General features: G+C 57.5%; 53 protein-coding genes and 1 pseudogene (1 of these 54 running past the window's edge). 20 read left to right on the forward strand and 34 right to left on the reverse strand.

The features are described from left to right. Positions 1 to 258: 258 nt before the first annotated feature. Positions 259 to 2,676 (reverse strand): glucose/quinate/shikimate family membrane-bound PQQ-dependent dehydrogenase, encoded by a 2,418-nt coding sequence (locus tag QRN38_RS10365; RefSeq protein WP_057418186.1) that lies wholly within the window; start codon positions 2,674 to 2,676, stop codon positions 259 to 261. Positions 2,677 to 3,119: 443 nt separating this feature from the next. Here QRN38_RS10365 and QRN38_RS10370 point away from each other — a divergent pair, with 443 nt between their 5' ends. Together QRN38_RS10370 and QRN38_RS10375 are read left to right on the forward strand one after the other, a co-directional pair. Continuing rightward, positions 3,120 to 3,347, forward strand: a complete 228-nt coding sequence (locus QRN38_RS10370) for a VF530 family protein (protein ID WP_005764789.1) — start codon at positions 3,120 to 3,122, stop codon at positions 3,345 to 3,347. A gap of 70 nt (positions 3,348 to 3,417) precedes the next feature. After that, complete coding sequence (locus QRN38_RS10375) at positions 3,418 to 4,077, forward strand: Pr6Pr family membrane protein (RefSeq protein ID WP_005764790.1); 660 nt, start codon at positions 3,418 to 3,420, stop codon at positions 4,075 to 4,077. A 21-nt stretch (positions 4,078 to 4,098) separates the two neighbouring features. Here the strand turns inward: QRN38_RS10375 and QRN38_RS10380 are convergent, their stop codons facing one another. From QRN38_RS10380 to QRN38_RS10390, 3 genes are all read right to left on the reverse strand, one after another. Further along, entirely contained in the window at positions 4,099 to 4,866 is a 768-nt protein-coding gene (locus QRN38_RS10380) for a siderophore-interacting protein (protein ID WP_057415766.1), read from the reverse strand. Continuing rightward, positions 4,863 to 5,462: a PadR family transcriptional regulator gene (locus QRN38_RS10385; RefSeq protein WP_005764792.1), complete on the reverse strand. Its 600-nt coding sequence runs from the start codon at positions 5,460 to 5,462 to the stop codon at positions 4,863 to 4,865. The genes QRN38_RS10380 and QRN38_RS10385 overlap by 4 nt, the downstream gene beginning before the upstream one ends. Before the next feature lie 79 nt (positions 5,463 to 5,541). Further along, on the reverse strand, positions 5,542 to 8,661 hold the full coding sequence (locus QRN38_RS10390) for a transglycosylase domain-containing protein (RefSeq protein ID WP_054090407.1): 3,120 nt from the start codon (positions 8,659 to 8,661) through the stop codon (positions 5,542 to 5,544). Positions 8,662 to 9,021: 360 nt separating this feature from the next. Between QRN38_RS10390 and QRN38_RS10395 the strand changes: the two genes are divergently transcribed. Then, complete coding sequence (locus tag QRN38_RS10395; RefSeq protein WP_057418185.1) at positions 9,022 to 9,927, forward strand: hypothetical protein; 906 nt, start codon at positions 9,022 to 9,024, stop codon at positions 9,925 to 9,927. A 51-nt stretch (positions 9,928 to 9,978) separates the two neighbouring features. On the opposite strand, the gene QRN38_RS10400 is transcribed toward QRN38_RS10395, so the two are convergent. Both QRN38_RS10400 and QRN38_RS10405 read right to left on the reverse strand, forming a co-directional pair. Next, on the reverse strand, positions 9,979 to 10,668 hold the full coding sequence (locus QRN38_RS10400; RefSeq protein WP_057418184.1) for a hypothetical protein: 690 nt from the start codon (positions 10,666 to 10,668) through the stop codon (positions 9,979 to 9,981). A gap of 178 nt (positions 10,669 to 10,846) precedes the next feature. Then, positions 10,847 to 11,458, reverse strand: a complete 612-nt coding sequence (locus tag QRN38_RS10405; RefSeq protein ID WP_235814656.1) for a hypothetical protein — start codon at positions 11,456 to 11,458, stop codon at positions 10,847 to 10,849. A gap of 506 nt (positions 11,459 to 11,964) precedes the next feature. Between QRN38_RS10405 and QRN38_RS10410 the strand changes: the two are divergent. Beyond that, positions 11,965 to 12,713: pseudogene (locus QRN38_RS10410) on the forward strand (hypothetical protein). 65 nt (positions 12,714 to 12,778) lie between these two features. Here QRN38_RS10410 and QRN38_RS10415 read toward each other — a convergent pair. Beyond that, complete coding sequence (locus QRN38_RS10415; protein WP_057418183.1) at positions 12,779 to 13,459, reverse strand: hypothetical protein; 681 nt, start codon at positions 13,457 to 13,459, stop codon at positions 12,779 to 12,781. A 95-nt stretch (positions 13,460 to 13,554) separates the two neighbouring features. After that, positions 13,555 to 14,685, reverse strand: coding sequence for an OpgC domain-containing protein (locus QRN38_RS10420; RefSeq protein ID WP_011104899.1), 1,131 nt, complete (start codon positions 14,683 to 14,685; stop codon positions 13,555 to 13,557). Between the two features lie 294 nt (positions 14,686 to 14,979). Between QRN38_RS10420 and QRN38_RS10425 the strand changes: the two genes are divergently transcribed. The 3 genes from QRN38_RS10425 (at position 14,980) to QRN38_RS10435 (ending at position 16,911) form a co-directional block, all read left to right on the forward strand. Then, positions 14,980 to 15,261: a type B 50S ribosomal protein L31 gene (locus tag QRN38_RS10425; RefSeq protein ID WP_005764807.1), complete on the forward strand. Its 282-nt coding sequence runs from the start codon at positions 14,980 to 14,982 to the stop codon at positions 15,259 to 15,261. A 151-nt stretch (positions 15,262 to 15,412) separates the two neighbouring features. Further along, positions 15,413 to 16,504 (forward strand): D-alanine--D-alanine ligase, encoded by a 1,092-nt coding sequence (gene ddlA, locus QRN38_RS10430; RefSeq protein WP_044390630.1) that lies wholly within the window; start codon positions 15,413 to 15,415, stop codon positions 16,502 to 16,504. Continuing rightward, positions 16,501 to 16,911 (forward strand): NUDIX hydrolase, encoded by a 411-nt coding sequence (locus QRN38_RS10435; RefSeq protein WP_057418182.1) that lies wholly within the window; start codon positions 16,501 to 16,503, stop codon positions 16,909 to 16,911. The genes ddlA and QRN38_RS10435 overlap by 4 nt, the downstream gene beginning before the upstream one ends. A 53-nt stretch (positions 16,912 to 16,964) precedes the next feature. On the opposite strand, the gene metR is transcribed toward QRN38_RS10435, so the two are convergent. Then, positions 16,965 to 17,882 (reverse strand): transcriptional regulator MetR, encoded by a 918-nt coding sequence (gene metR / locus QRN38_RS10440; RefSeq protein WP_005764812.1) that lies wholly within the window; start codon positions 17,880 to 17,882, stop codon positions 16,965 to 16,967. 106 nt (positions 17,883 to 17,988) lie between these two features. Here metR and metE point away from each other — a divergent pair, with 106 nt between their 5' ends. From metE to QRN38_RS10455, 3 genes are all read left to right on the forward strand, one after another. Further along, the gene (metE, locus tag QRN38_RS10445; RefSeq protein WP_044390632.1) at positions 17,989 to 20,289 is read left to right on the forward strand and encodes a 5-methyltetrahydropteroyltriglutamate--homocysteine S-methyltransferase; all 2,301 of its coding nucleotides are present in this window, start codon (positions 17,989 to 17,991) and stop codon (positions 20,287 to 20,289) included. Positions 20,290 to 20,474: 185 nt separating this feature from the next. Next, the gene (locus tag QRN38_RS10450) at positions 20,475 to 21,467 is read left to right on the forward strand and encodes an alpha/beta fold hydrolase (RefSeq protein ID WP_057418187.1); all 993 of its coding nucleotides are present in this window, start codon (positions 20,475 to 20,477) and stop codon (positions 21,465 to 21,467) included. Between the two features lie 53 nt (positions 21,468 to 21,520). Further along, complete coding sequence (locus QRN38_RS10455) at positions 21,521 to 22,168, forward strand: DsbA family oxidoreductase (protein ID WP_011104896.1); 648 nt, start codon at positions 21,521 to 21,523, stop codon at positions 22,166 to 22,168. 235 nt (positions 22,169 to 22,403) lie between these two features. On the opposite strand, the gene aauR is transcribed toward QRN38_RS10455, so the two are convergent. From aauR to QRN38_RS10505, 10 genes are all read right to left on the reverse strand, one after another. Then, a complete protein-coding gene (gene aauR, locus QRN38_RS10460; RefSeq protein ID WP_007246617.1) occupies positions 22,404 to 23,732 on the reverse strand; it encodes a two-component response regulator AauR in 1,329 nt (442 codons plus the stop codon). 10 nt (positions 23,733 to 23,742) lie between these two features. Then, entirely contained in the window at positions 23,743 to 25,674 is a 1,932-nt protein-coding gene (gene aauS, locus QRN38_RS10465) for a two-component sensor histidine kinase AauS (RefSeq protein ID WP_057418181.1), read from the reverse strand. A gap of 58 nt (positions 25,675 to 25,732) precedes the next feature. Beyond that, positions 25,733 to 26,467 (reverse strand): amino acid ABC transporter ATP-binding protein, encoded by a 735-nt coding sequence (locus tag QRN38_RS10470; RefSeq protein ID WP_005620053.1) that lies wholly within the window; start codon positions 26,465 to 26,467, stop codon positions 25,733 to 25,735. Then, positions 26,464 to 27,132 (reverse strand): amino acid ABC transporter permease, encoded by a 669-nt coding sequence (locus tag QRN38_RS10475; protein ID WP_174171202.1) that lies wholly within the window; start codon positions 27,130 to 27,132, stop codon positions 26,464 to 26,466. The genes QRN38_RS10470 and QRN38_RS10475 overlap by 4 nt, the downstream gene beginning before the upstream one ends. Next, positions 27,129 to 27,875 carry an amino acid ABC transporter permease gene (locus QRN38_RS10480; protein ID WP_004396522.1) on the reverse strand — a complete coding sequence of 249 codons (747 nt, stop codon included), beginning with the start codon at positions 27,873 to 27,875 and terminating at the stop codon, positions 27,129 to 27,131. Before QRN38_RS10480 ends, QRN38_RS10475 begins: the two co-directional genes overlap by 4 nt. Before the next feature lie 130 nt (positions 27,876 to 28,005). Continuing rightward, a complete protein-coding gene (locus QRN38_RS10485; protein ID WP_057418180.1) occupies positions 28,006 to 28,932 on the reverse strand; it encodes a glutamate/aspartate ABC transporter substrate-binding protein in 927 nt (308 codons plus the stop codon). Positions 28,933 to 29,286: 354 nt separating this feature from the next. Beyond that, entirely contained in the window at positions 29,287 to 30,825 is a 1,539-nt protein-coding gene (gene glpD, locus QRN38_RS10490) for a glycerol-3-phosphate dehydrogenase (protein ID WP_057418179.1), read from the reverse strand. 587 nt (positions 30,826 to 31,412) lie between these two features. Next, a complete protein-coding gene (locus tag QRN38_RS10495) occupies positions 31,413 to 32,168 on the reverse strand; it encodes a DeoR/GlpR family transcriptional regulator (RefSeq protein WP_004396514.1) in 756 nt (251 codons plus the stop codon). 110 nt (positions 32,169 to 32,278) lie between these two features. Continuing rightward, positions 32,279 to 33,784: a glycerol kinase GlpK gene (gene glpK / locus QRN38_RS10500; protein ID WP_005764834.1), complete on the reverse strand. Its 1,506-nt coding sequence runs from the start codon at positions 33,782 to 33,784 to the stop codon at positions 32,279 to 32,281. A 29-nt stretch (positions 33,785 to 33,813) separates the two neighbouring features. Beyond that, positions 33,814 to 34,671, reverse strand: a complete 858-nt coding sequence (locus tag QRN38_RS10505) for an MIP/aquaporin family protein (protein ID WP_004396504.1) — start codon at positions 34,669 to 34,671, stop codon at positions 33,814 to 33,816. A 351-nt stretch (positions 34,672 to 35,022) separates the two neighbouring features. Here QRN38_RS10505 and ybaK point away from each other — a divergent pair, with 351 nt between their 5' ends. Continuing rightward, positions 35,023 to 35,493 (forward strand): Cys-tRNA(Pro) deacylase, encoded by a 471-nt coding sequence (gene ybaK / locus QRN38_RS10510; protein ID WP_005764836.1) that lies wholly within the window; start codon positions 35,023 to 35,025, stop codon positions 35,491 to 35,493. 8 nt (positions 35,494 to 35,501) lie between these two features. Here the strand turns inward: ybaK and QRN38_RS10515 are convergent, their stop codons facing one another. Further along, the gene (locus QRN38_RS10515; protein WP_044390643.1) at positions 35,502 to 36,572 is read right to left on the reverse strand and encodes an ABC transporter ATP-binding protein; all 1,071 of its coding nucleotides are present in this window, start codon (positions 36,570 to 36,572) and stop codon (positions 35,502 to 35,504) included. Next, positions 36,569 to 37,489, reverse strand: a complete 921-nt coding sequence (argF, locus tag QRN38_RS10520) for an ornithine carbamoyltransferase (RefSeq protein ID WP_011104892.1) — start codon at positions 37,487 to 37,489, stop codon at positions 36,569 to 36,571. The genes QRN38_RS10515 and argF overlap by 4 nt, the downstream gene beginning before the upstream one ends. A 449-nt stretch (positions 37,490 to 37,938) precedes the next feature. On the opposite strand from argF, the gene plzR reads away from it, so the two are divergent. The 3 genes from plzR (at position 37,939) to grxD (ending at position 40,900) form a co-directional block, all read left to right on the forward strand. Next, the gene (gene plzR / locus QRN38_RS10525; RefSeq protein ID WP_007246626.1) at positions 37,939 to 38,232 is read left to right on the forward strand and encodes a PlzR type 4 pili assembly inhibitor; all 294 of its coding nucleotides are present in this window, start codon (positions 37,939 to 37,941) and stop codon (positions 38,230 to 38,232) included. Between the two features lie 132 nt (positions 38,233 to 38,364). Next, entirely contained in the window at positions 38,365 to 40,485 is a 2,121-nt protein-coding gene (locus QRN38_RS10530; RefSeq protein ID WP_057418177.1) for a molybdopterin oxidoreductase family protein, read from the forward strand. A gap of 88 nt (positions 40,486 to 40,573) precedes the next feature. Then, the gene (gene grxD / locus QRN38_RS10535; protein ID WP_004396490.1) at positions 40,574 to 40,900 is read left to right on the forward strand and encodes a Grx4 family monothiol glutaredoxin; all 327 of its coding nucleotides are present in this window, start codon (positions 40,574 to 40,576) and stop codon (positions 40,898 to 40,900) included. A gap of 87 nt (positions 40,901 to 40,987) precedes the next feature. On the opposite strand, the gene bfr is transcribed toward grxD, so the two are convergent. The 4 genes from bfr to pyrC all read right to left on the reverse strand — a co-directional run bounded on the left by bfr (position 40,988) and on the right by pyrC (position 43,778). After that, positions 40,988 to 41,458 (reverse strand): bacterioferritin, encoded by a 471-nt coding sequence (bfr, locus tag QRN38_RS10540; RefSeq protein ID WP_002554851.1) that lies wholly within the window; start codon positions 41,456 to 41,458, stop codon positions 40,988 to 40,990. 200 nt (positions 41,459 to 41,658) lie between these two features. Continuing rightward, entirely contained in the window at positions 41,659 to 41,877 is a 219-nt protein-coding gene (locus QRN38_RS10545) for a bacterioferritin-associated ferredoxin (protein WP_004396478.1), read from the reverse strand. Positions 41,878 to 42,060: 183 nt separating this feature from the next. Then, entirely contained in the window at positions 42,061 to 42,738 is a 678-nt protein-coding gene (gene rnt / locus QRN38_RS10550) for a ribonuclease T (RefSeq protein WP_005764850.1), read from the reverse strand. Further along, positions 42,735 to 43,778 carry a dihydroorotase gene (gene pyrC / locus QRN38_RS10555; RefSeq protein ID WP_057418176.1) on the reverse strand — a complete coding sequence of 348 codons (1,044 nt, stop codon included), beginning with the start codon at positions 43,776 to 43,778 and terminating at the stop codon, positions 42,735 to 42,737. Before pyrC ends, rnt begins: the two co-directional genes overlap by 4 nt. A 148-nt stretch (positions 43,779 to 43,926) precedes the next feature. Between pyrC and QRN38_RS10560 the strand changes: the two genes are divergently transcribed. Then, the gene (locus QRN38_RS10560; RefSeq protein ID WP_005764856.1) at positions 43,927 to 44,832 is read left to right on the forward strand and encodes a flagellar protein MotY; all 906 of its coding nucleotides are present in this window, start codon (positions 43,927 to 43,929) and stop codon (positions 44,830 to 44,832) included. Between the two features lie 120 nt (positions 44,833 to 44,952). Beyond that, positions 44,953 to 46,170: an argininosuccinate synthase gene (locus QRN38_RS10565; protein ID WP_057418175.1), complete on the forward strand. Its 1,218-nt coding sequence runs from the start codon at positions 44,953 to 44,955 to the stop codon at positions 46,168 to 46,170. Positions 46,171 to 46,251: 81 nt separating this feature from the next. On the opposite strand, the gene QRN38_RS10570 is transcribed toward QRN38_RS10565, so the two are convergent. Continuing rightward, entirely contained in the window at positions 46,252 to 46,527 is a 276-nt protein-coding gene (locus QRN38_RS10570) for a hypothetical protein (RefSeq protein WP_011104890.1), read from the reverse strand. Positions 46,528 to 46,868: 341 nt separating this feature from the next. Beyond that, positions 46,869 to 47,396 carry a hypothetical protein gene (locus tag QRN38_RS10575; RefSeq protein WP_162839059.1) on the reverse strand — a complete coding sequence of 176 codons (528 nt, stop codon included), beginning with the start codon at positions 47,394 to 47,396 and terminating at the stop codon, positions 46,869 to 46,871. 1,291 nt (positions 47,397 to 48,687) lie between these two features. Here QRN38_RS10575 and QRN38_RS10580 point away from each other — a divergent pair. Then, entirely contained in the window at positions 48,688 to 49,314 is a 627-nt protein-coding gene (locus QRN38_RS10580) for a response regulator transcription factor (protein ID WP_002554843.1), read from the forward strand. Between the two features lie 109 nt (positions 49,315 to 49,423). On the opposite strand, the gene QRN38_RS10585 is transcribed toward QRN38_RS10580, so the two are convergent. The 4 genes from QRN38_RS10585 to metG all read right to left on the reverse strand — a co-directional run bounded on the left by QRN38_RS10585 (position 49,424) and on the right by metG (position 53,402). Next, positions 49,424 to 49,606, reverse strand: coding sequence for a PA3496 family putative envelope integrity protein (locus QRN38_RS10585; RefSeq protein ID WP_005764859.1), 183 nt, complete (start codon positions 49,604 to 49,606; stop codon positions 49,424 to 49,426). Between the two features lie 106 nt (positions 49,607 to 49,712). Then, on the reverse strand, positions 49,713 to 50,351 hold the full coding sequence (nth, locus tag QRN38_RS10590; protein WP_057418174.1) for an endonuclease III: 639 nt from the start codon (positions 50,349 to 50,351) through the stop codon (positions 49,713 to 49,715). Continuing rightward, positions 50,348 to 51,223, reverse strand: a complete 876-nt coding sequence (rsxB, locus tag QRN38_RS10595; protein ID WP_007246633.1) for an electron transport complex subunit RsxB — start codon at positions 51,221 to 51,223, stop codon at positions 50,348 to 50,350. Before rsxB ends, nth begins: the two co-directional genes overlap by 4 nt. Positions 51,224 to 51,353: 130 nt before the next feature. Continuing rightward, a complete protein-coding gene (gene metG, locus QRN38_RS10600; protein ID WP_005764864.1) occupies positions 51,354 to 53,402 on the reverse strand; it encodes a methionine--tRNA ligase in 2,049 nt (682 codons plus the stop codon). 186 nt (positions 53,403 to 53,588) lie between these two features. Here metG and apbC point away from each other — a divergent pair, with 186 nt between their 5' ends. Continuing rightward, the gene (apbC, locus tag QRN38_RS10605; protein ID WP_005764868.1) at positions 53,589 to 54,683 is read left to right on the forward strand and encodes an iron-sulfur cluster carrier protein ApbC; all 1,095 of its coding nucleotides are present in this window, start codon (positions 53,589 to 53,591) and stop codon (positions 54,681 to 54,683) included. Between the two features lie 140 nt (positions 54,684 to 54,823). On the opposite strand, the gene QRN38_RS10610 is transcribed toward apbC, so the two are convergent. Next, a complete protein-coding gene (locus QRN38_RS10610) occupies positions 54,824 to 55,033 on the reverse strand; it encodes a cold-shock protein (protein ID WP_002554837.1) in 210 nt (69 codons plus the stop codon). A 319-nt stretch (positions 55,034 to 55,352) separates the two neighbouring features. Between QRN38_RS10610 and dcd the strand changes: the two genes are divergently transcribed. After that, entirely contained in the window at positions 55,353 to 55,919 is a 567-nt protein-coding gene (gene dcd / locus QRN38_RS10615; RefSeq protein WP_003381535.1) for a dCTP deaminase, read from the forward strand. Positions 55,920 to 56,031: 112 nt separating this feature from the next. Beyond that, entirely contained in the window at positions 56,032 to 56,250 is a 219-nt protein-coding gene (locus QRN38_RS10620) for a hypothetical protein (protein WP_003381534.1), read from the forward strand. Between the two features lie 81 nt (positions 56,251 to 56,331). Here the strand turns inward: QRN38_RS10620 and pdeM are convergent, their stop codons facing one another. Together pdeM and QRN38_RS10630 are read right to left on the reverse strand one after the other, a co-directional pair. Next, on the reverse strand, positions 56,332 to 56,988 hold the full coding sequence (gene pdeM, locus QRN38_RS10625; RefSeq protein WP_057418173.1) for a ligase-associated DNA damage response endonuclease PdeM: 657 nt from the start codon (positions 56,986 to 56,988) through the stop codon (positions 56,332 to 56,334). Further along, positions 56,985 to 57,041 carry the 3' end of a ligase-associated DNA damage response DEXH box helicase gene (locus QRN38_RS10630; RefSeq protein WP_057418172.1) on the reverse strand. 2,436 nt of this gene lie beyond the right edge of the window, so only the last 57 of its 2,493 coding nucleotides appear in the window; its start codon lies beyond the right edge, outside the window — the gene reads right to left on this strand; it ends in the stop codon at positions 56,985 to 56,987. The genes pdeM and QRN38_RS10630 overlap by 4 nt, the downstream gene beginning before the upstream one ends.

The following is a 57,041-nucleotide window of genomic DNA, read 5'->3' on the forward strand; positions in this document are numbered from 1 at the left end:
TCAGGGCGAAGGAACCCGACGAAGTCGGGCCGGAAACGGAGCCGGGATTTTGCTTACTTTGATCCTTCAAAGTCAGTCGCCGAGGGGCGAAAAGGTGCCTTGAGTCGAACGCATATCTAACTGATCTCGCAAATCGCCGTATGACGCGGAGCGTCACAAAGAGGACGCAGAGCAGTCTAGAACTGCATGCCGAGCGTCTGGCCATAAAAAAAGCGGCTACCTCTCGATAGCCGCTTTTTCAGTGACCTCCAAACCACCTTACTTGGGCAGTTTGAACGCCATCACGTAGTCACCCTGTTTGGTGCCCAGTGAGCCGTGACCGCCGGCCACGACCAGCACGTATTGCTGACCGTCCTTGCCCGTGTAGGTCATCGGTGTGGTTTGCGCGCCTGCTGGCAGGCGGGCTTCCCACAGTTGCTTGCCGTTACGCACGTCATAAGCACGCAGGTACTGGTCAAGCGTGGCGCTCATGAACGCCAGGCCGCTGGCGGTGGTGAATGTACCCCCCAGGCTTGGAACACCCATGGTCAGCGGAATGGGGATCGGCGAGCTGTCACGCACGGTGCCGTTTTTGTGCATCCAGATGGTTTTCTGGTTGGTCAGATCGACCGCCGCCACATAACCCCATGCCGGTGCCTGACACGGCAGGCCCATCGGCGACAGCAGTGGTTCCAGAATCACGCCATACGGTGCGCCCTTGTTCGGCTGTACGCCTTCGGTTTCGCTCTTGCGGCCCGGGCCGCCTTCAACTTCGGCAGAAGGCACCAGCTTGGAGCGGAACGCCATGTAGTTCGGATTGACGAAGGCGATCTGGCGAACCGGATCGACAGAGATGCCGCCCCAGTCGAACACACCGAAGTTACCCGGATACACAATCGAACCCTGCAACGATGGCGGCGTAAACGGGCCGTCGTAACGCAGCGACTTGAAGTCGATCCGGCACATCATCTGGTCAAACGGTGTCACGCCCCACATGTCGCGCTCTTTAAGCGGCGGCGGCATGAAGTTCAGGTCGGACTTGGGCTGAGTCGGCGAAGTCCAGTCACCTGCGACAGCGCCCTGCGGAACCGGCACTTCGTTGACCGGCACGATAGGCTTGCCGGTGCTGCGATCCAGCACGTAGATGCTGCCCTGCTTGGTCGAGGCCAATACCGCAGGCTTCACGCCATCAGCGGTTTTCATGTCCAGCAGCGTCGGTTGACCGCCCACGTCCATGTCCCACAGGTCATGGTGAGTGAACTGGAAGTCCCAGCGTACACGGCCGGTCGCGATGTCCAGTGCAACCAGACCCGCGCTGTACTTCTCGGACTCCTTGGTACGGTTGCCGCCCCATTGGTCCGGCGTCTGATTGCCCATCGGCAGGTAGATCATGCCCAGCTTTTCATCGACGCTGAACATGGACCACATGTTCGGCGAATTGCGCGTGTAGATCTTGCCGTCGGCTATCGGAGCCGTTTCTTCCGGGTTGCCGCTGTCCCAGTTCCAGACCAGACGACCGGTGTGCACGTCGTACGCACGGATCACGCCGGACGGTTCGTCCATCGAAACGTTATCGGTCACGTGGCCGCCGATGATCACCAGGTCCTTGGTCACTGCGGGTGGCGAAGTGGAGTAGTAGCCGCCCGGTGCGAACGTGCCCATGTTGGCCGTCAGGTCAACCGAGCCCTTGTTGCCAAAGTCTTCGCACATCTTGCCGGTGTCGGCGTTCAGGGCGATCAGACGGGTATCGGCAGTCGGCAGAAAGATTCTGCGTGGGCAGACACTTGACGTGGCGCTGACTGCGGCCGGTGCTGCCGGGCTTTGCGCCGGAGCGCTGGCGGCATAGGCGGCGTCGTCGTGGTAAGTCACGCCACGGCAGGTCATATGCGCCCAACCCTTGAAGTTGGCCGCATTCTGAGTGCTGAGCTTAGGGTCAAAGCGCCAGATTTCCTTGCCTGAATCCGGATCAAGCGCGATCACCTGGCTGTGCGGTGTGCACACGTAAAGCATGCCGTTGACCTTGAGCGGGGTGTTCTCGGCAGTGGTTTCGCCCGGATCGTTCGGCCCTGGAATATCGCCCGTGCGATAGGTCCAGGCCGGTTGCAGCGTGTTGACGTTTTGCGGCGTGATTTGCGCCAGTGGCGAATAGCGATCGCCGAAAGCGGTACGCCCATAGGACTGCCAGTCGCCGTCAGGCATAGCCGGCGCGGTGTTGGTGGTGCCAGCAGTTTCGCGGTCCAGTTGACCTTCGATACGGCCAGGGTTGGTGAACTGGCTGGCCAGCGCGGCCAGACCGGCCAGCACCACAGCGATGCTCAGTGCGCCAGTGCCCATGCGCGCCGGGCCGTTGAGCAGCAGCGGCCGACGGAACCACGGCAGCAGCAATACGATGCCCAGTGCAAACCATAGCGCCAGACGCGGCACCAGTTGCCACCAGTCCAGGCCGACTTCCCACAACGACCATACCGTGCTTGCGAACAGCAGCAGCGCGTACAGACCCAGGGCAGCCGCACGCCCGGTCATCAGCAACACGCCTGTTACAGCGAAGCCGATACCGGCCAGCAGGTAATACAGCGAGCCGTCCAGTTGCAGCAGCCGGACGCCGCCGACCAGCAACGCCAGCCCCATCAGCAGGATCACCAGCCCGAGCAGGGTTGGCAACAGGCGATTTCTCTTTGAAGCACCGTCAGTGCTCATAATGCGAATCTCCGCAAGAAGTAAGTAGTTGATATCTTGTTTTCGTGTGCATCGCCGACCCTGGCAGCATTCCCTGAAGCTGTTTATTGAAACGAATCACCGACAGTCGAATTCAACGTCAAGCAGAACACGGTGCCCATTCAGCCCGGCCCGGTCATCAAGTCGTAGACCATTGCCGCCCGAATTCGTGCATAGGTGTCTGTTCAGCGGAGCGCCTTCGCAAGGGGGACCTGCAATCCTTTAAACGGGTAATGGTAGGGCGCTAACGATTTTTCTAAAAGCAATAAACATGACATGGATCATTGCCGGTTTCGCAACAGTGCATTAAGGCTTGTGGGTTTATGCACCCGCGACGCTTACAATGGCCGACGTTTTCGACTAGCCCGGCGCATCCCGTGCGCCTGTTTCTGGCTCATCTCTACTCATTTGCTTCAAGGTTCGTCATGACAACACCCAATCCCGACCCGCTGCACGGCGTCACCCTCGAGCAGATTCTCAGGGCTTTGATCGAGCACTACGAATGGTCCGGTCTGGCCGAGCGCATCGACATTCGCTGCTTCAAGAGCGACCCGAGCATCAAGTCCAGCCTGACCTTTCTGCGCAAGACGCCCTGGGCGCGCGAAAAAGTCGAAGCCCTCTACGTAAAGCTGCATCGCGGCAAGGGCTGGTAGTCCTTCTTCAATATTTTCAGCCCCGCCAGAAAAGCCCTGCATGGACGCCGGACCTCAAGGATACAGATCGATGCACAGCCAACAGCCGCAACATGCGCAGGGACAGCGCCTTTACGCCCTGATCGCCGCTTGCCTGGGCTGGTCGGGTCTGGTGATCCAGCTTTATCTGATTTTCATTGGCCGTTATGCCGACCACGCCAGCCTGCTCGGTGGGCTGGTGCGTTTTTTAAGCTTCTTTACCGTACTCACCAATACGCTAGTGGCGGTCGCGCTGAGCTGTGCCCTGACTGCGCGTCAGTCGGCAGGGCATCGGTTTTTTCGACAGCCCGCCGTGTGCGGCGGCATCGTGGTGAGCATCGCGCTGGTCGGCATCGCTTATAACGTGCTGCTGCGCCACCTGTGGCATCCGCAGGGCTGGCAATGGATTGCCGATGAGTTGCTGCACGATGTGATGCCTTTGGCGTTCATGCTGTACTGGTGGCTTTACGTGCCCAAAGGCAGGTTGCGCCTTGGCCATGTGCCGCTCTGGGCGATGTACCCGGTGGTCTATTTCGCCTACGTTCTGCTGCGCGGCAACATGCTCGGCGATTACATGTACCCTTTTATTGACGTCGGCACGATCGGTTTTGGCAGCGCACTTATCAATGCCTTGGGCGTGTTGCTGGGGTTTGTCCTGATTGCGCTGTTGCTGGTAGGGATTGATAAATGGGCGTCTCGTCGTAAGGTGTGAGCCGCCCGGTCATACCCATGCTTACTCTTCGGTGTCACCCAGCTTCCAGTAACCGGCAGTCTTGACGAAATCGTCTTCCAGGCCGAACTCATCAAGCAGCACACGGCGCACCTTGCGTGACAGCCCCGACTCGGTCGCGACCCACGCATACAGCTTGCCCTCGGGCATCTCCAGGCGACGAACGACGTCCACCAGGTTCTGCTCGCTGCGCACGATCCAGATTACATCGACCTGCGCTGCGCTCTCGAAGGTTTGCTGTTCCTGCTGATTGGCCACTTCGACCACCACCAGTGCAGCACGGTTGGCGGGCAGTGATTCCAGACGCCGAGCGATGGACGGGATGGCCGTTTCATCGCCGATCAGCAAATAGCTGTCGAACATGTCCGGCACCACCATTGAACCGCGCGGGCCGGCGATATGCAGAAACTGCCCCGGCTCTGCCTGAGCGGCCCAGGTGGCAGCCGGACCTTCGCCATGCAGGACAAAATCGATGTCCAGTTCGCCGCTGTTTTCGTCATAGCGGCGCGGGGTGTAATCGCGCATCGGCGGACGCGGCGCGTCTTTGTCGCTGGTGGCCGTCAACTCTTCCAGCGCAGCATGCTCTTGCGGCGTTTGCGGGAAGAACAGTTTGACGTGGTCGTCTGTCCCCAGACTGATAAAACCCGCCAGTTCCGGGCCTTGTAGCGTGATGCGGCGCATCAGTGGCGTTAGATCCGTGACCCGCACAACCTTCAATTTGCGGCGTTTGATTTCATGCATCACACGATGGATCGATTGTGGCGAATTCATACTGAAGCCTCCGATGCAGGTTGAGGCCCATCGACGACGGCCTTGGCAGTGGTGTTGAGCAACTCGCTGACCCGCAGGATTTCTTCCGGAGTCCAGCGGCCGTGATGCATCTGTAACGCGTGGCGAAGGTTATGCACGGCTTCATGAATTTCTGCCGGGCGATCATGGCCGCGCAGCGAGCGCTTGCTGACATCGATGCGCATCCGTACACCTTCCAGCGCAACTGCCTGATCCTGCAATGAGCTGCGACCTGCATCGGTCACGGTGTAGAGCTTTTTGCCTGCCTGGGCATCGCCGAGCACCATCTCGCTTTCTTCAAGAAAGGTCAGGGTCGGGTAGATAACACCTGGGCTTGGGCAATACGCGCCGTCGAACAGGCCTTCGATCTTGCGGATCAGGTCGTAGCCGTGGGACGGCTGTTCGGCGATCAGCGCCAACAGCAGCAATTTCAGATCGCCCGGAGCAAAGACCCGCGGGCCGCGTCCACCGCGCTCACGGCCCGGGCGTTTTTCAAAACCGTCGCGGTCTTCGCCTGCTTCGCGCAGGTGCGGCGGACGGTGATGGGGAGGATGTTTATCTTCACGCATGTTTTTCATCTCTGGTTACACGTTAGATATACCTTAAGATATATCCTAATCGTATTCACAGATCCGGCAGACGGGCGGTCATTACCGATCAGGCACCCGTGGGCGGATCGGCGAGCGGGGCATTGCACATCGCTTGCCCGTGGTTTTCCAGATACGGCGTGAGGATCGGTGCCATGCCTTTGAGCACCTGCACCGGCAACGCCGAGGTGAAGCGAAAGCCTTCGGCCGCGCGTCCCGGTACAAACGCAGTCAACGCGCCAAAGTGGTTGTCGCCGATATAAAACACAAAGGTCGCAGTGCGGTTGATCGCCCTGGAACTGAGAATACGGCCGCCCGCGCCGATGCTCTCGATGCGGTTATCGCCCGTGCCGGTCTTGCCGCCCATTGCCAGCACGCTGCCGTCCTGCATTTTGAAGGTGCCTTGCACACGCTTGGCGGTCCCGCCGTCCACCACTTGCGACAGCGCCTCACGCATCGCCGTGGCCACTTCGGACGGCAACACGCGCTGGCCCAGTTCAGGGTTGATGATCAGCTCAGTGTCATAGGGCGTATCAGCGGCAAAATGCAGGCTGTCGATGCGCACGGGCGGCAAGCGGATGCCGTCGTTCTGGATAATGCCGATCAGTTCGGCCAGCGCCGCCGGGCGATCACCCGAGCTGCCGATCGCGGTTGCCAGCGACGGCACCAGATGGTCGAACGGATAGCCCACGCGCTGCCAGCGCTGCTCGATATCCAGAAACGCCTCGACCTCCATCATGGTCCGCACGCGACTGTCGCGCGCGCCCTTGTGGCGACTCTTGAACAGCCAGCCATAGACTTCCTGACGCTCGAAACGGCTGGCTGCAGCAGCGTCTTTGAATTGCGCGTCCGGGTGCTTGAGCAGGTAGCCCACCAGCCACAGATCCAGCGGATGAACGCGCGCGATGTAGCCTTGGTCGGGCAGGTTGTAAGCCCCCGGTCCGTAGCTCTGGTACAGATCGGTCAGACGTTTGTCGGTCAGTGTCGAGGTTGCCTTGGGCTCTTCAAGATGAGCGCGAACAAACGTATTGAACGTCGCCTGGTCGGCCCCCGGCAGCAGGTAGCGATGCACGGCCGCCAGGCGAATCGCGGTCGGATGGATGCCGTCGAGAAAGGTATCGAGCCGTTCCTGCGTAGTCTTGTCCTTGTAACGTTTCCAGAAACGCAGCAAAAATACCGTGCCTTCACGGTCGGCAAACTGGCTCAGGTATTCCTGACGGCGTGGGTCGTCATCATCCTTGAGCAGCGCCGCACTATTGTTGGGGGCCTGATAGGTGCTGTAGCGCACCACGTCACGCATCAGACGAATAAACGGCAGGTTGATCGACTCACGCAGCGACTCGCGCAGGGTCGGAATACGCTCGTTATCCTCGCGCCGAAAATTATTGAAACGGTGCAGGCCGCCACCGGTGAAAAACGCTTCTGCGGGGCTTGCCGAATAGGTCCGGTCCAGTGCCGCCGAAAGCATTTTTGCCAAGTCGCGATCCTTGTTCAGCAGCAGATAATCCACCGCCCAACGGGTCAGCCGGTCGGGTTCCTCGACCGTGACTTTCCTCAACTCTGCCGTGCTCATGCCTGCGTAACGTCCATGCAGCTCGGCAATGATTTCCAGGTACGTGGTCAGCACACGCATCTTGGCCGTCGAGCCCAGCTCCAGCTTGCTGCCTTCATTGATGTCGAACGGCTGATCGGTACTGTCGGTCTGTACCCGGACGCGCGAGCCATCGACGCCGCGCTCGAACAGCGTGAAGCTGTAGCGCACCTGAGTGGTGCTGGCAGGCGTCAGCAAACGCTCGCCCAGCAAGCCGACTTTGGCGGCGAATTCAGGGTCAGCCAGATCGCGCAGGTACTGGCTGACACTGCGCTGCAAATCGCCGTGCAAGGTGCTGGTGGCCGAAAGGTCAAGACGGTCCAGGTCGTACAGCGGGCGATTGAGCAGGTTCGACAGCCGGGTGCGCGCCACGCTGATGCCCTTGTTGGTTTCGATCGGCTGAAGGGTCGGCTGCTGCGCCCAGTCGCGATAAGTCACTTTTGCGGCCAGCGCCGCCTCGGCTAACGGTGGGTCGATGATATTGGCCTGAGCCAGCAGGCGGATGTGGCTGTCGGTCAGCTCGGCGAGTTCAGTGCGGCCCTTGGCCAGATAATGCGACGGACGACGCTGGGCAATCACCAGCGACAACACTTCTCGCAGCGCCAGCGCCTTGTCGGCCAGCCCCTGTTGATCCGTGGGGCCGGACGCCAGCAACTGATTGGTCCTGGCGAAATCCACGCCAAACCAGACCCGCAACCCCTCAGCCAGACCATGCACCTCACCGTGGCCCGGCACCGCAGACAACGGCACGCTGTTCAGGTAATCACGCACCACCCGCTGGCGCACCGCAAGGGTCTCGGCCCCCGGTTGATAAGCGCGCACACTGGCGGAAATCATCTGCCGCAACTTCTCGGAACCAGACTGCGTCAGCCCGTCCGGTGAATGGCGGTATTTTTCCAGTTGCGTCGCCAACGTACTGCCGCCAGCCGACTGGCCGGGGAGGGCGAACATCTTCGCCACTTGCGACCACGCAGCTTTCACAAAACGGGGCCAGTCCACCGCCGGGTTGGCCAAGGGTTGCTGCGGATCGAGCAGGTCACGGTTCTCGATGAACAGCAGGCTGTGCACCAGCAGCGGCGGTACGCTGGCGAAGGTCGCATAAAACTGTTGCGGGTAGCGAAACTCATACAGCGGCGCGCCCCGGCAGTCGGTGATCGACAGGCCTGCCTGGGTTTTTTCCTCGTAAGGCACAAAAAAACCGTGCTGCACGTAGCGCATAAGATCCGGGGAAAATCGCGTCTGACGGGTGATCACGTAATCGCGTTTAAGCAGGCGCGGCAGAAACTCATCAAGCGATGAATAACCCAGGCGCTTGTCGAACGGCCCGTCACCGGGATACACCACCTCACTGCTCGGCCCCGGCTGCATCGAATAGCTCAGGCTCGCCGCAAACCGGCTGAATTCCCGCGCCTGCAGCCTTGAACTGCGGCTCTCCACCGTTATTGCAACACCCAGCGCAATGCAGGCCAGCACCACAATCACCCAGAACACCCGCCACCCGTATCGCTTGCGACGCGGACGCTTTGGCGTGCGTGGGTCATCCTGGCGGTCAGCTGACAGCGCTTCTTGCTTGCTATCGGAATGCCGAAATACGCCCATAGTTGATAGTCCGGTCATCCTGGCAACGCACCTGAACCAAGCTTAGACGCTGGGTGGGGATGTGGGGGATTTGTCTGGTGGTTTTCAGGATTGGCTGGGGCGGTGCCTGGACTGGCATGGCTAGTGTGCTTTTTTCGTCTAAGTTTTGCTGTTGACTGAAAAAGTCAGTCATAGATAAGCGTCTCAGATGCAGTTTCTAAAAAGCAGTTATTGAAATTATAAAATATTATTAGTTTTTTGTAGGACGTTTCCGATAATTGTTTCAGCCGCTTGATCTTGAATTCAACAGGTGATTACGTCCGATTTTGTCAGTGGCAATGATGCCCTGCGTAATTAATAACTACTATCGAGATCAACAAGATGAAAAACAAGAAAAGCAAGGCAGGTCGTGCGTTTGTGTCTGGACTGCTATTGGCGATGTCTTATCACGCCATGGCACAAGTAGAAGTAGCCCCTGTTGCCGGTCATCAACCAACGCCGCTGGAACAGGCTGTACAGAACCAAAGTCGCTCGACTCCTGTCGTGTTGTCGGACAAGATTCATCAGATCGACAATACTCTGGAGAATACCTCGGCAGTTCATCAGTACAATTTCACCGCTGTGCGCGGCCAGAATGTGCTGATTACAACGCCGGATTCAGATTACGACCAGAAATGGAGGTTGGAGTATCAGGTGGATGGCGGGGAGTGGCAGCCCAAGCGTCACTCATTCGCGGAGAGAATCGAAGGGCTCAATCCTGGTTCACAAGTCAATATACGTATTATTGCGACTGACGGTGCCAGGTTTGAGACTGCTGATTACAGCGTGGTGTTTGGCTCGTTTCCTCATATGCGCTATGAATTGAATCACGAGGAAGGCTTCAGGTTGATTCCATACGGTTTCACCAACCCCGCTTTTCTGGCGACTCAAGCCCTCACAGAGGCGATGCTGGAGGTTACGTTTACAGACAGCAAGGCTTTTCCGCTGGAGGGTGGTGTGTTTGATTTCGAACTCAATATCAAACATCACCAGGCTAACGGAAAATACACCTCGGACAGTTCGGGGAAAATCATGCATCGGGTAACCTTTAAACGCTGCGAGGGTGGATCGCTCGCTGATAATTTCACTCACCTGAGTGAAAATGGGCGAGAAACCTGGAGTACTCGCTACGAGCCAAAACAGTATTGGGCTAGAAATGTTCTCCCTGAACAGCTAGCTGATAAACCTCATGTTTACAATTTAGGACTAATCTGCAATCGCTGGTTAATCAACTGGTCAAGGAGCTGATTAAAAAAAACGCTCTGTCTGCTGTAAGTAATACAGAGCGTTTCCTGACTGTCAGGCCCTTGTATCGATCAAGTGTGTCGAATTTTTTTCTGCTTTTTCTTTGATCTGATTTATCCAGATTTCACTAGGGTCGTCTTTTTTGCTAAGTGCTATTTTTCCAAGATCGATAATATTTTTAAAGTTTAGTAGGTCAAGTTTGTAGGTTCCTTTGAACGTGTCTGTGTCATGATCAGCCAGCGTCATGAGGATTTTGGCATGCGTGAGCGCAGCATCCTTGAGTTGGGTTTTTTGGTTGATGGCATCTGATAAGTACTTGATTTCATTCGTGCCTAATTTATCGTCCAGGTCAATTATTTTAAGCTCGGCATCATCCCCTACTGTATAGCTAAAGTTTTTTCCCGCCAGATCGGGCCGCAAGTCAACAAGCTCTGCTCTCAGCTTTTGATAACAGCTTGACTGTATTCTTGACATGAGTATTGCATCCGCATTCAGGTTTTCTAGATAACGCTCCTTTGTCATCGGGCGAATGACTTTCTTGGTCGGATCTTTATCGTCCGTATGGTTGGAGGTAAATTGCAGCCATGGCTCTTCCACGCGCGTGTAGAAAGCATTTGCAAACTCTTCTTTTTCACTCAGTTTCGGTTTGGCCTCAGGCGATAGTGTTAGTGGTTCCCTGTGGAGGGGTTTCGAGGGGCGCGACGGAGAAAGTATAAAGTCAGAAGTAATAGTGCTAATGTGCATTTTCTGCTCCTTGCTGAATGAATGTGTCTTTCTTGTTATCGGTGAATGGGCTGGATACTTGGGCTGATAAAGCTGTGGGAAAATTCCTGGTCACAGGCTTTGTGTGATCTGCGTCACAAACCAATGGCATGCCACTGGTTATTCCGAGCGAAATATCAATGACCTGTATTTGCATTCATCAAGCGTGCACATCAACCAGAGATTTTGGTTCTTCCTCACGCTTCGGCGCATTGCGCTCGATCTGGTAGATAATCGTGTCCATGAAATTGCCAATATGATTGCGGCTGAAGATCTGTCCGTAGTCGATGACCTTGCTGTAACTCTCCAGATTGAGGGTGTGCCGGTTATCGAATTTTTCGGTGTAATGGTCGAGCAGCGTCATCACAATTTTTGCGTGCGCACGCAGATCCTCTTTCAGTTGTTGGCGTTCGTTCAGCTTCTCGGTCAGGTACGTGAACTCTGCCGGGGTGAGCACCTCGTCCGGGTCGGTCACCTGAATGTCCTGATTAAAGCCCAGCGTGAAGCCGAAATGCTTTTTTGACAGATCCGTATTAAGGTAAAAAAGCTGCTGCTTGAAATCGTGGAAATTGTCGTACATACGACATATGGTTTCGTCAAAGGCTTTAATGTAGTTTCCCAGATACTCGCCTCGGATATCTTTTGCTTCCTTCTCAGACATTTTCTCTAAAATAGCGCGTCCTGCCTCCGACTTTTTGTAGCCGGCAAACCAGGGCGTTTCCTTGGTGGTATAGAATTCAGCGTTAGGGTCACGCGCTTTATCATGTGCCACAGGGATCTTGATCGGCAGAGCAGCAGATGAATTGAGGGGGGGCGGGCACTAAGAGAGTGCGCTGTTGATTCTGTAATGAACAAGCCAAGGGGTTGATATTCATGCTAGGCGCTCTTTGGTGTTAGTGATAGCTATCTAACGGCAGGCCTTTGCAAAACTTTGCCTGATAAGCGTGTAGGATTTTTCCTAGACTGTAGGTGGTGGTTATTTTTGTAGGAGATTTCCTTAATTTCAATATGATGGTTGACTCAGTGTCCAACGCTCTATTACGTCGATTTTGTCAGTGGCAACCTGCCTCTGCATAATCTGCGAGAATATCTATGAATATTTATGGGAAAAAATGTGTTGGTTTTTGCTTGTTGTCTATCTTCGTGATGATGGCATCGACTTCCGGCGCTCACGCCAGTACAGGTACTGAGGGCCAGGTCGGTGCACCCAGTAATGAAACCAACGAAGCCGTTGCGGCTGAAGCTGTTCAAGAGGTTTCCGAACCAAGATTCACCGTCATGCTGGATAAGCTGCACTCGGTAGCAGATACATTGACAGTTAAACATCCTGTTCACTACTACGGTTTTGTGTCGCATCGTGGTCAAGATGTACTTCTCTATGCGCCTGTTGGTGACCCGGTCACTAACGAGTGGAAGACCGAGTATTACGAAAATGGTGAATGGGTTGCTCAAACACTCAACACCAAGATTTTTAAAGATCTGGCTCCCGAGGCGGAGGTGATTGTCAGAATCACGCCAAGAAACCCGTTATTAGGGAGTACTCTCCCATACACCGTTAGATTTGGTTCTTACCCTGTTCTAAAAAGCTACGAGCTGCTTGACGAGCCGGGTGTGATAAGGATTCCAAGTGGGTATACCAATCCTGACTGGTTGGCCACCCAGATTTATAAAGAGGCTGTTTTGAGGCGAGATTTACCGACACTAAAGGCTCACCCTTGGAAGGCGGTATGGCGATTCTTGATCTGAGCTTTGGTCAACAAGAACCTTCAATTGAGCACATTGCAATCAGCGACTCTAACGGTTATGCCTCTCAGCGTATCGAGTTCGGACGCTGCTACGGAGGCGTGGAGGCCCAAGACTTTGTGCACAAACAAAGAGGTTTCAATACATGGAGGAGTCACTATAAAGTTGCTGGCTATACCGTGCATAATTTTTCGTTGGGGCCAATGACAGAGACCCCTCGTATCTTCTTCATGGGGCATATTTGCACACAGACCGTTGTGCGAACTGTTGCTCCTCGCGGTTAATAGTTGCTCCTCGCGGTTAATATTTAGCTCAGTCTGGCGAGTCGATTGTCTCGCCAGACTGATTCTCATACCGCCACAGAAATATACGAAAAATCTCGTTTCTCAGCATTACTCTGGACTTGCTGTATCCATTCGTCCTGCATTTTTTGCACGCTGGTGCTCATGATCTTGCCATAGTCGATCACGTCCTGAAAATTACTGATATCCAGTTTGTATCGACCACCAAATGTTTCATGATCGTGGTCTACCAAGGTCATGACCGTCTTCGCGTGCTGCTGTATTTGCTCTTTGAACTCTCTGAACCCGTTGATGGCATGGGTAAGCACTGATTTATCGTTTTCGGTCAGGCTGTTATCGTAGTCAATTATCTTGATGGATGCGCTTTCGTTCAGCGTAAAACCAAATTTCTTACCTGCGATTTCAGGGTGGGTTTCTTGCAGGTCTTTACGAAAGCTGTCGTAGGTGACATTGATCAAAGCAAGTTCCAGTACGTCAACTATTTTTTTATGAGCCACGTAGTCAATCCGATTTGTAATGTGCTCGTTGATAGACTCCAGCAACCACGGTTCTTTCTGATATTCATAAAATACAGGTTCATCCGTATTTTTTGCTTCGGATGTAATGGCCTTTTCCAGACCCGCATCTTCTGTCGGATCGCCATTCTTTGTGCCAGGTATCAGCGCTGTCTGTTGCAAGGAGTTTGCCTGGTTCGGAATTCCAATAATGTTCAAAATACTGCCCTCCATTAGGTCTCATAACGGATAGCGGCCAGGCGCTGAAAAACTTGGCCTGATAAACCAGTAGGAAATTTCCGAGAGGGCGTGCAAATGTGACGCTGTTCTCAAGTAATCAACAGGCGGGGCGACTTACCCAAGCGTTTATTCAACTCCAGCCCATTGGCCATCAGCATCATCAAACCCAGCCCGACAATCGCGGTAGCGACCTGCATTGGCCGGGTATCGCCGGCCAGCGCATTTGCCATGTCTGCCAGTGGCGCAAGCAGTACGCCCAGGCAGAAGACTTCCAGCGAATAACGGCCCATGCGACAGGTCTGGCGGGCGGGCCAGTTATCGAGCCAGGTGCTTGAGGTTGGCAACAACCGGGCAACCACGTAGACCAGAGCGAGGAAGTGCAGCAGGCGCGCGGGTGCCAGGTCGGTTTTGCTGATGGGGTACAGGGCGTCGAGGTACAGGGTCGAGACCAGCGCGGTGTGCAGGTCGGACCATTTTTCGCTGAAGGTCAGCATGCCTGCGATCAGCACGTAGACGGCTGCCATCAGGAACAACGGTTGTTGGCGAAACGGAGGGGTTTGGGCTGGTGTGGCGGTTTCGCTGCGCAATGCGCAGGCACCGCCGAGGATGAACAGCAACTGCCAGGCCACCGGGTTGAAGTACCACACGCCACCGCCTTCGTAGGCGCGCAGGTTCCAGCCGAACAAAGGCACCATCAGGTACAGGGCTATCGACAGGCCGACCGCCACTTCCAGCTTGCGCAGCATCAACGGCAAGGTGAGGGGCAAGGTCAGCAGCAGGACGATGTACAGCGGCAACGGATCGGTCAGGTTGGGCTTGAAACGCAGCAGCAGTTCATCGGCCAATGCCTGTTGCGGGTTGCCGACGAAGTATTCAAGGCCCATCTGCTGGACCATGTCGCGGGTTTCGACATGGTTGTTGGCGACGAAGACGATGCCCATCAGCAAGGTCAGCAGAAAGATATGCACCACATACAGTACCCAGGTGCGGCGCAGGATCCGCACGCCGGCCACCAGCATGCCGTCGCGACGCGCAATGCGCCCGTAGGCCAGGATCGATGCGTAGCCGGCGAGAAAAACAAAGATTTCTGCTGCGTCGCTGAAACCGAAGTTACGCACGGTCAGTTGCGCCAGAGGATTGTCCGGCACGTGATCCCAGAATATGAAGATCAGCGCCAGGCCGCGAAAGAAGTCGATTCGATGATCGCGTCCGTTATTCATAACGGTGGACTCTTGAAAGTGCTAATGAGTAAAGATCGGCCACAGGTGCTTAGGTTCCAGGCCAGCGACCAGTGACGCTCGGCGGCGCGGCAGGGTGGCGTTTTCGGGCGGCAATTGCAAAGGCGCGGTATTACCGGATGTCTCTGATGCGCTGATCCAAGGGGTTCGCAGGCCGACAGCAGCCCCATCCGGATGTGCGATCAAGCTCGGCAATGTCAGCAATCAACAGCAATCATTCTCATCTTCTATTGTGTTACTGTATAACGATTGAGGCTCACTAACGGAGAGATGACCATGAAACCCGATATCCATCCCGCTTACCGCACCGTACTGTTCCACGACACCGCTGCCGATGCCTATTTTCTGATCGGCTCCACCGTGGACACCGACCGCACGCAGCAACACACCGACGGCACGACCTACCCTTATGTCGCGCTCGACGTGTCCAGCGCCTCGCACCCGATGTACACCGGGCAGCAGCGCAAGACCACCACCGAAGGCCGGATCGCCGGTTTCAACAAGCGTTTCGCCAGCTTCGGCTCTGGCAGCAATAAAGAAACCGCTGCAACGCAATGAGCTGTCTGACTTCCCGGTGGTGGGCGTTTCAGGTGAATCGCCCACCACCGGGATTTTTTTGCCTGCAATTGGGCGGTGCGGCCAATCATCTACTGGACTAACGGCCGGAATTGCTTTTATCTTCGCGGCCTGAAAAACAGGAGTAGCCGCTTTGAAAAAGTCAGTCGCCATCGTTTTCGGTGGGCAATCCAGCGAGCATGAGGTTTCGTTGCAGTCTGCGCGCAACGTGATCAATGCGATTGATCGTGAAAGCTATGCATTGACGCTGATCGGCGTCGACAAGCTGGGCCGTTGGCTGCGCTTCGACGAGGCCGATTACCTGCTCAATGCCAATGACCCTGCGCGGATCAAGCTGAGCGGTTCAGGCAAGCAGTTGTCGTTGCTGCCCGGCAGTGTGGGCGGGCAGTTTGTCGAGGTCGAGTCGGGCAAGCCGCTGGCGGCCATCGATGTGGTCTTTCCGCTGATCCACGGCGCGTTCGGCGAAGACGGCGCGTTGCAAGGCCTGTTGCGTATGCTGGCTGTTCCTTTCGTGGGCGCCGACGTGCTCGCTTCTGCGGCGTGCATGGACAAGGACGTGACCAAGCGCCTGTTGCGTGATGCCGGCATTGCCGTTGCGCCGTTTATGGTGCTGAACCGTGGCGAAAGCCTTTCGTTCGCGCAGGCGGCTGCGCAGTTGAGCCTGCCGATGTTCGTCAAACCTGCCAATCAGGGGTCATCGGTGGGTGTCAGCAAAGTATCTGACGAGGCGGGTTTCGCTGCGGCACTGGCGTTGGGTTTCGAGTTCGATCACAAGCTGCTGATCGAGCAGGGCATCGTCGGCAGGGAAGTGGAATGCGCCGTGCTGGGCAATGATGAGGCGCAAGTCAGTGTTTGCGGTGAAGTCGTCGCCAACGACGAATTCTATGCCTACGACACCAAGTACCTGAACGGTGATCAGGCGCGCATCGCCATACCCGCCGAGCTGCCTGCCGACCTGAGCGATCAGGTGCGTGACGTTGCGCTACAGGCTTACAAAGTGCTGGGTTGCGCGGGGCTGTCACGGGTCGACTTTTTCGTCACCGAGGCGCGTGAAATCATCATCAACGAGGTCAACACGCTTCCCGGCTTCACCTCGATCAGCATGTACCCCAAGCTCTGGCAGGCCAGCGGTCTGAGCTATGCCGAACTGATCCATCGCCTGATCGTTCTGGCTCTGGAGCGTGCAGACGAAGCGCGCCTGCTGAAAAGGGACATTTTTGCATGAAGGTCATCAGCATTGCGGCAGCGTTGCTGATCGGCGCAGATGGCCGAACGTTACTGGTGCGCAAGCGCGGCACTCAGGCATTCATGCAGCCGGGCGGCAAGATCGAGCCTGGCGAGCCCGCACCGCTGGCGCTTGCCAGAGAGCTTGAAGAAGAGCTCGGGCTGGTCATTGACCCGCAACAGGCAACGTTTCTGGGCGAGTTCGCAGCACCGGCGGCCAACGAGCCGGGGTTTGAGGTACGCTGCCAATTATATGAAGTCAGGACCGACGCCGACGTGTTGCCCGCCGCCGAGATCGAAGAAGTGATCTGGGTGAGCGCAGACGGCCATGCCGATCTGCATCTGGCGCCTTTGACCCGTGATCTGATCCTGCCTCTGTACCGCCAGCGGCAGGCCTCAGCGAACTGAAACAGGCGTCGTCCCGCACATGGTGCGGGACGACGCTTTCTGCGAGCGACTTCTTAGCGGACCACGCTCACACCGTCCAGCGTCGAGAACGACGTGTCCTTGGCGGTCAACAGAAAGTCGCGCATGTACGGTGCGTCGAGCATGTCGGCGCGAATGCCGGCATACAGGGTCGCAAAAAGTCCTTTCTCGCCCAGCCGTTTGGCCTTCACATAGCCGCGTGAGCTGTATTCATGCAGCGCCCAATGCGGCATGCCGCACACGCCACGGCCGCTGGCGACCAGTTGCATCATCATCACTGTCAGCTCCGAGGTCCTCACCTGTGCGGGCTCGATGTCGGCGGGCTCCAGAAAACGGGTGAAAATGTCCAGCCGGTCGCGCTCCACCGGGTAGGTGATCAGCGTTTCAGGGAGCAAGTCCTCTGGAACGATGTACGGCTTGCTCGCCAATGCATGCTGATTGGCCACCGCCAGCATCGCTTCATACGTGAACAGCGGCACATAAGTGATACCGGGCAATTCCAGCGGATCGGACGTCACCACCAGGTCCAGATCGCCACGCGCCAGCGCAGGCAGCGGCGCAAACGAGAAGCCGGAAGACAGGTCCAGTTCGACCTCGGGCCAGGCGTCACGGAACTGGTCGATGGTTGGCATCAGCCACTGAAAGCAGCTGTGGCACTCGATCGCCATGTGCAGCCGTCCCGCCGTGCCGCCCGCCAGACGGGCGATGTCGCGCTCGGCACTGCGCAGTTGCGGCAGCATCGAGTCCGCCAGTTGCAGCAGGCGCAAACCGGCGCTGGTGAAGCGCACCGGCTTGGTCTTGCGCACAAACAGTGGCATGCCCATGCGCTCTTCCAGCTCTTTGAACTGATGGGACAGCGCCGACTGCGTCAGGTGCAGGCGTTCAGCGGCATCCACAAGGCTGTCGGCCTCGCGCAGGGCGTGCAAGGTTTTGAGGTGGCGTATTTCAAGCACCGTCAGCGCTCCATGAATAAAATTTGTGACCATCACGAAAACAATGAGTTTGTCTCATGTTGGGTTGGCTGTCGACAATAGCGTCATCTTTTATGGAGGACGCACTATGGCCCTGGCCCACAACCTTGGATTTCCGCGCATCGGCGCAGACCGTGAATTGAAGAAAGCCCTGGAAGCATACTGGAAGGGGGACCTTGATCAGACGGGCTTGCGTGCTGTCGGCCAGCAGCTACGCGCAGCGCATTGGCAGGTTCAAAAAGAGGCCGGTATCGAGTTACTGCCGGTCGGTGATTTCGCCTGGTACGATCAGGTACTGACGCACTCTCTGACACTGGGTGTCATCCCCGAGCGCTTTAGCCCTGCACAGGACGCCGCTGGCCTGCCAACGCTGGACACCCTGTTCGCGATGGCGCGCGGTGCAAGCAATTGCTGCGGCGCGTCTCATGGCAAGACGCAACATGCCCAGGAACTGACCAAATGGTTCGACACAAACTATCACTATCTGGTCCCGGAGTTCACTCAGGACCAGCGTTTCCAACTGAGCTGGGAGCAACTGTTCGAGGAAGTCGATGAAGCCCACGCGCTGGGCCACAAGGTCAAACCGGTACTCATCGGGCCGTTGACTTACCTGTGGCTGGGCAAGGCCAAAGGCGACAGTTTCGACAGGCTTGAGCTGCTGGACCGGCTGTTGCCGGTGTACGGCGAGATCCTCGGGCGTCTGGCGGCGCAGGGCGTGGAATGGGTGCAGTTCGATGAACCTGTTTTGACCCTGGACCTGCCGCAGGACTGGAAGACCGCCTTCGAGCGCGCCTATCACAGCCTGCAGTATTCCCCGCTTAAAAAGCTGGTTGCCACCTACTTCGGCGGCCTTGAAGACAACCTCGGCCTGGCGGCCACGCTGCCGGTAGATGGCTTGCACATCGATCTGGTTCGTGCACCGGAGCAGTTGCCTGCGGTGCTCGATCGTTTACCTTCCTACAAGGTTTTGTCGCTGGGGGTCGTCAACGGGCGCAACGTCTGGCGCTGTGATCTTGATAACGCGCTGGCAGCCTTGCAGCAGGCTCACGCACGTTTTGGCGATAACCTTTGGGTTGCGGGATCTTGCTCGTTGTTACACAGCCCCGTCGACCTGAACCGTGAAGACCGGCTCGACCCTGAGTTGAAAGGCTGGCTGGCATTTGCGGTGCAGAAGAGCCGAGAGATCGCGATTCTCAGCCATGCACTGAACGACCCAGAGGCTACCGAGGTCGTCGAGGCGCTGGCACAGAGCCGCGAGATACAGGCAAGTCGCGCGCAGTCATCGCGTGTCCACAACCCTCAGGTGCAGACGCGTCTGGCATCGGTGACAGCGGCCGATCATCAGCGCCGGTCGGCATTTGCCGAGCGCATCACGGCGCAGCGTGAGCGCCTGAAACTGCCGGCGTTTCCGACCACCACCATTGGCTCGTTCCCACAGACCTCGGCGATTCGTCTGGCGCGTCAGGCTCACAAACAGGGCAAATTGTCGCTAAATGACTACACCGATGCGATGCGCCACGAGATCCGTCATGCGGTGCAGGTTCAGGAAAACCTCGGCCTGGATGTGCTGGTGCACGGTGAGGCCGAGCGTAATGACATGGTCGAATACTTTGCCGAGCAACTGGACGGCTATCTGTTTACCCGCTTTGGCTGGGTGCAGAGTTACGGCTCGCGTTGTGTGAAACCTGCGATCATTTTTGGCGACCTCAGCCGTCCGCAGCCCATGACTGTCGACTGGATCCGTTACGCACAGAGCCTCACCGACAAGACCATGAAAGGCATGCTGACGGGGCCGGTGACGATGTTGATGTGGTCTTTCTCCCGTGAAGATGTTTCTCGCCAGGTTCAGGCGCAACAACTGGCGCTGGCGATTCGTGATGAAGTGCTGGACCTGGAGCGAGCCGGTATCAAGATCGTGCAGATCGATGAAGCAGCCTTTCGCGAAGGCTTGCCGTTACGCAAGGCGCAGTGGCAGCAGTATCTGGATTGGGCAGTCGCTGCGTTTCGCCTTTGTGCCTCTGGCGTTCGGGACGAAACCCAGATTCACACGCACATGTGCTACAGCGAGTTCAACGACGTGATCAAATCCATTGCCGCTATGGATGCCGATGTCATCACCATTGAAACCTCGCGCTCGGATATGGAGTTGCTGGACGCCTTTGAAGCGTTCGATTACCCGAATGACATCGGTCCGGGTGTCTATGACATCCATTCGCCGCGTGTTCCCGAAACGGCCGAAATGGTCAGCCTGATCGCCAAGGCAGCACGACGCATCCCCGCTGAGCGGCTGTGGGTCAACCCGGACTGCGGCCTCAAGACCCGCGGCTGGCCAGAGACCGAAGCCGCACTGATCAACATGGTCGCGGCCGCCAGACAACTGAGGCTTTAGGGGCTGATACCGATCTTGGGCTGTAAGTGGATTCGCCCTCTCTTGCAGCTTGAGGTTTACCGTTTGCGGCGGCGGCACCTACCACTCAGCGCCATTCATCAAATTGTCACGCAACTGTGGCAGCGCGCTTGGCAAAACATCATCAGACTCGCGGCTTACTGGGGTTCTGTTTTTTGGTGTTTTTCATGCGGGTTTTAATTTTTCTGGCCGCGCTGTTGTGCGGCTTGCCGTCTTTTGCGGCCTATCGTTGTGATGTCGATGTTCCTGTACAGCTCGCTGACCTCAAGGAAGTACGCATTGCCTACCAGAGTATCGGCAGTGAGTCCGACCCTGCCTTGCTGTTGGTGATGGGCCTGGGCGGCCAGTTGATTCATTGGCCGGACGAGGTCGTAGTCGCGCTGTGTGAGCAGGGTTATCGGGTGATTCGCTATGACAATCGCGATGTCGGCCTGTCGACCTGGGTGCAGCAGCCAGCCGATGCCAATCTGACTGTTGAAGTGCTGCGTTACAAGCTTGGCCTGCCAGTCTCGTCACCCTATTCACTGACCGACATGGCCGATGATGCGTTGGGGCTGATGGATGCCTTGCAGATACGCCAGTTTCACGTTTTGGGCGCGAGCATGGGCGGCATGATTGCCCAGCACCTGGCCGACCTTGCGCCCTCACGGGTCGAGAGCCTGACGCTGATCATGACCAGTTCCGGCGCTCAGGGGTTGCCGATGCCCAATGCGGCGCTGCTGCAACTGTTGGCGCGTCGTGGCGCGCCTGACCGGGAAGTGGCTTTGGAGCAGCAGGCTGATCTGCTGGCAGCGTTGGGCAGCCCGCAGGTCAAGGATGATCGCGAGCAGTTGCTCCATCAGGCGGCAGTTTCCTACGACCGGGCGTTCAATCCCGAAGGCGTCAAACGCCAGATCATGGCGATCCTGGCCGAGCCCAGCCGTGTCGAGTTGCTCAATCGCTTGCGCCTGCCGGTGCTGGTGGTGCATGGCACGGCCGACCCGTTGTTGCCGGTCATGCATGGCGTGCATGTCGCCGCGCACATTCAGGGCAGTCAACTGCGCCTGATCCCAGGGTTGGCGCATCGTTTTCAGGAAGCCTTCAAGGCGCCCCTTCTGGGCGCGGTGTTGCCGTATCTGAAAGCCCGGCACGAAGACGGCCGCAACCTGGCGCAGTTGTAAGGCACCGGCAGAGGTGTATCGTATGGCCTTTGCTTATTTCAACGAGGGCCATCATGACCACTGCACTGAAGATCGATTTCATTTCCGATGTTTCCTGCCCCTGGTGCGTCATCGGCCTGCGCGCGCTGGATCAGGCGCTTGAAGCGCTGGGTGATGAAGTGCAGGCGCAGATTCATTTTCAGCCCTTCGAACTGAACCCGAACATGCCGGCCGAAGGCCAGGACATCAAAGAGCACATTGCCGAGAAATACGGCTCCACGCCTGAACAGATCGAAGCCATTCACGAAACCATCCGTGAGCGCGGTGCCGAGCTGGGTTTCACGTTTGGCAAGGGCGAGCGACGCATCTACAACACCTTCGATGCGCACCGTCTGCTGCATTGGGCCGAGCAGGAAGGCAAGCAACCGGCATTGAAGCAGGCGCTGTTTGTCGCCTATTTCAGTGAACTGAAAGACCCTTCCAGTCACCAGACCCTGGCAGACGTGGCGCAGAAAGTCGGCCTTGACCGCCTGCGCGCCCAGGCCATTCTGGACAGCGACGAGTTTGCCAGCGAAGTCCGCGAAGCCGAACAGCTCTGGACGTCACGTGGCATCACTTCGGTGCCGACCATGGTCTTCAACGACCAGTACGCCGTATCAGGCGGGCAGCCGGTTGAAGTATTCGTCAGCGCGATCCGCCAGATGCTCAGCGAGTCGAAGTAACTCGCTGCCTGCCCGCGGGACCCTGTAGGACCGGACGACGCTTCACTTGTCCGCGAACTGCCGGGAACCGGCAGCAAAACCGGTGCATACGGTGTGAGGAACGATAATCTCAACTATCGTGCGATGCTCTGCGTCGCATGCAGTTCTGGACGCTCTGCGTCCGATCTTGAGCCAGCAGCTCACTGGTGCGTGGCAACGATAGGGCTCACTCGTATTCAGGGGCGTGCACGGAGCTTCAAAGCCCATATTTCTTGACCTTGTCAAACAGTGTGGTCTTGGCCATGCCCAGTTCCTGACTGGCCTGGCTGAGGTTGCCGCCGCTGCGTTGCAGGGCTTCGCTGAGCAGTGATCGTTCAAAGGCTTCAACCGCCTCGGCAAACCCCAGGCTCTGGTTTTCACTGACCGTGCCTGCCTGCTTGAACGCCGGCAGACCCAGCGCAAAGCGCTCTGCAACGTTGCGCAGTTCGCGCACGTTACCCGGCCAGTCGTGGCTTAACAGGCTTGAGCTGGTCTGCCGATCCAGCGCCGGCGGCTCGCGGTCGAAGCGCAATGATGACAACTGCAGAAAATGTTCGAACAATTGCAGAATGTCCTCGCGACGCTCGCGCAGCGGCGGCAATTCCAGAGTGACCACGTTGAGGCGGTAATACAGGTCGCTACGGAACTGATTGGTCTTGCCCAGTGCATTGAGATCAGACTTGGTCGCTGCAATTACCCGGCAATCTACCGCAACGCTCTGGTTCGAGCCCAGCCGCTCAAGGGTTCGCTCCTGCAGCACGCGCAACAACTTGATCTGCAGATTGATCGGCATGCTTTCCACTTCGTCGAGAAACAGCGTGCCCTCGTGGGCGTGCTCGATCTTGCCGATGCGCCGCTTGCCTGCGCCGGTGAACGCGTTGGCTTCGTGACCGAAGATTTCCGATTCGAACAGGCTTTCCGCCAGACCGCCACAGTTGAGGGCCACGAACTGGCTGTCCTTGCGCCGACTGAAATCATGCAGGCAGCGCGCGACCAGTTCCTTGCCGGTGCCGGTTTCGCCTTCAATCAGCACGTTGGCTGAAGTGTCGGCGACGTTGGCAATCAATGCGCGCAGGTTTTGCATGACTGGCGAGCGACCGATGATCCGGCCTTCCAGCGAGTCACGCTCAGCCAGTTGCTTGCGCAGCGACCAGACCTCCCGCGCCAGCCCGCGTTGCTCCAGAGCGCGCCGCGTGACCTCGACCAGTCGCTCGGGAGAGAAGGGTTTTTCCATGAAATCGTAGGCGCCGTCGCGCATCGCGTTGACGGCCATGGTGATGTCGCCGTGCCCGGTAATCAGCACCACCGGCAGGCTGCTGTCGCGTGCCTTGAGACGGCTCAGCAGCTCCAGCCCGTCGATGCCCGGCAAGCGGATGTCGCTGATGACAATGCCGGCGAAATTGTCGCCGATGCGCTTGAGGGCATCCTCGGCGCTTGATACGCCTTCGCTGGCAATGTCTTCCAGCGCCAGCGCCTGCTGGCAGCCCAGCAATACGTGCGGGTCGTCTTCGACGATCAGGACAGTGAGTTCACTGTTGATGCTCATGGCTTTCTTCTCATGTCGGCCCGCCCGGGCGAGGGGGGCCCGAGCGAGGATCGGTCGGGGCATGCGCAATAAACGGCAGGCTCAGGACAAAGGTAGTGCCGCCGTCGCCCGGATGCTCCGCGCTCAGGTTGCCCCCGGCTGCGGCGGCAAGGCTCGCTGACAGGGTCAGGCCCAGTCCCAGGCCTTGCTCGCCCGGTTTGGTCGTGAAGAACGGCTCGAACAGGTGCTTGCGTGCTTGGGCATCGACGCCGTGACCGTTGTCGCGTACCTGCAAGCGGTAGCGACCGTCGACAACTGACCCTTCAAGCCACAGCTCCGGCTGCGGTTGGGTGAACATGGCGTCCAGTGCATTGCCGATCAGGTTGACCAGAATCTGCTCAAGGCGGGTCTGATCAATGGTCAGGGTGGCCTCGACAAAATCGCGGTGCAGCGTCAGGCCGGACTGCTCGAGGCGCACACCGAGCAATTGCAACGCGGCGTCCACTGCCTTGCTCAATTGCGCCTGGCCCTGATCATCGCCGCGCCGGGCAAACGCGCGCAGGCTGGCGGTGATGCGGCCCATGCGGTCAACCAGATCATTGATGGTGCGCAGGTTGGCACTAGCGGTGTCCAGCGCGCCACGCTCCAGAAACCTTACGGTGTTGCCGGACAGGGTGCGCAGTGCCGCCAGTGGCTGATTCAGTTCATGAGCAATGCTGGTCGACATCTGCCCGATGGCGGCCAGTTTACCGGCCTGTACCAGCTCGTCCTGAGCGGTGCGCAGGGTTTCTTCCGCCAGCCTTCGCTCGCGAATCTGCGCCTTGAGGCGTTCGTTGCTGGCGCGCAGGTGTTCGGTGCGCTCGGTAATCTTGCGTTCCAGCTCATCATTGGCAGCCTGCAGCGCTTCTCTGGCGGCCAGCCGGGTCGAGATGACTTTGCGCCGTTCATTCCAGGCGATCAGCAGAAAGGTCACCAGTGCGCAGGCCACCGCCACCAGCATGCCCTGGTTTGCAGCCTCGCGGCGCAGGTCCTCAAGCGGGGTCAGCAGTGTCAGGTGCCAGGAGGTGTCGCTCAACGCGCGGGTCTGGGCCAGATAACTGACCTGCTTGTGCTCCCGATCGACACTGACATTGGCCGGGAAAACAAGTTTCTCGACACCTTCTGACAGGACTTCCCGTTCAAGCGGCACCAGCTCATTGAGTGGCCACCAGTAGTATTGCAGGCTGCGCGCCAGTCGCTCCTTGACGTCCGGCGTGAGCGGGCGCACCGACTTCAGGCGTCGTGCCGGGTCACTGGAGAGAATGATGATACCGTTCTCGTCGCTGACAAAGGCTTCCAGGCGCGCCCGCTGCCAGCGCTCTTCCAGTGCTTCAAGGCGTACCTTGATGACCGCAACACCAATGATTCGGCCTTTTTCCTCCAGCCCGTGAGCCAAGTAGTAGCCCGACTCGCCGGTGGTGGTGCCGATCCCGTAAAAGCGCCCCGGCAGACCGCGCACCGCATCCTTGAAATAGGCGCGGAACGACAGGTCTTCACCCTGATAACTGTCGGCGTCGCGCCAGTTGCTGGTCGCCAGCACGCGACCGGTAGTGTCCAGCACGTAGATGGCACGGCTGCGGCTGCGCCGGTTCATCCCTTCGAGGTAAAGGTTGACTTGCTGCTGAGCCTCCGGGCTTGGGGCATTCAGCAATTGCGACACGCTGGATTCAAGCTCCAGCACGCTAGGCAGGTAAGTGTACTTGCTGATTTCGCTCTCGACCGTTCGGGCGTGCAGCTCAAGCTGGCGTTCGCCGCTTTCGCGCAGTGTCTTGATGCCATTGTGCTCGCTGACCAGATAGGCGACATAGCCCAGCCCGATCATCAGCATGAGGATCAACGGTGGCAGAAACAGCTGGCGAATCAGACGGGGTTTCACGGCGAGTGATGGCGGCGCGGCGCGATAAAGAGTGGGGTCGCATTTCATCACAGTCGTCCTGGACCGAACAGCTGCCTGAGAGGGGCAGGCAGCTGTGAGGGCTTGCTTAGTGCTGGAGAATCTTGGCGAGGAACTGCTGAGCGCGTTCGGAGCGTGCACTGACGTCACCGAAAAACTCTTCTTTCGCGCAATCTTCGACGATCTGCCCCTTGTCCATGAAGATTACCCGGTTGGCGACCTTGCGAGCGAAACCCATCTCGTGGGTCACGCACATCATGGTCATGCCTTCGTGAGCCAGTTGCACCATCACGTCGAGCACTTCATTGACCATTTCCGGGTCCAGCGCGGAGGTCGGTTCGTCGAACAGCATGACCACCGGGTCCATTGCCAGCGCGCGGGCAATGGCAACGCGCTGTTGCTGACCACCGGAAAGCTGACCCGGATGCTTGTGAGCATGCTCGGACAGACCGACGCGGTCGAGCAGCTTGAGGCCTTTTTCGGTGGCTTCGGCCTTGCTGCGGCCCAGGACCTTGATCTGCGCGATGGTCAGGTTTTCGACGATGCTCAAGTGCGGAAACAGTTCGAAATGCTGAAACACCATGCCGACCCGCGAGCGCAGTTTCGGCAGATTGGTTTTTGGCTCGGAGATCGATGTGCCATCGACGACGATGTCGCCTTTCTGGAACGGTTCCAGCGCATTGACGCATTTGATCAGGGTCGATTTGCCGGAGCCGGACGGCCCGCATACAACCACCACTTCACCCTTGCTGACCTCGGTGCTGCAATCGGTCAGTACCTGGAAGTCCCCGTACCACTTGTTGACGTTCTTGATGGAAATCATACGGCAAACCTTTTTTGCAGACGCTTCACCAGCAGCGAGGCGGCAAAGCTGATCGTGAAATACACCAGACCGGCAATGATCAGGAACTCGTTGGCGCGACCGATGATGTCGCCGCTCGAACGCGATGCGTTGAGGAAGTCCACAAGGCCCACGGTGTACACCAGAGAGGTGTCCTGAAACAGAATGATGCTTTGTTGCAGCAACAGCGGCGTCATCTTGCGAAACGCCTGGGGCAGGATGATCAGGCGCATCATCTGCGAGTAATTCATGCCCAGTGCCTGCGCCGCGCCCATTTGACCCTTGGATATCGATTGCACGCCGGCACGGACGATTTCGCAGAAGTACGCCGCCTCGAACATCATGAACGCCACGACGCAGGACGCGAACGCACCGATGGGCGTGTCTTCACCGGTAATCCAGCGCAGCACGAACGGCACTGCCAGATAGAACCAGGTGATCACCAGCAGCAGCGGGATCGAGCGAAAGTAGTTCACGTACGCGCCAGCCACATTGGCCAACAGCTTGTTCGATGACAGGCGCATCAGCGCCAGCACGGTGCCGAGCACCAGGCCGCCGACTATGCCCAGGCTCATCAGCTTGAGGGTCATGACCATGCCGTTCCACAGGCCGGGAATGGCTGGCACGATTCCAGTAAAGTCCATTATTTGCCTCCCAGAGAGATCAGGCCGGGCACGGCAACTTTCTTCTCGATCATGCGCATCAGCAGCATCAGGCTCATGTTCAGCGTGAAGTAGATGAGGGTCGCCAGGGTGAAAGCTTCAAACAGGTTGGCGGAAAACTCGGCGGTCTGTTTGGTCTGTGCGAGCAGCTCCATCAGGCCGATCAGCGACGCTACCGAGGAGTTCTTGAACACGTTCAGGAATTCGGAGGTGAGCGGCGGAATGATGATCCGGTAGGCTTGCGGCAACAGCACGTTCCAGTAGATCTGTGGCAGCTTGAAGCCCATGGCGCGTGCGGCTGATTCCTGGCCCTTGGGCAACGCCTCGATGCCGGTGCGGACTTGTTCGCAGACCCGTGCAGCAGTGAACAGACCCAGACACACGACAACGCTCAGAAACGCCGAGGTGGTCGGGTTGAGGTCCTGCTTGTACCACTCCTGTAGGTCTGCAGGCAGCAGATCAGGCACCAGAAAGTACCAGATGAACAGCTGCACCAGCAGTGGCACGTTACGGAAGATTTCTACGTAGGCCGTGGCAATACCTGATACCAGACGGCTTGGCACGGTGCGCATGACGCCCAGTACCGAGCCCAGTATCAGCGCTATGATCCAGGCAACGACAGCAATGGCAATGGTCCAGCCCAGACCGGATATGAACCAGTCCAGATAGGTCTCGCTGCCGACGCCGGTGGACTTGAAGAACACGCCCCAGTCCCAGTTGTAATTCATCAGGGTCTCCCCCTATTGTTCTATTTCTATCGAAATGCACGCACTGTCGAAAATCGAAAGCGATGGGCCGATCCCGAACGAGGCGGGCTCGTTCGGGATGCAATCAGTTCAGGGTGGTTGAACCGCTTACTCAGGCTTTCTTGTCTTCAGCTTTGTCGTCAGCAGCTTTGTCGGAGGGGTTAGCGATCAGCTTCTTGAGTTCGGCGCTCATCGGGAAATTCAGATTCAGCCCTTTAGGCGGGACTGGCGACATGAACCACTTGCTGTAGATGGCATTGATGTCGCCGGACTTGTAGGTGGCGACAATGGCGTCATCCACGGCCTTCTTGAACGGGGCGTCGCCCTTGCGAACCATGCAGCCATAGATTTCGTAGGATTGCGCAGTGCCGGTCACAGCCCAGTCATCCGGCTTCTTGGCTTTGGCCATTTCGCCTGCCAGGAGTGCGTCGTCCATCATGAACGCGACTGCACGGCCGGATTCAAGCATCTGGAACGACTCACCGTGGTCCTTGGCGGAGATCACGTTCATGCCCATCTGCTTGTCGGCGTTCATCGTCTTGAGGATGCGCTCGGACGTGGTGCCGGCCGTGGTCACGACGTTCTTGCCTTTCAGGTCATCGAAGTCCTTGTAGCTGGAGTCTTTCTTGGACAGCAGGCGTGTGCCGACTTCGAAGATGCCGATGGAGAAATCGACCTGCTGCTGACGCTCGACGTTGTTGGTGGTCGAACCACATTCCACGTCAACAGTGCCGTTCTGCACCAGCGGGATTCGGGTCTGGGACGTCACCAGGTTGTACTTGACCTTGAGGTCAGGCATGTCGAGTTCTTTCTTGATGGCTTCGACGATTTTCAGCTGGATGTCATGGGAGTAGCCCATCGGTATGCCAGAGGCATCCGCGATGTAGGAAAACGGGATGGAGGCGTCACGGTGGCCGAGGGTGATAGTGCCGGATTCTTTGATCTTCTTCAGGGTGCCGGTGAGTTCGGCGGCGAAAACCGGAGTGCTGATCAGAGCGGCAGCAATGGCTGCGCCAAGCAGATGGGGAACGATACGCATCGATGAGTCCTCGATTTCATTTTTATTGATAGAGCCGCAATGAGAGGCGGCCGCTTTCTTACGAATGCTTCAACGGCGTCCTGATAGACACACGCCTTTGCCGAAGCGGTCGGTTCCTGAATGTAGAGCATGAGTCGTGCCAAACGTTATTTAGGCTTTAACGTGTTGAATTTTATGGTTTTTATCGGGATTAAATGTGTGTGTGGTGTGCGGGTGCGTCCGGGAAACCGAATCGCGCAGGGAGACGCGTTCGGAAAGCCGAATGCAGTCGAATATTCAGGAGAGGGAAGTGCGGGGGATTGAAGCGCAGACCTGTTCACCCGGTGAGGGGCGAACAGGTGAATAGCGTGAGCATCAGGCCGCTTCGATAGTGGCCTTGTTGCGTGCGACGATGTCCATATAGCTGCTGACCGCAGCCTGTTCTTCAGGCGTGGTAAACAGGCCAAGCTTGGTGCGGCGCCAGAGGATGTCTTTGATGTCCGTGGCCCATTCCTGATCGCACAGGTAATCAACCTCGCGGGTGTACAGCCCGGCACCCAAATGCTGACCGAGGTCTTCCAGGCCGTGCGCGCCTTCCAGCAAGCGCCAGCTACGGCTGCCATAGGTGATCGACCAGCGTTTGGCGATAGGTGCAGGCAGCCAGCTGTAGCGACGGGTCATTTCTGCTGCCAGGGCTTGCGGCGAGGTCATGTCTTCGCCGCCAGGCAAGGCAGCCTTGGCCGTCCAGCTCGGTTTCATCTGCTTGAAGAACGGCGCGAGTTGCGCCATCGCCGACTCGGCCAGCTTACGGTAAGTGGTGAGCTTGCCACCGAAAACCGACAGGATCGGCGCCTCATCGCCACTGCCCGACAACGACAGCGTGTAGTCGCGAGTGATGGCCGATGGATTATCAGACTCGTCGTTACACAGCGGACGTACGCCGGAGAAGGTATGGAGCACGTCTGTACGGTTCAGCTGCTTCTTGAAGTGGTCGTTGGCCACCTTCAGCACGTAATCCATTTCGCCTTCGGTGATGTCGACCTTGTTCGGGTCGCCCTGATATTCGCGGTCGGTGGTGCCGACGATCGTGAAGTGCTCCAGGTACGGGATGGTGAACACGATACGCTTGTCCTCATTCTGCAGAATGAACGCGTGTTCACCTTCGTACAGCTTCGGCACGATCAGGTGGCTGCCCTGGATCAAGCGAATGCCGTAAGCCGAATCGAGCTTGAGGTCTTCACGAATGAACTTGGCCACCCACGGTCCTGCCGCATTGACCAGTGCCTTGGCATGGATCGAAAACAGGCTGCCGTCGCTGCGTTCCAGGTGCAGGTGCCACATGCCTTTGATACGGCGGGCGCTGACACAGCGGGTTTGCGTATGGATGTGCGCACCGTTTTCACGGGCGGCCATCGCGTTGAGTACCACCAGACGGGCATCGTCAACCCAGCAATCGGAGTATTCGAAGCCGCGGGTGATGCTCGAATTGAGCGGGCTGTCGTCACCAAAACGAATGGTTCGCGAGGCGGGCAGCTTTTCGCGCTTGCCGAGGTTGTCGTACAAAAACATCCCGGCACGAATCATCCAGGCTGGACGCAGGTGCGGACGGTGCGGCAGGACAAAGCGCATCGGCTTGACAATATGCGGAGCCTTGGCAAGCAGCACTTCACGCTCTGCAAGTGCTTCACGCACCAGGCGGAATTCGTAATGCTCCAGATAGCGCAGGCCACCGTGGATCAGCTTGCTGCTGGCTGAGGACGTGTGGCTGGCCAGGTCGTCTTTTTCGCACAGGAAAACCGAAAGGCCGCGACCGGAGGCGTCTGCCGCAATGCCGACACCATTGATGCCACCGCCAATAACGGCAATGTCGTAAACCTCGGAGAGGGGCGGGGTTGGCACAGTAGTGTGGGGCATTGGTGGCCTCCTGGACAATTCTTGAGCTTAGCTCGAAAGGCGAATCTGAACATTAATGTTCATTTCCGAAAATCATAGCTCAATAAAATGACCCTTGCCAGCGCGTATCGATTGAAAATACTGATGACTGTGTGATTAAAACAACAAAAATGAACATTGTAGGGCGGGAAGTAGCGCGGGGATGATCTTGCTGTCTGACGCTTCTCGTTCTGTAAGCGCCAGTCCAGACACCTCTCGTTCCTCACGTTTGCGTAGGAATGCAGTTCGCGACGCTCTGCGTCGCAAAGAGGACGCAGAGCGTCCGGAACGGCATTCGACGCGGAGCGTCGCACGATAGGGGTCGTAGCTGATCGTTCCCTGCGCTCCAGGTTGGGAATGCAGTTCGTGACGCTCCGCGTTGCAAAAGACGACGCGGAGCGTCTGGAACGGCATTCGACTCGGAGCGTCGCACGATAGGGGTCGTAGCTGAGATGATCGTTCCCTACGCTCCAGCATGGGAATGCAGTTCGCGACGCTCTGCGTCGAACGATCGTCGTGGTGTTCTTCCAGACGCCTCTTGTGAGCCCATCGCAATCCGATGTCTACGATCAGACCACTTCCAGACGAATCTTGTGCTGAATCAACAATTGCTGCAGTGCCGGCACCGGCGGCTGGTCGGTGACAAGGCAATCGATCAGGGTGATCGGCCCCAGACGTACCATCGCGTTGCGCCCGAACTTGCTGGAGTCAGCCGCCAGTAGCACCTTGCGTGCATTGGCAATGATCGACTGGGAAACCCGCACTTCCTGGTAATCAAAATCCAGCAGGCTACCGTCCTCATCGATGCCGCTGATGCCGACCAGCGCGAAGTCCACCTTGAACTGGCTGATGAAGTCGATACTGCCCTGACCCACGACACCGCCATCACGGCGCACATTGCCGCCTGCGATCAGGACCTCGAAATCATCCTTGGCACTGAGGATCGCCGCCACATGCAGGTTGTTGGTGATGACTTTCAGATTGTTGTGGTTGAGCAAGGCACGCGCGATGGATTCGGTGGTGGTACCGATATTGATGAACAGCGAGGCGTTGTCGGGGATCTGCGCGGCGATGGCCTCGGCGATCCGTTGTTTTTCGTCACGCATCTGATCCGCACGCATTGCGTAGGCGGTGTTTTCGATGCTGGAGTCATAGGCCGCGCCACCGTGGTAGCGACGCAGCAGGTTCATTTCCGCCAGCTGATTGATATCGCGGCGGATGGTCTGTGGGGTCACGACGAACAGGGTCGCCATTTCCTCGATACTGACGTAGCCACGGTCACGGACCAGTTCGAGGATCTGTTGTTGGCGGGGAGGCAGGTTCATTGTTTTTCCTTGAGCGCCCTCTGCAAATGGCGCCCATCATGCCGCAGGAAAGTGTGACCTGTCAGCCGGAATCCTGCTCCCCCTTACACAACAGCACACAACAGCGTTTATCACTCTTCGTTTTCGTGCGGTTCCCAGTCACGGGTGCGCGCGACGGCTTTTTGCCAGCCTGCGTACAGCTTCTCGCGATGCGCCTCTTCGCAAGCAGGCTCGAACACGCGCTCGATCACAGCCTTGTTGCGCAACTCGTCCAGGCTGCTCCAGAAACCAATCGCCAGACCTGCCAGGAACGCTGCGCCCAGTGCCGTTGTTTCACGCATTTGCGGGCGCTCGACATGAGTGCCGAGAATGTCTGCCTGGAACTGCATCAGGAAGTTGTTGGCGACCGCGCCGCCATCCACGCGCAGCGACTTGAGGCGCTCGCCCGAGTCCTGCTGCATCGCGTCGAGCACGTCACGGGTCTGATAGGCGATGGATTCCAGCGCCGCGCGGATGATGTGATCAACCTTCACGCCACGGGTCAGGCCGAACAGTGCGCCGCGGGCATACGGGTCCCAGTAGGGCGCGCCGAGACCGGTGAAGGCAGGCACCAGGTACACGCCGTTGCTGTCCTTGACCTTGCCGGCGAAGTACTCGGTGTCCAGCGCGTCGTTGATCAGCTTCAGTTCGTCACGCAGCCACTGCACGGTCGAGCCGCCGTTGAACACGGCGCCTTCGAGTGCGTAAGCCACTTCGCCGCGTGGGCCGCAGCCAATCGTGGTCAGCATGCCATGCGCAGACTTCACGGCTTTTTTGCCGGTGTTCATCAGCAGGAAGCAGCCGGTGCCGTAGGTGTTTTTGGCCTGGCCGGGTTCGACGCACATCTGGCCGAACAGCGCTGCCTGCTGGTCGCCTGCAATACCGGCAATCGGGATGCCGCTCTTGCTGTGACCGTAGACCTCGGAAGAGCTTTTGACCTCAGGCAGGATCTCGCGCGGGATGTCCAGCACATCAAGCATGCGCTGATCCCATTCCAGCGTGTGGATGTTGAACAGCATGGTCCGCGAGGCGTTGGTGTAGTCGGTGACGTGAACCTTGCCGCCAGTGAATTTCCAGATCAGCCAGGTATCGATGGTGCCGAACATCAGCTCGCCTTTACGCGCGCGCTCGCGGCTGCCTTCGACGTGGTCCAGAATCCACTTGACCTTGGAGCCGGAGAAGTACGGATCAAGCACCAGGCCTGTGGTGTCCTTGATGTACTCCTCAAGGCCGTCACGCTTGAGCTGCTGACAGATTTCGGTGCTGCGGCGGCACTGCCAGACGATCGCATTGTAGATAGGGCGGCCGGTGTCGCGTTCCCAGATGACGGTGGTTTCACGCTGGTTGGTGATACCGATGGCGGCGATCTGATCGTGGTGCAGATCAGCCTGCGCCAGCGCTTTGGTCATGCACGCTGTCTGCGTGGCGAAGATTTCCATCGGGTCATGCTCGACCCAGCCTGCCTGCGGATAATGCTGCACGAATTCGCTTTGGGCCGTGCTCACCACATTGGCGTCGCGGTCGAAGATGATGGCGCGCGAGCTGGTGGTGCCCTGGTCAAGAGCAATGATGTAGTTCTTGTTCTGTGTGTCAGTCATGTCGATTGCCTTGCGTTGTTAAGTGGGATTCAAGATGAAGCCTGAACTTTGCCGCGAACCACTGGAGCTTCTTTTTCGTTTTCAACAGTAACGGTGCTCGGCAGATGACGCGCAATCAGCGCGCGATAGCCGGCAGCACCCAGGCAGGCACCCAGAATGGGCGCAAAAATCGGAACCAGAAAATAAGGAATGTCGCGACCACCGGTGAAGGCTATTTCACCCCAGCCAGCGAAGAACGTCATCAGCTTTGGACCAAAGTCACGTGCCGGGTTCATGGCAAAACCGGTCAGCGGGCCCATTGCGCTGCCGATAACGGCAACCAGCAGGCCGATCAGCAAAGGTGCCAATGCACCGCGCGGCAAGCCATTGTTGTCATCGCCCAAGGCCATGATCACGCCCATCAGAATGGTGGTGATGACCACTTCGACCAGAAACGCCTGACCCACAGAAATGGCCGGGTTAGGGTAAGTCGAGAACACCGAGGCGAGTTCAAGGCTCTGCTCGCTGCCGCGGATGATGTGATGCGCATGTTCGAAGTCGAAAAAGAGGCTGATGTACAACAGGTACACAAGGCCCGCTCCGCAGAACGCGCCGGCGATCTGTGCAGAGATGTAAAACGGCAGTTTACGTTTTTCGAAACCGGCAAACAGGCTCAGCGCAATGCTGACGGCCGGGTTGAGGTGGGCGCCGGAAATGCCCGCGCTGAGGTAGATCCCCATGCTGACGGCCATGCCCCAGATGATGCAGATTTCCCACAAGCCGAAAGTGGCCCCCGCGACCTTGAGCGCTGCAACGCACCCTGTGCCAAAAAAAATCATCAGGGCGGTGCCAAGAAACTCGGCCACACATTGCCCGGTGAGTGTCGGTTGTTTTAGTGCGATAGTCATTGGTACCTCATTTTTTGTTTTTGTCTCGGCACCCTGAGACAGGCATGGGTGCTCGTTATTCATGCGTATCAGAAAAACCCCATTTCTGATCGCTGGTGCGAGTTATACCGAAAAAGCGCTTTCGATAATATTCGTAAACGAAAAAATATAGACAAGAAACCCCTCTGTCAAAGGTCGGAACCGAACGGTCAGGAAATCCGCGCGAGCCTGCATAGGCGTTTACGCAGGGTTCAGGACGGGACATTCGGGCTGTTTTAAAAAGGCCATCTGCGTTGCAGGTCGCGTGAATCAAGGCATGTTCACTTTACTTCGCTTAAAGTGATGGTCGTCCCGAACCCCTTGGAGCGCTGCATGACACCCGCACTGGATTTGCTGAAGAAAAATCGCGCCGAACACCGCATTCATAGCTACGAACATGATCCGAAAGCGGCGTCATACGGGTTGGAGGCTGCGGAAAAGCTGGGGCTGGACGCCGCGCGGGTTTTCAAGACACTGCTGGCCAGCACCGAAAAGGGCGAGCTGCTGGTTGCGGTAGTGCCGGTCGTCGGAACGCTTGATCTAAAGGCCTTGGCGAACGCTGCCGGGGCGAAAAAAACCGAAATGGCGGACCCTGCGGCAGCTCAGCGCTCTACCGGATACCTGTTGGGGGGCATCAGCCCACTGGGTCAGAAGAAGCGTCTGCGCACCTTCATCGACGAGACGGCGCAGCTTTTTGAAAGCATTTATGTCAGTGCCGGGAGGAGGGGGCTTGAGGTTGAGCTGACGGCAGCGGTGCTGGCCGAGCATACGCAGGCCAGGTTTGCTCCTATTGGTCGCGAATAAACCTGGCGTCAGCCGGCCGCGTACGCAGCAACACTGCCCTGGGCGGCGAACAGCACCAGATGATCAGCCGCTACCCGAATCCCGACTTCCTCGCCCTGGCGGTGGTCGGCATGGCTGGGGAAAATGGCTTCAAGCTGGCTGCCCGTGGGCAGTTGCAAGCGATACAGGGTCGATGCACCCTTGAACGTGCGGCCGATGACCCGCGCTTTAAGATCGCTGTCCGGTGCGTAGACAATGTCGTCCGGTCGCAGCAACACATCCACGGCGCTGCCACGCACACCCGGATAAGCGCGATTGCCGCGCAACACGCCAAGTTCGGTGTGCACCGATTCCGGCTCGATCATCTGCCCGCGTATGAAATAACCCTGGCCGATGAAGCTGGCAACGAACGGCGTCTGCGGTTCGTGATACAGGTTGTAAGGCGTGTCCCATTGCTCCAGACGGCCTTCCTTGAATACCCCGACATGATCGCTGACAGCGAAGGCTTCTTCCTGATCGTGAGTCACCAGAATGGCGCTGGTGCCACGCGCTTTGAGAATGTCGCGCACTTCATGGCTCAAGCGCCGACGCAGCTCGCCGTCCAGATTGGAGAACGGCTCGTCGAGCAACAGCAACTGTGGCTCGGGTGCCAGCGCTCTGGCCAACGCCACACGCTGTTGCTGCCCGCCGGACAGCTCGTGAGGGTAGCGTTTACCCAGTGCACCCAGGTTGACCAGCTCAAGCAATTCACCGATCACCTGATCCAGGCGCGGGTGCTGGCGAATACCGAATGCAATGTTGTCGGCAACGCTCAGGTGCGGGAACAGTGCGTAGTCCTGAAACACCATGCCGATGCGGCGTTTTTCCGGTGCCAGGGTCCAGCCGGGACGGGAAATGACGTCGCCCGCCAGGGTGATCTCGCCCGCATGTATCGGCTCGAAACCGGCTATCGCACGCAATGTGGTGGTCTTGCCGCAGCCCGACGAACCCAGCAGGCAACCGATATCACCCGCGTTGAGGTGCAGGTTCAGATCCTGCACCACACGTTGGTTCTGGTAGCCGCAGGCCAGGTTACGCAGGTTCAGCAGCAATTGACTCATGCGGGCTGAAAGCACGGAGCGACGAGAAATTCCAGCAGCGCTTTCTGTGCGTGCAGGCGATTTTCGGCCTGATCCCAGGCGACCGACCGCGCGTCGTCCAGCAGGTCGACGCTGATCTCTTCGCCTCGGTGAGCCGGCAGGCAGTGCATGAACAACACGTCCTTGTCGGCCAGATCGAGCAGTGCGCGCGTTACCTGAAACGGTGCGAACAGCGCCTTGCGCCGAGCGGTTTCCTCTTCCTGGCCCATGGAGGTCCAGACGTCGGTGCTCACCAGGTGGGCGCCAGCGACTGCTGCTTTCGGGTCGCGAACCACTGTCACCCGCTCGCCAGCCAGCGCGAGGAATTCAGGGTTGGGCTCGTAGCCGGCAGGGCAGGCGACACGCAACTGGAAGTCGAACTGAATCGCCGCTTCTATATAGCTGTTGCACATGTTGTTGCCATCGCCAATCCACGCCACGGTTTTGCCTTTGATCGAACCGCGATGCTCCAGAAACGTCTGCATGTCGGCCAGCAACTGGCACGGGTGCAGGTCATCCGACAGACCGTTGATGACCGGCACGCGGGAGTTGGCGGCAAATTCGGTCAGATTGTCGTGCGCATAGGTGCGGATCATCACCGCATCGAGCATGCGCGAAATGACCTTTGCGCTGTCGGCAATGGGCTCGCCACGACCCAATTGGGTGTCACGGTGGGACAGAAAAATGGCTTGCCCACCCAGTTGAATCATCCCTGCTTCAAAAGAAAGACGGGTACGTGTCGAGGATTTCTCAAAAATCATCCCCAGCACCCGATTCTTCAGCGGTTCAAAAAGCACGCCGCGATTTCGCAGGTCTTTAAGCTCTACGCCACGACGGATCAAGCCCAGGAGTTCATCTGGGGTGTAATCCATCATCGAGAGAAAGTGCCTGGCGTTCATGATTAACTACCTTTTTTGCAACAGACCGCAGGTTATCAAAGCCGGTTTTTATCGGGAAAACGGGCAAGACCTGCGGCGGAAGCCGCACGAGGCGACGAATAAGAAAGGCGCGATAGTATAAAAAAATGTCGCGTCTTACCAATAGCATGCGTGTTTCGGAAAGGCCGGCTTCACGCGCGCTCCCTTTGCAGAGGGCGATGTGATTCTTTATTGACGGGCGAAAAGTTGACTACGCTAAACAGGCCAATAGCCATCTCTGCTTTTTCCGAAGGCAGCATTTGTACACTGCTCAAATATCGCTTGGCAATTAATACCAATCCTGTAACAGTCACTGCTTACGTGGGCTTGCTTATGCGACGCACGTCACGGGTGTGAAACAGGGACCGTTTCTTTAATGCCGTCCGTGAGTTATAAACGTTGCCGATACACTACTGATCGAGGGGTGGGGAATGGACTCAAAAGAGCATCAATTAACGGAGTTACTCGGGCTGACGGCTCGCACGCTCACCCATCTGACCGCTTCAATGACCTCGATGTCGTTCGAACTGCTGCGCAGCGAAGACGAGGTCACGCGTAATGCCGGGCGACGCATGATTGATCGCATGGCGACCATCAGCTCGGGACTTGACGAGCACTGGCGCCTGATCGGCGACCTGACCGGTATTCACATGGCTCAGGAACAGGTCGAAACCGTGACTGAAATCCAGTTGCAGCGCAAGATCGTCACGCCTATCGGCGGCTGACCCGGCCCGCTCATCGGCCCGCCTGATACGCCCCGATTCACGAGACGAACGTCAGTGGCGCGGGTTATCGCAAGGCACCATAGTCATTGCTCAGCAATCCACCGGATTGCCATGACAAGACCTGAGGCTGCGATGACCCGGACTCAACACTTGCGCGCGTGCCATCTGTGTGAGGCCATTTGCGGCCTTGCCATCGAGACCGTGACCGAGCCGGGCGCTGCCCCGCAGATCACTTCGATCAAAGGCGACCCGCTGGACACCTTCAGCCGTGGTCACATCTGCCCCAAGGCTGTTGCGCTGCAAGACATTCAGAACGACCCCGACCGCCTGCGCCAACCGATGCTGCGCACAGGTGATCAATGGCAGCCGATTGAATGGCAGGCCGCATTCGACCTGGTCGCCGAGCGGCTTTACGCCATTCAACAGCAACACGGGCAAAACGCCGTAGCGGTTTATCAGGGCAATCCCAGTGTGCACAATTACGGGCTGATGACCCACAGCAATTACTTTCTCGGCCTGCTCAAGACGCGTAATCGTTTCTCGGCGACCTCGGTTGATCAGTTGCCCCATCACCTCACCAGTTTCCTGATGTACGGCCACGGCATGCTGCTGCCGATTCCAGACATCGATCACACAGACTTCATGCTGATTCTGGGCGGCAACCCGTTGGCGTCCAATGGCAGCATCATGACCGTGCCGGACGTCGAAAAGCGTCTGAAAGCCATTCAGCAGCGCGGCGGCAAGCTGGTGGTGGTCGACCCGCGTCGCAGCGAAACGGCGGCCATCGCCGATCAGCATGTGTTCGTGCGCCCCGGTGGCGATGCGGCGCTGCTGTTCGGGTTGCTCAATACCCTGTTTGAAGAGGGCCTGACCCGCGAAAGTCATTTGCCTGTCGACGGTCTTGATCACGTACGACACAGCATTGCCGGTTTCAGTGCCGAAGCCATGAGTCCGCGCTGCGGCATTGCTGCAGTGCAGATTCGGCAATTGGCCCGGGATTTTGCCGGCGCTGACACGGCGGTGTGTTACGGGCGCATGGGCGTGTCCACCCAGGCTTTCGGCACGTTGTGCCACTGGCTGGCGCAGTTGATCAATCTGGTGACGGGCAATCTGGATCGCGTGGGGGGCACGCTGTGCACGGAGCCTGCGGTTGATCTGGTCAGCTCTACCTCGGGCGGGCATTTCAATGTGTGGCAAAGCCGGGTGTCCGGCCTGCCGGAATACGGCGGCGAGCTGCCGGTGTCAGCGCTGGCCGAGGAAATGCTCGTTGAGGGGCAAGGGCAGGTTCGCGCATTGGTCACCGTGGCCGGCAATCCGGTGTTGTCGACGCCCAACGGACGTCAGCTGGATCAGGCGCTCGAAGGCCTGGAGTTCATGCTCAGCATCGATCTGTACATCAACGAAACCACGCGCCATGCCGACTTGATCCTGCCGTCCACCTCTGCGCTGGAAAACGATCATTACGACACCACGTTCAATACCCTGGCGGTGCGCAACGTCACGCGCTTCAATCTGGCCATTTTCGACAAGCCCGAAGGCGCACTGCATGACTGGGAAATCTTCGTCGGCCTGGCCGCATCCTTTGCCGCCAAAGCCCAGCGCGAACTCAAGCCGACCGTGCCGCCGGCGCAGATGATCGATCGCGTTTTGCGCGCAGGCCGTTACGGCGCAGCATCGCCGCACAACCTGTCACTGGAAACGCTCGCCAGCCATCCGCATGGCATGGATCTGGGCGCCTTGAAGCCAAACCTCACAGATCGTCTGAAAACCGCCAATGGGCGCATTCAGGCGGCGCCAGAGGTGATCATGGCTGACCTTGTGCGCTTTGCAGCCGATGCAGGGCCGAGGTTTGGTGAAAAGGCAGGCCAATTGTTGCTGATTGGCCGTCGCCACGTGCGCAGCAACAACTCGTGGATGCACAACTATCACCGACTGGTGAAAGGCAAGCCGCGCCATCAGTTGTTGATGCACCCCGACGACCTGAATCACCGCGGCCTGAGTGACGGGCAGCAGGTCAGGGTCAGTTCGCGGGTGGGTGTGATTGAGGTCGAGGTGTTGGGCAGTCTGGACATGATGCCGGGTGTGGTCAGCCTGCCACATGGCTGGGGCCATTCGCGTTCGGGAGTGAAAATGGAGATCGCCCGCAACCAGCCCGGCGTCAGTGCCAATGACCTGACTGACGAACGGCAACTCGATGAGCTGTCCGGCAATGCGGCGTTAAACGGCGTGCCGGTGCAAGTGGCATCGTGTTAAGGCTCAAGACAGAGCGTCATGCTCGGGATTTAGTTACAATGCGCCACCGTGCCGACAACTGAGTCGGATATTTCAGCCGAGGTGCTCCATGGATATCATCGAAACAATCAAAGAGCAGATTGCCAGCAACACCATTCTGCTTTACATGAAAGGCGCTCCGAACGCTCCGCAATGCGGCTTTTCGGCCAAGGCTTCTCAGGCCTTGATGGCGTGCGGCGAAAAGTTTGCCTACGTCGACATTCTGCAAAACCCTGAAATCCGCGCCAACTTGCCAAAGTACGCCAACTGGCCGACTTTCCCGCAACTGTGGGTGGCCGGTGAGCTGGTCGGCGGCAGCGATATCATCACCGAGATGATGGCTGACGGCTCGCTGCAGACCTTGGTCAAGGAAGCTTCGGCCGCCAAAGCCGAGTAAGGCCTTGCGCTCCAGCGTGGCGTTACAGACAAGAAAAAGCCCGCTCTCTACTGAGGCGGGCTTTTTCATTGCGGCGCGATCGGTGAATCAGTCACCCATCTGCGACTGCAGGTAGTTCTCGATACCCACTTTGACGATCAGACCCAGTTGGGTTTCGAGCCAGTCGATCTGCTCTTCCTTGGGCTCAAGGATATCTTCCAGCAGCTCACGGCTGCCGAAGTCACCTACCGTCTCAAAGTGGGCGATGGCGGCTTTAAGATCGGCCAGGCCTTTCTGCTCGATCTTCAGGTCGCACTCCAGCATTTCCTTGGTGTGCTCGCCGATCAGGATCTTGCCCAGGTCCTGCAGGTTTGGCAGCCCTTCAAGAAACAGCGTGCGCTTGATCAGCTTGTCAGCGTATTTCATCGCGTGGATGGACTCTTTGTACTCATGGCCGCCGAGCTTTTTCAGACCCCAGTCTTCGTACATGCGCGCATGCAGAAAATACTGATTGATGGCGACCAGCTCGTTACCGAGGATCTTGTTGAGATGCTGGATGACTGTAATGTCGCCTTTCATGTTCGAGGTCCTGCCGGTGGCTTGTGTATATAAGCGCCGAGTGTGAGCCGCAGCCAAACGCCTGTCAAACCTAAGTTGTTGAATAATAAGTGAATTTAAATAGGAATAAGAATGTTTGAGTTCCGCATCTTGACGCTAAGCGCTTGAATTACAGGCATAAAAAAACCGGACTGTGTGTCCGGCTCTTTAAAAGAGGGGGGTTAAGCGGCTGAAAATTCTGTTGAATAAGCCAGCGCCGCATGACTGCTTTGCAGTTCGGTCAGTGTGTCGCGTACCACTTCCTTGGCCAGACAGGCGCACTTTCCACATTTACTCGCAACGCCCAGCGTTTCGCGGACCTCACGATAACTGCAGCAGCCCTCGAGAATCGCTTCCCGGATTTGACCGTCTGTTACACCTTGGCAAAGACAAACATACATAAGCTATTGACCGTCGCTGGTTTATTGCTTGGTGCCGAGGAGCTTAATGTTAATGAGAATGCTTGTCAAAACTGTTTTGGGTTCGATTCAGCTACGGCGATGAGTGGTCGCCTGGCCTTGGCACTTTGCAGCAGGCATGAAAAAACCGGCACAAGGCCGGTCTGTTCACTGACCTGTCAGGCTTCAATCGTCGAAGTCTTCCCAGCCGCCCATCTCTTTCCAGCGGTTGACGATGCCGCAGAACAGCTCGGCGGTCTTTTCGGTGTCGTAGCGGGCCGAGTGGGCTTCGCGGCCGTCGAAGTCGATCCCGGCGGCCTGGCAGGCCTTGGCCAGCACGGTCTGACCGTAGGCCAGGCCTGCGAGGGTAGCGGTGTCGAAGCTTGAGAACGGGTGAAACGGGTTGCGCTTCATGTCCATTCGCGCGACGGCGGCGTTGACGAAGCCCAGGTCGAAGCTGGCGTTGTGGCCGACCAGCACGGCGCGTTTGCAGCCGTTGGCCTTGAGGGCCTTGCGCACGCCACGGAAGATATCGTTCATCGCGGTTTCTTCGCTGACCGCCATGCGCAGCGGGTGGTCAAGCTTGATGCCGGTGAACTCCAGCGCGGCCGCTTCGATATTGGCGCCCACGAAGGGCTCGACGCGGAAGAAATAGGTGTGTTCAGGGAACACGAAGCCTCGTTCGTCCATGCCGATGGTCACCGCAGCGATCTCCAGCAGGGCGTCGGTGGCGGAATTGAAACCGCCTGTTTCTACATCGACGACCACGGGCAGGTAGCCGCGAAAGCGTGCTGCCATCGGGTGACGGGAACCGCCGCCACCGCCGTGGCCTTCGTGTTCTTCGTCAAAATGATCTTCACTCACGCGTGTTCCTCCAGACGCCAGCGCAGTGTTTCACCCGCGCGCAGCGGAATAACGGTCAACTCGCCAAACGGCAGGCTGGTAGGGGCGGTCCACTCGTCACGCACCAGCGTGATGGTGTCCTGATTGGCGGGCAGGCCGTAGAACGCCGGACCGTGAAGGCTGGCGAAGCCCTCCAGCTTGTCCAGTGCGTTACGTTGCTCGAAAGCTTCTGCATACAGCTCGATGGCCGCATAGGCGGTGTAGCAACCGGCACAACCGCAGGCGTTTTCCTTGGCATGCTGGGCATGTGGTGCCGAGTCGGTGCCCAGGAAGAACTTGCCGCTGCCGCTGGTGGCCGCGTCAAGCAGGGCAACCTGATGCGTATTGCGCTTGAGAATCGGCAGGCAGTAAAAGTGCGGACGAATCCCGCCGACCAGCATGTGGTTGCGGTTATAAAGCAGGTGGTGCGCCGTGATGGTCGCTGCGACGTTGGCCGAGGCTTCGTTGACGAACTGCACGGCATCGCCGGTGGTGATGTGTTCAAACACCACTTTGAGGGTCGGGAAGCGTTCGACGACACGGCGCAGGTGCTCGTCAATGAACACTTTTTCGCGATCGAACACGTCGATCTCGCCGCGTGTCACTTCCCCGTGCACCAGCAGCAGCATGCCGACTTCGGCCATTGCCTCGAGGGCCGGGAAGATCTTGTCGATGCTGGTGACACCGGAATCCGAGTTGGTGGTCGCACCGGCCGGGTACAGCTTGGCCGCATGGACAAAGCCGCTGGCCTTGGCCGTACGAATGTCTTCGGGCGTGGTCTGGTCAGTGAGGTAAAGCACCATCAACGGCTCGAAGCGGCTGCCGGCCGGGCGTGCAGCCAGAATACGCTGGCGATAGGCGTCGGCTTGCTGTGCGTTGCGAACCGGAGGCACGAGGTTGGGCATGATGATTGCGCGGCCAAAAGTTCGCGCTACGTCGGTAACGGTATGAGGCAAAACAGCTCCGTCACGGAGGTGAATGTGCCAGTCGTCGGGACGCAGGAGGGTCAGGCGGTCAGACATTGGGGATTCCAGGCGGGTCAAACTCGCAGGGAATGCTACCGGAAAAGACTCTCTCCGGCATCCGCTATCAAGTTTTGCATGAAGTTACCGATAGCCCCCTTGTAAGGAAGTATTTTTTGTTTCGCGTTCATTTCCAGTGGAGCCTCCCGTGCGCCAGCGATATTTAGCCCTGCTCAGCCTGTTTGCCAGCCTCCCTGCGATGGCTATCAGTTTCCAGACGCGTCTGGAGAGCATTGAGTGGAAGGTCGAAGGCGATCAGTTCGAGTGCCGCCTGACGCAACCGATCACCGATTTCGGTGCCGGTGAGTTCGTGCGCCGCGCGGGAGAGCAGGCGACTTTTCGCCTTAAGGCTTCCTACAACATGCTGGGCAATGGTTCGGCGACCCTGCTGGCTGCCGCTGCACCGTGGCAGCCAGGTCGTGGCGATATCAACCTGGGATCGGTGCGCGTCAGCAATGGCGATATTCCGTTCAACACTTCCCAGGCGCAGGCCGGGCGCCTGATCAGCGGTTTGATGGACGGACGCAGTCCGCTCATTCGTCACTACAACCGCGACGGCGGCCAGATGGAAGTGCGTCTGCTGCCCGTCAAGTTCAGCAAGGCCTTCAGCGACTATCAGGCCTGCACCGCCAAGCTTTTGCCCATGAATTTCGATCAGGTCAAACAGGCCGAAGTGGGTTTTCCTGGAGGCGGTATCGAGCTGGATGCCAATGCCAAGGCGCGTCTGGACAACATGGTGGCTTACTTGAAGGCCGACCCGACGGTCAACCGTATCGAGCTGGACGGCCATTCGGACAACAGCGGCAATCGCCTGACCAACCGTGACCTGTCCCGCCGTCGTGCGCTGGCGGTCATGGATTACTTCAAGGCCCAGGGCATCCCCGAGCAGCAGATCACCCTGCGCTTTCACGGCGAACGCTACCCGCTGGCGCCCAACACCAATAACGCCAATCGGGCGCGCAACCGGCGCGTTAACGTGCATCTGGAACGCGTTGCGCCCGACGAACGCCCGGTGCCGGTCGCCTCTTCGGCGAGTGCTGCGCATACGTCCTGAGCCATCAGGCACGCCTTCGCCAAACGTCGCCTTGTCGTCACAAGCTGTCGCGCCCCTGTAAATTTGCTGGTTTGAACGGTAGAATCACTGGTTTTCCGTACAACCCGGTGGAGTGATGGCATGGCGGACGTAAACAAGGTAGTTCTCGCGTATTCCGGTGGCCTGGATACTTCGGTAATCCTCAAGTGGCTGCAAGATACGTACAACTGCGAAGTGGTGACCTTTACCGCTGACCTGGGTCAGGGTGAAGAAGTCGAACCGGCACGCGCCAAGGCTCAGGCCATGGGCGTGAAAGAAATCTACATCGATGACCTGCGCGAAGAGTTCGTGCGCGATTTCGTGTTCCCGATGTTCCGTGCCAATACCGTCTATGAAGGCGAGTACCTGCTGGGCACTTCCATTGCTCGTCCGCTGATTGCCAAGCGTCTGATCGAGATCGCCAACGAAACCGGCGCTGACGCCATTTCCCACGGCGCAACCGGTAAAGGCAATGACCAGGTACGTTTCGAGCTGGGCGCCTACGCGCTCAAGCCGGGCGTCAAGGTGATTGCTCCGTGGCGTGAATGGGACCTGCTGTCGCGCGAAAAGCTGATGGATTACGCCAAGAAGCACAATATTCCGATCGAGCGTCACGGCAAGAAGAAATCCCCGTACTCGATGGATGCCAACCTGCTGCACATCTCCTATGAAGGCGGCGTGCTGGAAGACACCTGGACCGAGCACGAAGAAGACATGTGGCGCTGGACCAAGTCCCCTGAGGACGCGCCAAACGTTGCAACCTACCTCGAGCTGACCTATCGCAATGGCGACATCGTCGCTCTGGACGGCGTCGACATGACCCCGGCTACCGTACTCGCTACGCTGAACCGCATTGGCGGCGAAAACGGTATCGGTCGTCTGGACATCGTTGAAAACCGTTACGTGGGCATGAAGTCCCGTGGTTGCTACGAAACCCCGGGCGGCACCATCATGCTGCGTGCTCACCGCGCCATCGAATCGATCACCCTGGACCGCGAAGTCGCCCACCTCAAGGACGAATTGATGGTCAAGTACGCCAGCCTGATCTACACAGGTTACTGGTGGAGCCCTGAGCGTCTGATGCTGCAACAGATGATCGACGCGTCCCAGGTGCACGTGAACGGTGTTGTGCGTCTGAAGCTGTATAAAGGCAACGTGATCGTTACTGGCCGCAAGTCCGACGATTCACTGTTCGACGCCAACATCGCCACCTTTGAAGACGACGCAGGTGCCTACGATCAGGCCGATGCAGCGGGCTTCATCAAGCTGAATGCGTTGCGCATGCGTATCGCTGCAAACAAAGGCCGCAAGCTGTTCTGATTGCGCCTGACTGTTTGAAACGTGCAGCCCTTTGCGGGGCTGCGCTTCGAACTTCTGGATGACCCCCAAGGTGTTTCAATTTCAGCGTGGCGTACGTCCTGCTGCACGCCGTGCCTTTTTGGGCGTGTCGCAAAGACGTGTGTGTTCCTCTGGTGCAGACCCGGGGAATGCTGGCGTCGGTATCAGAAAACTCAGGATGTCGTCCGTTGTGACGCCATGACGTTTCATTAACAACTTCAGTCGATTATCAAATTCAAGTTCCTGGACAAGTTGCTCATCGCACTTGAGTTCGTCAAGTCGTTGTTGCAGCGTTCTCAGCGCGTTTTCAGTATTGCGAAACTCTTTCAGTATCGACAAGGTGTGACCTGTTGGGCGTTTAGGTGTGAGTCAAAAAAATCGGCGGATTCAGTGGTTTTTTGCCGACACAGGCCAGCCTGTTTTCCCTGGACAGTAAATGCGTATGTAAAGAAGCCTAACCCTGTTTTCCCACGATTGATCGACGCCTATCAAGTGTCAAAAGACTTGTGTGTCACATACTGTTTAGTCATTGATGGTCTTCTTACACTGCACAGTGAAAAACGTGCAGGCGGTGATGTGTTTTCCTACAGCGTCTGTCGAATATAAAAACAGCGTGATCGGCAATTTCTATAGCGTCGCTGTTATTTATCGCACAGGGCATCTGTTTTGATACCGAGCACTCAAGGCGTATCACTTTCCCTCTGTTGCCTGAACTCGAATCGATAGGCTTTGCCGATATCCCATACCTGACGCAGGCTCAGGTCGAGTACCTGCGCAATTTCCGACACGGTGTAGCCCAGCGCCGAGTAGTGCATGGCGTGGCCGGCAACCACATCGTCGACATCCGTGGCGTCATGACGGGCCTCGCGCCTGATCGCGAGCATTGGCTGACTGGAACGTATTCTCACACCGTTCTCCGTGGCCAGCTGGCGAACATCTTTTTTAGTCATGCGTAATGAATACTGCAACGCTGTAACGCCTGCGCCTTTGGCGGCAAGGCACTTCAGTAATGCAACTTTGCCAGCGATTTCGTCCCTGGCTTCTTCCGTCGGCGTGGCAGGGGTGGGGGACGCGTTCATTGATTCCGCTGTTTCACCGTCGGGTATGACTGCAATGACGCCTCCCTCGGCGACAAAGGTTTCTACCGCGCTGAGCAAGTCAGAAGCTGTGTTTTTTCTTGAAGACGAACGAGGATGTTTGATGTTCATGGTATATCCCTTTTTGAACATGGTTATGCACAGGGCCTATTCAAAAGAGTGGTCAGACGCCGTGAGGGTTTTCAAAAGGCAAAGTGCCGGGTCGGCCCTATACGTATTACCCTGATCCCTGTGATTCCTGTGAGGCAAGAAAGTGTATGTAAGTGCTGTGGCTCACGAATAAGACAGGTGCGCTTGTGACGGCATATTTTATAAGGTTGCGTGTGCTGGACAGCATTAAATAATGAAGTTGCTGTCAAAAAAGTAACGACTGGTAATAAAATTTGCAAGTGAAAAATGGTGTGTTGCAAGAATTGATTGAGAGGCTCTTATAAGGTCTTACATGTTTTATTATCGCTTCTGCGAATTCTGTAGTACGTTTCCTAATCAGTCGATTGTGTCTGGATTTGAAATGAAAAATGGTATTTGCTACTTGTCGAATGAGCTATTTTTGGTCTTGAATGATGTAGGGGGCATGCTATGGTGCGTGTAAGATTTTACGACAGCAGGAGTTTTGATGAAGGGTGCTTGACCTTGCGCCGTTGGGCCTTTCAGGTGGCGTTGGGCGTTTGCATTGCGCGCTGTATTTGTGGGATTTTTCTCTAGGTCTTGTAGGGTTTTTCCTTAAATACATATTTGTGCACTATTCTGTTCTTGATGTGTAATTTTTAGTCACCGGTTACGTATGTAAAGCGTGAGTATCACTCATCAATTATCGATCAGGGGGTTGCGGACGAAAAACCCGGAGGCAGGCCTCATCAGTCATAAGGATAAATGCGTTTATATAGGTGGGTGGTCAATGTCCGGCGTCGCATGCCCCTTGCAGGCGTGCGGTCAGGCTGAGGAGGCGCGAAGGCGGCAGCGCTTCTCGGTTTGTCGTCAGTGGTGTGCTCCAGGCAATGACCTGGCAAGTTTTATGTATTGCGTTGCTGGCGATAAGCCATGCATCGATCGTTATGCGCGCTGATATAGCGACAGTCTGGCGATGCTTTTAACAGATGCAGCGCGATTTTTTCGGAACATGAAAAGTTCGGTCTGGTCTCGCTGAATCATTTATCTACTGGCGCAGCGGTGCCTACAGGCGCGCGCCCAGCAGCAATAATTCACCAGGTTCCCAAAAGGAAGGCTCTGTGAAAATTAATAAAAAATGCACTTTATTGCCAAGTTTTGTAGGAAGTTTCTGCTGTAATTGTAGGAAAGGTCTTTGGCTGCAACTCCACAAGAGTGAGCGCCATGCAAAGCAGTAAACGACTAAGTTATTGTGCTGGCTCTGAAAATTCGAATAGCGAAAAATGGACTGCCCATGAATAAAGTGCTGATCGTGGATGATCATCCCGTCATTCGCCTTGCTGTGCGCATGCTGATGGAGCGTCATGGCTATGAGGTCATCGCGGAGACTGACAACGGTGTGGATGCGCTGCAACTGGCACGTGAGCACCTTCCGGACATCGTCATCCTTGACATTGGTATACCCAAGCTAGACGGGCTGGAGGTTATCGCTCGTCTGTCAGCCATGACATTGCCGTTCAAGGTGCTGATTCTGACGTCTCAGGCACCCGGCCACTTCTCGATGCGTTGCATGCAGGCAGGCGCTGCCGGGTATGTCTGCAAGCAACAGGATCTGACCGAACTGCTCAGTGCTATCAAGGCTGTGCTGTCAGGGTACAGCTACTTTCCCAATCAGGCATTGCACACGGTTCGTTCCAGTATGGGGAACGCGAGCGAATCGGACATGGTTGACCGTCTTTCCGGCAGGGAAATGATGGTTCTGCAGCAACTGGCCAGAGGTAAAACCAACAAGGAAATTGCAGACGGCATGTTTTTGAGCAACAAGACGGTCAGTACCTATAAAACGCGTTTATTGCTCAAGCTCAATGCGCATTCGCTGGTCGATCTGATCGAGCTTGCCCAGCGCAACGGGCTTGTCTGAAGCAGGTCTGGCCCTGAGATCCAGGCGTGCTTGCCAGACGGCGAGCCGCCGCCCCCCCTGTAACGAGCCTGTTTTTTGCGAGAGGCGAGCAGGCTTGTTCTTCGATTGCTTACAAGTCGAAATCGTAATCTGCCAACTGCTTTTGCAGGCGCCGTTCTTCAAGCAGATTGTCGATGGTGCGTCGCTTGCTCAGGTTGGTCTTGGCCGGTTCGATGGCCGGGGGGTCGGCTTCATCGGTGTCAGCGACGACAAGGTCATCATCTATGTCCAGTTGCTGATTGTCAGCACTCATAAAGTTGACTCCAGGGCTGTGACTCTCTGGCGCCTCTTATATCGGCAAACTACCGGCGGGTAAAAAAGATTTTTTCAATCGATGAGACAGCAACCACCTTGCTGCCTCAATCGTCGGAAGTCTTGTCTTTGAAATCACACAGGTCTTCGATGCGGCAACTGCCGCAGCGGGGCTTGCGCGCCTGGCAAACGTAGCGTCCATGTAAAATCAACCAGTGATGGGCATCGAGCAGGTAGTTCTTCGGCACGAATTTCATCAACTGCTTCTCCACCTCCACCACATTTTTTCCCGGAGCAATGCCTGTGCGGTTGCTGACGCGGAAAATGTGCGTGTCGACAGCCATGGCGATCTGCCGGAAAGCAGTATTGAGCACGACATTGGCCGTTTTGCGGCCTACGCCCGGTAGCGCCTCCAGGGCTTCTCGGGTATCGGGCACTTCGCCGTTGTGCAGTTCCACCAGCATTCGACAGGTTTCGATCACGTTTTTGGCTTTGCTGTTGTAGAGGCCGATGGTCTTGATGTATTCGGACAGCCCCTCAACGCCCAATTCGTATATCGCCTGCGGTGTGTTGGCAACCCGGTAAAGCCTGGCCGTGGCCTTGTTGACGCTGACGTCAGTTGCCTGGGCCGAAAGAATCACGGCGATCAGCAGCTCGAAGGGTGTGGTGTAGGCCAGTTCGGTTTTAGGGTCCGGATTGTCCTCATGCAGCCTGCGAAAGATTTCCTGACGTTTTGCGGCATTCATGGAAGGAGCGTTTCCTCGGGATCGGTCAGAGTGGGCGTCGGCAGGAGGGCTTCGAGTGCCTGTTCGGCGGCTTCGTATTCGCGCTGTAGCTCTAGAAGCCTGGCAGCCTGCTCCGCAACCGGAGGGTGTCCAAAAGCCTTTAGCGACTTGTTGAGCTGCGCGCGACTCATGGCCAGCGCAATCCTGGCTTTTTTCAGCGCTTCATCGGGTGGTGCGGGCTTGTCGCTTCGCACGGACGTCGTGGCAGATTGAGGTGCGGCGTCACGAATGGATTCGGCTCTCTGCGCCCTGGCAAGACGTTCTGCCAGTCGCATCTGCTGCTCGCGTCGCAAGCGTGCATTGCGTGACTCAAAGCGCTGTCGGGCATGGCTGCGCTTGCGCAGGCGAGCGTGTTGCAGGTCGGCAGTAGGTGCCAGGCCGCCAACAATCGGGGTGACGTTGGCCAGTGGCAGCGCATGCATTTCAATGCAGTCCACCGGGCAAGGGGCGACGCACAGGTCACAGCCCGTGCATTCATCGATAATCACGGTGTGCATCAGCTTCGCCGCACCGAGAATCGCATCGACCGGGCAAGCCTGAATGCATTTGGTACAGCCAATGCACTCTGCTTCGCGAATGAAGGCAACCTGCGCAGGCGCCTCGCCGCGTTCCTTATCCAGTGGCAGGACCGGAACTGCGAGCAGTTCGGCCAGCTGGATAATGGTTTCGTCACCGCCTGGCGGGCATTTGTTGATGGCCTCGCCACCCGCAATGCCCTCGGCGTAGGGCTGGCAGCCGGAGTGGCCGCACTTGCCGCACTGCGTCTGCGGTAATAGGGCGTCGATACTCCGGATCAGGTCCACGTCGGGAAGCAAGCGAATCAATTCAGTCATGATAGTGCCAGATGGCCATCAGGTGTTCTGTCTGTTCAGGGCGCCGTATTATCGGCCATATCGGGGTGCTTGCGAATGCACAAAGGCCCGGTATCCGCTGTCATCGAGCGAATACCGGGCCTTTGCCTGCTTACTTGATGCGTTGGCCAGGCTTGGCACCGCTGTCCGGGCTAAGCAGGTAGATCTCTTCACCGCCAGGGCCAGCCGCCATCACCATGCCTTCCGAGATGCCGAAACGCATTTTTCGTGGCTTGAGGTTGGCGATCATCATGGTCAGACGACCTTCCAGCTTCGACGGGTCGGGATAGGCGCTCTTGATGCCGGAAAAAACATTGCGCTGCTCGTCGCCGATGTCCAGCGTCAGGCGCAACAGCTTGTCGGCGCCCTCCACGTGTTCGGCCTTGAGAATCAATGCCACGCGCAGGTCTACCGCAGCAAACGCGTCAAAGTCGATTTCCGCCGACAGTGGGTCCTTGGCCAGTTCGCCATTGCCGGCAGGAGCAGCGTCCGTCGATGTGTCGGTGGCTGTCAGGTCTTCCTTGGACGCCGCGGCCATGGCTTCTACCTTAAGTGGATCTATGCGCGTCATCAGTGCCGAAAACGGATTCAACTGATGATGGGTCAGCAAGGTCTTGTGGTCGTCCCAGGTCAGCGGCGCGACGTTGAGGAATTTCTCTGCGTCAGCGGCCAGGTTCGGCAGTACCGGCTTGAGGAAAATGACCAGTTGGCGGAACAGGTTCACGCCCAATGCGCAAACGGCCTGGACCTCATCCTGTTTGCCTTCCTGCTTGGCCAGCGCCCAAGGCGCTTTTTCTGCGATATAGGCGTTGGCACGGTCGGCCAAGGCCATGGTTTCGCGCATGGCACGGGCAAAATCGCGCGCCTCATAAGCGTCGGCGATGCTCGGTGCTGCCGCCAGGAAGGCATCGGTCAGTTCGGGAGCAGCATTGGCGTCGACCATCACACCGGCGTTGCCCTTGTGAATGAACCCGGCGCAGCGGCTGGCGATGTTGACTACCTTGCCGATCAGGTCGGAATTGACCTTCTGCACGAAGTCCTCGAGGTTCAGGTCCAGGTCGTCTACGCCACGGCCCAGTTTGGATGCGTAGTAGTAGCGCAGGTACTCGGGCGGCAGATGATCGAGGTAGGTGCGCGCCTTGATGAAGGTGCCACGCGACTTGGACATTTTCTGGCCATTGACGGTCAGGTAGCCATGAACGTTGACGCCGGTCGGCTTGCGCAGGTCGGCTCCTTCAAGCATGGCCGGCCAGAACAGGGCGTGGAAGTTGACGATGTCCTTGCCGATGAAGTGGTAAAGCTCGGTGGTCGCGTCCTTGCCCCAGTACGCATCGAAGTCCAGGTCCGGACGACGTGCGCAGAGGTTCTTGAAGCTGGCCATGTAGCCGATCGGCGCATCGAGCCAGACGTAGAAGTATTTGCCCGGCTCGTCGGGGATTTCAAAGCCGAAATACGGCGCGTCGCGGGAGATGTCCCACTGTTGCAGGCCGCTGTCCAGCCACTCGGCGATCTTGTTGGCGACGGCGTCCTGCAACGTGCCGCTGCGCGTCCAGCTTTTCAGCATGGTGTCGAAGGCTGGCAGGTCGAAGAAGAAGTGCTTTGAATCCTTGAGTACTGGCGTGGCCCCGGAAATCGCCGATTTAGGGTCTTTCAGGTCAGTGGGGGCGTAGGTCGCGCCGCACTTTTCGCAGTTGTCGCCGTACTGGTCCACGGCCGCGCATTTCGGGCAGGTGCCTTTAATGAAGCGGTCGGCCAGGAACATTTTCTTTTCCGGGTCGAAATACTGGGTCACCGAACGCGTGGCGATATGGCCGGCATCGCGCAGACGCGTGTAGATCATGCTCGACAGCTCACGGTTTTCGTCCGAGTGCGTCGAGTGGAAATTGTCGAAGTCCACCAGGAAGTCGGCAAAGTCGGCGCTGTGTTCGGCCTTGACGTTGTCGATCAGTTGTTCCGGGGTGATGCCTTCTTTTTCTGCGCGCAGCATGATTGCCGAACCATGGGCGTCGTCCGCGCAGACATAAATGCATTGGTTGCCGCGGTGCTTCTGGAAACGCACCCACATGTCGGTCTGGATGTACTCGAGCATGTGGCCAAGGTGAACGGGACCATTGGCATAGGGCAGGGCGCTGGTAACGAGAATCTTGCGTGGCTCGGACATGGGGCTCGGCTACTTGAAGTGAAACGGAGATCGGCCACTATAAAGGTCTGAGCAATTTTTTTCACCCCGCGTGGCTGTGGGAATGCTCCTTAAAGCAGTGTCCGGCTGCGGTGAAAGCATGTCGGCTTCTGACAGAACAGGTACGATGGCCGTCTGTTTTAGTCAGCCTTTTTTCGGAGTAAGCCCATGAGCGCAGTCAATCGCGCAGCGGTGGAGACTATTCTTCGCCAGTACACCGACCCCTATCTGAATCAGGACCCGGTCAGTGCCGGATGTGTCAGGTCCATTGATATCGACGGTGCGCACGTCAGTGTGCAACTTGAACTGGGCTATGCCGCCGATCTGTTCAGGAATGGCTGGGCGCACGTGCTGAAAACGGCCATCGAAAATCTGGACGGCGTCGGTTCGGCCACCGTCGCGATCAAAAGTGTGATCAGCGCACACAAGGCTCAGAGCCAGATCCCAGGCCTTGCCAATGTGAAAAATATCGTCGCTGTGGCATCGGGCAAGGGCGGTGTCGGCAAATCTACCACCGCTGCCAACCTGGCATTGGCACTGTCTCGCGAGGGCGCTCGGGTCGGCATTCTCGATGCGGATATCTATGGGCCGAGTCAGGGTGTGATGTTTGGCATTCCCGAAGGCACGCGGCCGAAGATCAAGGAGCAGAAGTGGTTTGTGCCGATCGAGGCCCACGGTATCGAAGTAATGTCGATGGCCTTTCTGACCGATGACAACACGCCGATGGTGTGGCGCGGGCCTATGGTGTCAGGCGCGTTGCTGCAACTGGTGACGCAGACAGCCTGGAATGATCTGGACTATCTGGTGATAGACATGCCGCCGGGCACAGGCGATATCCAGCTGACGCTGGCGCAGAAGGTCCCGGTGGCCGGAGCCGTGATTGTCACCACGCCTCAGGATCTGGCGCTGCTGGACGCGAAGAAGGGTGTCGAAATGTTCCGCAAGGTCAACATTCCGGTGCTGGGCGTCGTGGAAAACATGGCGGTGCACATCTGTTCCAACTGCGGGCATGCCGAGCACCTGTTTGGTGAGGGCGGGGGCGAGAAGCTGGCGTCGCAATATGATGTCGAGTTGCTGGCGTCACTGCCTTTGTCGATGCTGATTCGCGAGCAGGCAGATGGCGGCAAGCCAACAGCGATTGCCGAGCCGGACAGTCAGATTGCGATGGTCTATCAGGAGCTGGCGCGCTACGTCGGTGCGCGAATCGTACTGCAGGAAGCTGCAAGCCCGGCGATGCCGACCATTTCCGTCAGCGACGACTGATGGTGTAGCGGTGTTCTGACAGGGGAGGCGCAGTGGTTCGGCGTCTCTCGGTCATGCCTGATGAATGAGCAATTGCTCAAACGCCAGGCAATAAAAAACCCCGCTTTTGAGGGCGGGGTTTTTAAACTGATCAGTACAAGTTAGATAACTTGAACTTCTTCAGCTTGCATGCCTTTCTGACCGCGGGTAGCGATGAAAGAAACCTGTTGGCCTTCTTTCAGGCTTTTGAAGCCGTCGGATTGGATAGCTTTGAAGTGCACGAACAGGTCGTCACCGGATTGTGGAGTGATGAAGCCGAAGCCTTTTTCATCGTTGAACCACTTAACGGTACCAGTTTGGCGATTGGACATAGTATATCTCCTTGGACAAAGTTAACTGCGGCGTAGGAAGAGCCCTGGCCGAGACTGAGTGCAAAGAGCTGGAAAATTCATGGAGATGGTTGGATCGAAATTCAACATCGTGTAGAGATTCTCAGTGACACAAGCAACACAGTGACGCCACCTTAACCCTTTTTTCCGAACGTGCCAATGGTCTGTTGATGATTATTTCCATTCGCAGGAAATCAGCACGGTGCGTCACCCAAACTCTCTATCTGTTGTCTTTGAACCGTCGGCTCCAGCCCGGTAAGATGCCGGATATCTTTTTCAGCACGCTATTCAGGACATCGCCATGAGCATCAAATCGGACAAGTGGATTCGCCGCATGGCGCAGGAACACGGCATGATCGAGCCCTTCGTCGAGCGCCAGGTGCGTGGCGAAGGCGCCAACCGGGTGATCTCGTTCGGGGTGTCCAGCTACGGTTACGATGTGCGTTGCGCCGACGAATTCAAGGTGTTCACCAACATCAATTCGGCTACCGTCGACCCGAAAAATTTCGATGAAAAAAGTTTTGTCGATATCAAAAGCGACGTCTGCATCATCCCGCCCAACTCGTTCGCGCTGGCCCGCACCGTCGAATATTTCCGTATTCCGCGCAATGTTCTGACCATCTGTCTGGGCAAAAGCACCTACGCGCGCTGCGGCATCATCGTCAACGTCACGCCGCTCGAGCCGGAATGGGAAGGGCATGTGACACTGGAATTTTCCAACACCACCACGCTGCCAGCCAAGATCTACGCCAATGAAGGCGTGGCGCAGATGCTGTTTCTGGAGTCCGACGAGGAGTGTGAAGTTTCCTACAAGGACCGTGGCGGCAAGTACCAGGGCCAGCGTGGCGTCACCCTGCCGCGCACCTGATTTACGGGTCAGTTGATTAGTGAAATTGAATTAATACTCTATTTCGCACTCTATCTGCTCACATGCTTTCGCATAATCATTACGTGCGATGGCCTTTGATCTGGAGTGCCCTATGAAGACTCATTTTAAAATCTCTGACCAGGTTCAATCTCCACTAAACGAGATCGGGTTACTCGCCTGGTCGTTGATGGCTCATTCAGATCTCAGTCCTGAGCTGAACATGGTGGGTGGCGGGATTCCGGGCACGCCCGGGCCTGACACGCCCGAGCAGCCTATCGAGCCGGGTATCCCTACCTTGCCGGATGATCCGCCACCAGCGCCTGTCGCCTGACTTATCGGTGCCAGCCTCCTGCCTCGGAGAGCTGGCGTCGGTGTGTCTGTTTCAGACAGTCATGACAAGCCACGTGCGCGGTCAGACCACCCTCCACACCGCATCGCCGCCGGTGACATAAACCGAGCTGTGTTCGACTGGCTGGATACGAAAGCCCCCCGTGAATTCGCCGAATGCCGGTAGCAGGCTGACACGCTGGCCGAGGTAGAAGCACGCCAGCCGCAAGCTTTGCCTGCCCCGGCCATAAAGTCTGTAAACCGGGTGAACGTGCCCTGCGAGCACGTGGAGCTCAGGGTGCGGATCGGGCTCGTGTTGCAAGGCAAATGGCCCCATCGGCAGGGGTTCAGGTACGACGTCGATGCCCAGATATTGCGGAGGGTCGCCCGCCCGTTTGTCATGGTTGCCGCGGATCAGGGTGATGCGCAGCGTCGAACGTTCTGCCCGCCATTGTTCCAGCGCAGAAAGCGTGCCTGCCGCATGGGACTCTGGAGCATGCAGAAAATCGCCTAGAAAGATCAGATGGTCACAGGGGTAGGTGTTCAGCAGGCTGTCGAGCCGACGCAGATTTTCCTGCGTCGTGCCGTGCGGCACAGGCTGGCCGAGCTTGCGATAAGCCGCGGCCTTGCCAAAGTGTGCGTCTGCGATCAGCAGAGCGCGCTCCACGGGGTAATAAATAGCCTTGTCGGCCAACAGCCATAATTCTGCGCCCGCCAGCGTGACCGCGAGGTAAGGATTCATCGTTCAGGCTCCGGCCCTGCAGCTTTTTCCAGATCGCGGACCATGCGCGCGAT

Origin of the sequence: Pseudomonas sp. CFBP2511 (genome assembly GCF_030209255.1) — a bacterium.
In the GTDB taxonomy this organism is placed as follows: domain Bacteria; phylum Pseudomonadota; class Gammaproteobacteria; order Pseudomonadales; family Pseudomonadaceae; genus Aquipseudomonas; species Aquipseudomonas avellanae.

Bases quoted from the DNA above. Each gene is read 5' to 3' on its own strand.
- QRN38_RS10365 (WP_057418186.1), bottom strand. From the start codon at position 2,676: ATGAGCACTGACGGTGCTTCAAAGAGAAATCGCCTGTTGCCAACCCTG.
- QRN38_RS10370 (WP_005764789.1), top strand. From the start codon at position 3,120: ATGACAACACCCAATCCCGACCCGCTGCACGGCGTCACCCTCGAGCAG.
- QRN38_RS10375 (WP_005764790.1), top strand. From the start codon at position 3,418: ATGCACAGCCAACAGCCGCAACATGCGCAGGGACAGCGCCTTTACGCC.
- QRN38_RS10380 (WP_057415766.1), bottom strand. From the start codon at position 4,866: ATGAATTCGCCACAATCGATCCATCGTGTGATGCATGAAATCAAACGC.
- QRN38_RS10385 (WP_005764792.1), bottom strand. From the start codon at position 5,462: ATGAAAAACATGCGTGAAGATAAACATCCTCCCCATCACCGTCCGCCG.
- QRN38_RS10390 (WP_054090407.1), bottom strand. From the start codon at position 8,661: ATGGGCGTATTTCGGCATTCCGATAGCAAGCAAGAAGCGCTGTCAGCT.
- QRN38_RS10395 (WP_057418185.1), top strand. From the start codon at position 9,022: ATGAAAAACAAGAAAAGCAAGGCAGGTCGTGCGTTTGTGTCTGGACTG.
- QRN38_RS10400 (WP_057418184.1), bottom strand. From the start codon at position 10,668: ATGCACATTAGCACTATTACTTCTGACTTTATACTTTCTCCGTCGCGC.
- QRN38_RS10415 (WP_057418183.1), bottom strand. From the start codon at position 13,459: ATGGAGGGCAGTATTTTGAACATTATTGGAATTCCGAACCAGGCAAAC.
- QRN38_RS10420 (WP_011104899.1), bottom strand. From the start codon at position 14,685: ATGAATAACGGACGCGATCATCGAATCGACTTCTTTCGCGGCCTGGCG.
- QRN38_RS10425 (WP_005764807.1), top strand. From the start codon at position 14,980: ATGAAACCCGATATCCATCCCGCTTACCGCACCGTACTGTTCCACGAC.
- QRN38_RS10435 (WP_057418182.1), top strand. From the start codon at position 16,501: ATGAAGGTCATCAGCATTGCGGCAGCGTTGCTGATCGGCGCAGATGGC.
- metE (WP_044390632.1), top strand. From the start codon at position 17,989: ATGGCCCTGGCCCACAACCTTGGATTTCCGCGCATCGGCGCAGACCGT.
- QRN38_RS10450 (WP_057418187.1), top strand. From the start codon at position 20,475: ATGCGGGTTTTAATTTTTCTGGCCGCGCTGTTGTGCGGCTTGCCGTCT.
- QRN38_RS10455 (WP_011104896.1), top strand. From the start codon at position 21,521: ATGACCACTGCACTGAAGATCGATTTCATTTCCGATGTTTCCTGCCCC.
- aauR (WP_007246617.1), bottom strand. From the start codon at position 23,732: ATGAGCATCAACAGTGAACTCACTGTCCTGATCGTCGAAGACGACCCG.
- aauS (WP_057418181.1), bottom strand. From the start codon at position 25,674: ATGAAATGCGACCCCACTCTTTATCGCGCCGCGCCGCCATCACTCGCC.
- QRN38_RS10470 (WP_005620053.1), bottom strand. From the start codon at position 26,467: ATGATTTCCATCAAGAACGTCAACAAGTGGTACGGGGACTTCCAGGTA.
- QRN38_RS10480 (WP_004396522.1), bottom strand. From the start codon at position 27,875: ATGAATTACAACTGGGACTGGGGCGTGTTCTTCAAGTCCACCGGCGTC.
- QRN38_RS10485 (WP_057418180.1), bottom strand. From the start codon at position 28,932: ATGCGTATCGTTCCCCATCTGCTTGGCGCAGCCATTGCTGCCGCTCTG.
- glpD (WP_057418179.1), bottom strand. From the start codon at position 30,825: ATGCCCCACACTACTGTGCCAACCCCGCCCCTCTCCGAGGTTTACGAC.
- QRN38_RS10495 (WP_004396514.1), bottom strand. From the start codon at position 32,168: ATGAACCTGCCTCCCCGCCAACAACAGATCCTCGAACTGGTCCGTGAC.
- glpK (WP_005764834.1), bottom strand. From the start codon at position 33,784: ATGACTGACACACAGAACAAGAACTACATCATTGCTCTTGACCAGGGC.
- QRN38_RS10505 (WP_004396504.1), bottom strand. From the start codon at position 34,671: ATGACTATCGCACTAAAACAACCGACACTCACCGGGCAATGTGTGGCC.
- ybaK (WP_005764836.1), top strand. From the start codon at position 35,023: ATGACACCCGCACTGGATTTGCTGAAGAAAAATCGCGCCGAACACCGC.
- QRN38_RS10515 (WP_044390643.1), bottom strand. From the start codon at position 36,572: ATGAGTCAATTGCTGCTGAACCTGCGTAACCTGGCCTGCGGCTACCAG.
- argF (WP_011104892.1), bottom strand. From the start codon at position 37,489: ATGAACGCCAGGCACTTTCTCTCGATGATGGATTACACCCCAGATGAA.
- plzR (WP_007246626.1), top strand. From the start codon at position 37,939: ATGGACTCAAAAGAGCATCAATTAACGGAGTTACTCGGGCTGACGGCT.
- QRN38_RS10530 (WP_057418177.1), top strand. From the start codon at position 38,365: ATGACCCGGACTCAACACTTGCGCGCGTGCCATCTGTGTGAGGCCATT.
- grxD (WP_004396490.1), top strand. From the start codon at position 40,574: ATGGATATCATCGAAACAATCAAAGAGCAGATTGCCAGCAACACCATT.
- bfr (WP_002554851.1), bottom strand. From the start codon at position 41,458: ATGAAAGGCGACATTACAGTCATCCAGCATCTCAACAAGATCCTCGGT.
- QRN38_RS10545 (WP_004396478.1), bottom strand. From the start codon at position 41,877: ATGTATGTTTGTCTTTGCCAAGGTGTAACAGACGGTCAAATCCGGGAA.
- pyrC (WP_057418176.1), bottom strand. From the start codon at position 43,778: ATGTCTGACCGCCTGACCCTCCTGCGTCCCGACGACTGGCACATTCAC.
- QRN38_RS10565 (WP_057418175.1), top strand. From the start codon at position 44,953: ATGGCGGACGTAAACAAGGTAGTTCTCGCGTATTCCGGTGGCCTGGAT.
- QRN38_RS10575 (WP_162839059.1), bottom strand. From the start codon at position 47,396: ATGAACATCAAACATCCTCGTTCGTCTTCAAGAAAAAACACAGCTTCT.
- QRN38_RS10580 (WP_002554843.1), top strand. From the start codon at position 48,688: ATGAATAAAGTGCTGATCGTGGATGATCATCCCGTCATTCGCCTTGCT.
- QRN38_RS10585 (WP_005764859.1), bottom strand. From the start codon at position 49,606: ATGAGTGCTGACAATCAGCAACTGGACATAGATGATGACCTTGTCGTC.
- nth (WP_057418174.1), bottom strand. From the start codon at position 50,351: ATGAATGCCGCAAAACGTCAGGAAATCTTTCGCAGGCTGCATGAGGAC.
- rsxB (WP_007246633.1), bottom strand. From the start codon at position 51,223: ATGACTGAATTGATTCGCTTGCTTCCCGACGTGGACCTGATCCGGAGT.
- metG (WP_005764864.1), bottom strand. From the start codon at position 53,402: ATGTCCGAGCCACGCAAGATTCTCGTTACCAGCGCCCTGCCCTATGCC.
- apbC (WP_005764868.1), top strand. From the start codon at position 53,589: ATGAGCGCAGTCAATCGCGCAGCGGTGGAGACTATTCTTCGCCAGTAC.
- QRN38_RS10610 (WP_002554837.1), bottom strand. From the start codon at position 55,033: ATGTCCAATCGCCAAACTGGTACCGTTAAGTGGTTCAACGATGAAAAA.
- dcd (WP_003381535.1), top strand. From the start codon at position 55,353: ATGAGCATCAAATCGGACAAGTGGATTCGCCGCATGGCGCAGGAACAC.
- QRN38_RS10620 (WP_003381534.1), top strand. From the start codon at position 56,032: ATGAAGACTCATTTTAAAATCTCTGACCAGGTTCAATCTCCACTAAAC.
- pdeM (WP_057418173.1), bottom strand. From the start codon at position 56,988: ATGAATCCTTACCTCGCGGTCACGCTGGCGGGCGCAGAATTATGGCTG.